45 protein-coding genes and 1 pseudogene (1 of these 46 running past the window's edge) are annotated in these 57,671 nt (G+C 44.7%); 23 read left to right on the top strand and 23 right to left on the bottom strand.

Annotated elements, in window-relative coordinates:
• The 3 genes from QUA80_RS19415 to QUA80_RS19405 form a co-directional block, all read left to right on the top strand.
• Positions 1-4,370, top strand: the 3' portion of a protein-coding gene (locus QUA80_RS19415) for an AAA family ATPase (protein WP_333426738.1). 994 nt of this gene lie to the left of the window's left edge; the window shows 4,370 of its 5,364 coding nt (coding positions 995-5,364); its start codon lies beyond the left edge, outside the window; its stop codon occupies positions 4,368-4,370.
• A 73-nt stretch (positions 4,371-4,443) separates the two neighbouring features.
• Positions 4,444-9,894 carry an AAA family ATPase gene (locus tag QUA80_RS19410; protein ID WP_333426737.1) on the top strand — a complete coding sequence of 1,817 codons (5,451 nt, stop codon included), beginning with the start codon at positions 4,444-4,446 and terminating at the stop codon, positions 9,892-9,894.
• 58 nt (positions 9,895-9,952) lie between these two features.
• The gene (locus tag QUA80_RS19405; RefSeq protein WP_445302267.1) at positions 9,953-10,108 is read left to right on the top strand and encodes an ATP-binding protein; all 156 of its coding nucleotides are present in this window, start codon (positions 9,953-9,955) and stop codon (positions 10,106-10,108) included.
• A gap of 113 nt (positions 10,109-10,221) precedes the next feature.
• Here QUA80_RS19405 and QUA80_RS19400 read toward each other — a convergent pair whose 3' ends face one another.
• On the bottom strand, positions 10,222-11,400 hold the full coding sequence (locus QUA80_RS19400; RefSeq protein ID WP_333426736.1) for an MbnH family di-heme enzyme: 1,179 nt from the start codon (positions 11,398-11,400) through the stop codon (positions 10,222-10,224).
• 113 nt (positions 11,401-11,513) lie between these two features.
• The gene (locus tag QUA80_RS19395) at positions 11,514-12,449 is read right to left on the bottom strand and encodes an MbnP family copper-binding protein (protein WP_333426735.1); all 936 of its coding nucleotides are present in this window, start codon (positions 12,447-12,449) and stop codon (positions 11,514-11,516) included.
• Between the two features lie 240 nt (positions 12,450-12,689).
• On the opposite strand from QUA80_RS19395, the gene QUA80_RS19390 reads away from it, so the two are divergent.
• The 3 genes and pseudogenes from QUA80_RS19390 to QUA80_RS19380 all read left to right on the top strand — a co-directional run bounded on the left by QUA80_RS19390 (position 12,690) and on the right by QUA80_RS19380 (position 14,839).
• The gene (locus QUA80_RS19390; RefSeq protein ID WP_333426734.1) at positions 12,690-13,112 is read left to right on the top strand and encodes a BlaI/MecI/CopY family transcriptional regulator; all 423 of its coding nucleotides are present in this window, start codon (positions 12,690-12,692) and stop codon (positions 13,110-13,112) included.
• On the top strand, positions 13,112-13,966 hold the full coding sequence (locus QUA80_RS19385) for a M56 family metallopeptidase (protein WP_333426733.1): 855 nt from the start codon (positions 13,112-13,114) through the stop codon (positions 13,964-13,966). Before QUA80_RS19390 ends, QUA80_RS19385 begins: the two co-directional genes overlap by 1 nt.
• A 93-nt stretch (positions 13,967-14,059) precedes the next feature.
• Positions 14,060-14,839: pseudogene (locus tag QUA80_RS19380) on the top strand (DUF4058 family protein).
• 241 nt (positions 14,840-15,080) lie between these two features.
• Here the strand turns inward: QUA80_RS19380 and QUA80_RS19375 are convergent.
• Complete coding sequence (locus QUA80_RS19375; RefSeq protein ID WP_333426732.1) at positions 15,081-17,300, bottom strand: PAS domain S-box protein; 2,220 nt, start codon at positions 17,298-17,300, stop codon at positions 15,081-15,083.
• Between the two features lie 516 nt (positions 17,301-17,816).
• Positions 17,817-19,295, bottom strand: coding sequence for a leucyl aminopeptidase (locus tag QUA80_RS19370; protein WP_333426731.1), 1,479 nt, complete (start codon positions 19,293-19,295; stop codon positions 17,817-17,819).
• Positions 19,296-19,661: 366 nt separating this feature from the next.
• On the opposite strand from QUA80_RS19370, the gene QUA80_RS19365 reads away from it, so the two are divergent.
• The gene (locus tag QUA80_RS19365) at positions 19,662-21,863 is read left to right on the top strand and encodes a transglycosylase SLT domain-containing protein (RefSeq protein ID WP_333426730.1); all 2,202 of its coding nucleotides are present in this window, start codon (positions 19,662-19,664) and stop codon (positions 21,861-21,863) included.
• A gap of 273 nt (positions 21,864-22,136) precedes the next feature.
• On the opposite strand, the gene QUA80_RS19360 is transcribed toward QUA80_RS19365, so the two are convergent.
• From QUA80_RS19360 to QUA80_RS33860, 9 genes are all read right to left on the bottom strand, one after another.
• A complete protein-coding gene (locus QUA80_RS19360; protein WP_333426729.1) occupies positions 22,137-22,388 on the bottom strand; it encodes a hypothetical protein in 252 nt (83 codons plus the stop codon).
• On the bottom strand, positions 22,379-22,633 hold the full coding sequence (locus QUA80_RS19355; protein ID WP_333426728.1) for a hypothetical protein: 255 nt from the start codon (positions 22,631-22,633) through the stop codon (positions 22,379-22,381). Before QUA80_RS19355 ends, QUA80_RS19360 begins: the two co-directional genes overlap by 10 nt.
• A gap of 138 nt (positions 22,634-22,771) precedes the next feature.
• Positions 22,772-23,047, bottom strand: a complete 276-nt coding sequence (locus tag QUA80_RS33865) for an IS4/Tn5 family transposase DNA-binding protein (protein WP_445302266.1) — start codon at positions 23,045-23,047, stop codon at positions 22,772-22,774.
• A 159-nt stretch (positions 23,048-23,206) separates the two neighbouring features.
• Positions 23,207-23,881, bottom strand: coding sequence for an SDR family oxidoreductase (locus QUA80_RS19350; RefSeq protein WP_333426727.1), 675 nt, complete (start codon positions 23,879-23,881; stop codon positions 23,207-23,209).
• A gap of 160 nt (positions 23,882-24,041) precedes the next feature.
• Positions 24,042-24,653, bottom strand: coding sequence for a methyltransferase domain-containing protein (locus QUA80_RS19345; RefSeq protein ID WP_333426726.1), 612 nt, complete (start codon positions 24,651-24,653; stop codon positions 24,042-24,044).
• 228 nt (positions 24,654-24,881) lie between these two features.
• Positions 24,882-25,925 (bottom strand): biotin synthase BioB, encoded by a 1,044-nt coding sequence (gene bioB, locus QUA80_RS19340; RefSeq protein WP_333426725.1) that lies wholly within the window; start codon positions 25,923-25,925, stop codon positions 24,882-24,884.
• A gap of 17 nt (positions 25,926-25,942) precedes the next feature.
• Positions 25,943-27,247 (bottom strand): adenosylmethionine--8-amino-7-oxononanoate transaminase, encoded by a 1,305-nt coding sequence (bioA, locus tag QUA80_RS19335; RefSeq protein WP_333426724.1) that lies wholly within the window; start codon positions 27,245-27,247, stop codon positions 25,943-25,945.
• A 220-nt stretch (positions 27,248-27,467) separates the two neighbouring features.
• Positions 27,468-28,880 carry an adenylate/guanylate cyclase domain-containing protein gene (locus QUA80_RS19330; protein ID WP_333426723.1) on the bottom strand — a complete coding sequence of 471 codons (1,413 nt, stop codon included), beginning with the start codon at positions 28,878-28,880 and terminating at the stop codon, positions 27,468-27,470.
• A 424-nt stretch (positions 28,881-29,304) separates the two neighbouring features.
• The gene (locus tag QUA80_RS33860) at positions 29,305-30,774 is read right to left on the bottom strand and encodes an adenylate/guanylate cyclase domain-containing protein (RefSeq protein ID WP_445302265.1); all 1,470 of its coding nucleotides are present in this window, start codon (positions 30,772-30,774) and stop codon (positions 29,305-29,307) included.
• A 278-nt stretch (positions 30,775-31,052) separates the two neighbouring features.
• Here QUA80_RS33860 and QUA80_RS19315 point away from each other — a divergent pair, with 278 nt between their 5' ends.
• Together QUA80_RS19315 and QUA80_RS19310 are read left to right on the top strand one after the other, a co-directional pair.
• Positions 31,053-31,814, top strand: coding sequence for a class I SAM-dependent methyltransferase (locus QUA80_RS19315; RefSeq protein ID WP_333426722.1), 762 nt, complete (start codon positions 31,053-31,055; stop codon positions 31,812-31,814).
• 235 nt (positions 31,815-32,049) lie between these two features.
• Complete coding sequence (locus tag QUA80_RS19310) at positions 32,050-33,408, top strand: FAD-binding oxidoreductase (RefSeq protein ID WP_333426721.1); 1,359 nt, start codon at positions 32,050-32,052, stop codon at positions 33,406-33,408.
• A 151-nt stretch (positions 33,409-33,559) separates the two neighbouring features.
• Here QUA80_RS19310 and QUA80_RS19305 read toward each other — a convergent pair whose 3' ends face one another.
• Complete coding sequence (locus QUA80_RS19305; RefSeq protein ID WP_333426720.1) at positions 33,560-33,943, bottom strand: hypothetical protein; 384 nt, start codon at positions 33,941-33,943, stop codon at positions 33,560-33,562.
• Positions 33,944-34,191: 248 nt separating this feature from the next.
• Between QUA80_RS19305 and QUA80_RS19300 the strand changes: the two genes are divergently transcribed.
• Entirely contained in the window at positions 34,192-34,869 is a 678-nt protein-coding gene (locus QUA80_RS19300) for a hypothetical protein (protein WP_333426719.1), read from the top strand.
• A gap of 736 nt (positions 34,870-35,605) precedes the next feature.
• Complete coding sequence (locus QUA80_RS19295; protein WP_333426718.1) at positions 35,606-35,794, top strand: CsbD family protein; 189 nt, start codon at positions 35,606-35,608, stop codon at positions 35,792-35,794.
• 277 nt (positions 35,795-36,071) lie between these two features.
• On the opposite strand, the gene QUA80_RS19290 is transcribed toward QUA80_RS19295, so the two are convergent.
• From QUA80_RS19290 to QUA80_RS19280, 3 genes are all read right to left on the bottom strand, one after another.
• Positions 36,072-38,039 (bottom strand): calcium-binding protein, encoded by a 1,968-nt coding sequence (locus QUA80_RS19290; RefSeq protein WP_333426717.1) that lies wholly within the window; start codon positions 38,037-38,039, stop codon positions 36,072-36,074.
• 6 nt (positions 38,040-38,045) lie between these two features.
• Positions 38,046-38,234: a hypothetical protein gene (locus QUA80_RS19285; protein WP_333238797.1), complete on the bottom strand. Its 189-nt coding sequence runs from the start codon at positions 38,232-38,234 to the stop codon at positions 38,046-38,048.
• Between the two features lie 268 nt (positions 38,235-38,502).
• Positions 38,503-39,636 (bottom strand): cob(I)yrinic acid a,c-diamide adenosyltransferase, encoded by a 1,134-nt coding sequence (locus tag QUA80_RS19280; RefSeq protein WP_333426716.1) that lies wholly within the window; start codon positions 39,634-39,636, stop codon positions 38,503-38,505.
• A gap of 226 nt (positions 39,637-39,862) precedes the next feature.
• On the opposite strand from QUA80_RS19280, the gene fraC reads away from it, so the two are divergent.
• From fraC to larE, 5 genes are all read left to right on the top strand, one after another.
• On the top strand, positions 39,863-40,384 hold the full coding sequence (gene fraC, locus QUA80_RS19275) for a filament integrity protein FraC (protein ID WP_333426715.1): 522 nt from the start codon (positions 39,863-39,865) through the stop codon (positions 40,382-40,384).
• Positions 40,385-40,393: 9 nt separating this feature from the next.
• Positions 40,394-41,392, top strand: a complete 999-nt coding sequence (locus QUA80_RS19270; RefSeq protein WP_333426714.1) for a DUF5357 family protein — start codon at positions 40,394-40,396, stop codon at positions 41,390-41,392.
• 266 nt (positions 41,393-41,658) lie between these two features.
• Positions 41,659-42,432 carry an ABC transporter permease gene (locus QUA80_RS19265; RefSeq protein WP_333426713.1) on the top strand — a complete coding sequence of 258 codons (774 nt, stop codon included), beginning with the start codon at positions 41,659-41,661 and terminating at the stop codon, positions 42,430-42,432.
• A gap of 124 nt (positions 42,433-42,556) precedes the next feature.
• The gene (locus tag QUA80_RS19260) at positions 42,557-43,336 is read left to right on the top strand and encodes a Uma2 family endonuclease (RefSeq protein ID WP_333426712.1); all 780 of its coding nucleotides are present in this window, start codon (positions 42,557-42,559) and stop codon (positions 43,334-43,336) included.
• Positions 43,337-43,456: 120 nt separating this feature from the next.
• Positions 43,457-44,284 carry an ATP-dependent sacrificial sulfur transferase LarE gene (larE, locus tag QUA80_RS19255; protein WP_333426711.1) on the top strand — a complete coding sequence of 276 codons (828 nt, stop codon included), beginning with the start codon at positions 43,457-43,459 and terminating at the stop codon, positions 44,282-44,284.
• On the opposite strand, the gene QUA80_RS19250 is transcribed toward larE, so the two are convergent.
• Positions 44,285-44,560: a hypothetical protein gene (locus QUA80_RS19250; RefSeq protein ID WP_333426710.1), complete on the bottom strand. Its 276-nt coding sequence runs from the start codon at positions 44,558-44,560 to the stop codon at positions 44,285-44,287.
• Positions 44,561-44,821: 261 nt separating this feature from the next.
• On the opposite strand from QUA80_RS19250, the gene QUA80_RS19245 reads away from it, so the two are divergent.
• A complete protein-coding gene (locus QUA80_RS19245; protein ID WP_333426709.1) occupies positions 44,822-45,556 on the top strand; it encodes an SGNH/GDSL hydrolase family protein in 735 nt (244 codons plus the stop codon).
• A 134-nt stretch (positions 45,557-45,690) separates the two neighbouring features.
• Here QUA80_RS19245 and QUA80_RS19240 read toward each other — a convergent pair whose 3' ends face one another.
• A complete protein-coding gene (locus QUA80_RS19240; protein ID WP_333426708.1) occupies positions 45,691-47,562 on the bottom strand; it encodes a polysaccharide biosynthesis/export family protein in 1,872 nt (623 codons plus the stop codon).
• 244 nt (positions 47,563-47,806) lie between these two features.
• On the opposite strand from QUA80_RS19240, the gene QUA80_RS19235 reads away from it, so the two are divergent.
• Entirely contained in the window at positions 47,807-48,508 is a 702-nt protein-coding gene (locus QUA80_RS19235; RefSeq protein ID WP_333426707.1) for a class I SAM-dependent methyltransferase, read from the top strand.
• Between the two features lie 10 nt (positions 48,509-48,518).
• Here the strand turns inward: QUA80_RS19235 and QUA80_RS19230 are convergent, their stop codons facing one another.
• Entirely contained in the window at positions 48,519-48,872 is a 354-nt protein-coding gene (locus tag QUA80_RS19230) for a DUF4864 domain-containing protein (protein WP_333426706.1), read from the bottom strand.
• A gap of 255 nt (positions 48,873-49,127) precedes the next feature.
• Between QUA80_RS19230 and QUA80_RS19225 the strand changes: the two genes are divergently transcribed.
• From QUA80_RS19225 to QUA80_RS19215, 3 genes are all read left to right on the top strand, one after another.
• Complete coding sequence (locus tag QUA80_RS19225) at positions 49,128-49,502, top strand: endonuclease NucS domain-containing protein (protein WP_333426705.1); 375 nt, start codon at positions 49,128-49,130, stop codon at positions 49,500-49,502.
• 162 nt (positions 49,503-49,664) lie between these two features.
• Positions 49,665-50,129, top strand: a complete 465-nt coding sequence (locus QUA80_RS19220) for a hypothetical protein (RefSeq protein WP_333426704.1) — start codon at positions 49,665-49,667, stop codon at positions 50,127-50,129.
• A 555-nt stretch (positions 50,130-50,684) separates the two neighbouring features.
• The gene (locus QUA80_RS19215; protein ID WP_333426703.1) at positions 50,685-52,229 is read left to right on the top strand and encodes a right-handed parallel beta-helix repeat-containing protein; all 1,545 of its coding nucleotides are present in this window, start codon (positions 50,685-50,687) and stop codon (positions 52,227-52,229) included.
• A gap of 420 nt (positions 52,230-52,649) precedes the next feature.
• Here the strand turns inward: QUA80_RS19215 and QUA80_RS19210 are convergent, their stop codons facing one another.
• A complete protein-coding gene (locus QUA80_RS19210) occupies positions 52,650-52,922 on the bottom strand; it encodes a BrnT family toxin (protein WP_333426702.1) in 273 nt (90 codons plus the stop codon).
• Positions 52,923-52,985: 63 nt separating this feature from the next.
• On the opposite strand from QUA80_RS19210, the gene QUA80_RS19205 reads away from it, so the two are divergent.
• Together QUA80_RS19205 and QUA80_RS19200 are read left to right on the top strand one after the other, a co-directional pair.
• Positions 52,986-53,624 (top strand): histidine phosphatase family protein, encoded by a 639-nt coding sequence (locus QUA80_RS19205; protein WP_333426701.1) that lies wholly within the window; start codon positions 52,986-52,988, stop codon positions 53,622-53,624.
• A 145-nt stretch (positions 53,625-53,769) separates the two neighbouring features.
• Complete coding sequence (locus QUA80_RS19200) at positions 53,770-54,537, top strand: YebC/PmpR family DNA-binding transcriptional regulator (protein ID WP_333426700.1); 768 nt, start codon at positions 53,770-53,772, stop codon at positions 54,535-54,537.
• 9 nt (positions 54,538-54,546) lie between these two features.
• On the opposite strand, the gene QUA80_RS19195 is transcribed toward QUA80_RS19200, so the two are convergent.
• Positions 54,547-55,149 (bottom strand): Uma2 family endonuclease, encoded by a 603-nt coding sequence (locus QUA80_RS19195; protein ID WP_333426699.1) that lies wholly within the window; start codon positions 55,147-55,149, stop codon positions 54,547-54,549.
• Positions 55,150-55,533: 384 nt separating this feature from the next.
• The gene (locus tag QUA80_RS19190; protein WP_333426698.1) at positions 55,534-57,456 is read right to left on the bottom strand and encodes an adenylate/guanylate cyclase domain-containing protein; all 1,923 of its coding nucleotides are present in this window, start codon (positions 57,454-57,456) and stop codon (positions 55,534-55,536) included.
• Positions 57,457-57,671: the final 215 nt, after the last annotated feature.

The raw sequence follows: 57,671 nt of genomic DNA, 5'->3' as shown, positions 1-57,671 counted from the left end.
CAGAAATGATGCTAGTAGCAGGTTTTTCGGGAATTGGGAAAACCGCCGTTGTCAATGAAGTTCATAAACCCATTGTCCGCCAGCGCGGTTATTTTATCAAAGGCAAATACGATCAATTTCAACGCAACATTCCCTTCAGTGCCTTTGTGCAAGCCTTCCGCGACTTAATGGGTCAACTGCTATCAGAATCGGATACTCAACTGCAAACATGGAAAACCCAGATTTTAGCAGCAGTGGGAGACAGCGGACAAGTCTTGATTGACGTGATTCCTGAGTTAGAACGTATAATTGGCCCTCAACTTCCTGCAACAGAATTGTCAGGAAGTGCCGCCCAAAATCGCTTTAATCTGCTAATGCAGAAGTTTGTGCAAGTTTTCACGAGGAAAGAACATCCTTTAGTGATGTTTTTGGATGACTTGCAATGGGCGGATTCAGCCTCCCTGAATTTGCTACAGTTATTGATGATGGAGACAGGATATTTATTAGTATTGGGGGCCTATCGAGATAATGAAGTTTCGCCAGTGCATCCATTTATCTTAACAGTGGATGAGATAGTTAAAACAGGGGCAACAGTAAATACGATTACTTTGCAAGCGTTAAGCGAACCAGATATGAATTTGTTGGTCGCGGATACGCTGAATTGCGAATCGTTTCTTGCCCAACCTTTGACCAAATTAGTCTATCAAAAAACTCAGGGAAATCCTTTTTTTGCTACTCAGTTTCTCAAGGCATTACATGACGATAAGCTAATTAGTTTTAATTGGAATATTCGGCATTGGCAGTGTGATATTGCACAAGTCAAAATCTTAGCTATCACTGATGATGTCGTTGAATTCATGGCATTGCAATTGCAGAAGTTGCCCAGCGAAACTCAGGAGGTTCTCACATTAGCTGCTTGTATTGGCTCGCAGTTTGATTTGAAGACCTTAGTAATTGTCAGTGAGAAATCTGCTGGAATGACGGCTACGGCTTTATGGAAAGCATTGCAGGAAGGTTTGGTGATTCCCACGACCAAAATCTATAAGTTTTTTACGGAATCGGATAGTGATGAAGTTTTCAAGGCTTCAGCTAATCCAACTTATCGATTTTTACACGATCGCGTTCAACAAGCTGCTTATTTCCTCATTCCTGATGATAAAAAGCAAGCAACTCATCTCCAAATCGGACAATTGTTACTACAAAATTCCTCAGACATAGAGCAAGATGAAAAACTATTTGAGATTGTCAGACACTTAAATCAGGGTAAAGATTTAATCACTCAACCAAGCGAGCGCCAAAAATTAGCCGAATTAAACCTAGTGACAGGGCGGAAAGCCAAAACTGCTAACGCTTATGCTGCCGCAACTGTCTATTTACAAATGGCGATCGAGTTACTGACGACAGACAGTTGGCAAAATCAGTATAAATTGACTCTCAATATTTACATCGCTACTGCAGAAGCTGAATATTTAAACCTGAACTTTGAGGAATCATTAAAATTAGCTGAGTTGGCGCTGGCTGCCGCAAATAATCTACTCGAACAGGTGAAAGTTTATGAATTAAAAATGCAAATTTATATTGCTCAGCAAATAGAAATGATCGCTGCCGTAGATATTGGGTTAGAAGTGTTAGAAAAATTATCAATTTCTTTACTGAGAATAGACTTAGACAATGAGTTGATAATTGATTTACCAAATCTTGACGATTTAGATAATTTGCCACTGATGACAGATCCATATAAGCTGGCAGCCATGCAAATTTTAAGAACCCTCTGTACTCCTGTGTTTGTAGCAAGACCAGAGATTTTTCCACAATTAATCATCACCATGATTAATTTATGTCTTAAATATGGAGATTCAGCACTATCATCTTTTGCCTACGGTTTTTACGGGTTATTATTGGTAGGATTAGGTCATTTAGATAGAGGTTATCATGCAGGTTTAATTGCGTTAAAATTATTAGATAAGTTTAACGCTAAAGAGCTCAAAGCAAAAGTTTACAACTTGTTTAATGCCAATATTCGTACTTGGAAAGAACCCGCAAGAAATAGTGTCGATCCTTTGCGAGAAGGACTACAAGCAGGGCTAGAAGTAGGTGACTTTGAATGGGGTGGATATTGTGCTGCAAATTTGTGTAGTTACTTATTTTTTACGGAGGACAACTTAGGATCTGCCGTCCAGCAACAAGAATTTTATGGTAATTTTTGTATTAACTTTAAACAAGAAAGTTCTACGCATTTCTCGCAAGTATGGCGACAATTAGGTTTGAATTTACAGGGTCAAGCTGCAGATCCCCTATTATTGATCGGTAAAAGCTTTGATGAAGAGAAAACTTTGCCCCGCATTATTGCCGCTAAATCGGGAATAGTTTTATTTATGTTTTATCTGGCTAAAACAATTCTATGTTACTTGTTGGGCGATAGTAGTCAAGCCTTAAAAAATGTGGGACTAGCACAGGAGCAAGCCGGCTCAGCTTTTGGTTTTATGCAAGTCATAGTTCTCAATTTTTACCATTCGCTAACATTGTTAAATCGCTATACTGAAGTCACGGAGAATGAACAACAAGAATATTTAGCTCAAGTCAATATTAATCAGGAAAAAATGAAATTCTGGGTGGAGAATGCGTCAGAAGGAAATCAGCATAAATATGAATTAATTGAAGCGGAAAAAGCGCGAGTATTAGCGATTAATTGGCAAGCAGCAGAGTTATACGATCGCGCCATCATTGCAGCAAAACAACAAGGCTACATCCAAGAAGAAGCACTTGCCAATGAACTGGCAGCAAAGTTTTTTCTGGAATGGGGGAAAGAACGCCTCGCGCGTAACTATACGATCGAGGCTTACTATATCTACAGTCGTTGGGGAGCTAAGGCTAAAGTAGACGATCTGGAAAAACGTTATTCCCAACTCCTCGCACCCATCCTTCAGTCAGATCGATCCTTTACTTCCCTCAAAGGAAGTATCACATTAGGAACGATTACTTCTACTCACTCTTCTAGCAGCAACTCTGAATTTCTAGATTTGCCTACTCTGATCCAAGCCTCTCAAGCTATTTCTGGGGAGATTGAACTAGATAAACTCCTGACTGCTCTCTTAAAAATAGTGATGACAAATGCTGGGGCTACCCGGTGTGTGTTATTGCTTAAACAAGATATTGATTTACAGGTAGTAGCCCTTGTCGTAGAGGGGCAGGAACCGCAACTATTACCATCAATACCGCTAGAATCAAGTCAGGATGTAGCGATTAGTTTGGTCAATACTGTCAAGCGGAGTTTGAAACCGCTGGTACTTGCCGATGCGAGGGTAAATCCTCAGTTTGCTGGAGATAGTTACATTGAACAGCACCAGCCTAAAAGTGTGCTTTGCAGTCCAATTGTTAATCAAGGTAAGTTGATTGGAATTCTGTATCTGGAAAATAACCTGACGGTTGGGGCGTTTACGAGCGCTCGGGTTGAGGTGCTGAATTTGCTTTGCTCTCAAGCCGCTATCTCCCTGCAAAATGCCTCCCTCTATCAACAGGCACAACAAGCTTTTGATAATCTAAAACAAGCTCAATTGCAAATTGTCCAAAGTGAAAAGATGTCGGCGCTGGGAAATCTAGTCGCTGGTGTGGCTCACGAAATCAACAATCCGGTTGGTTTCTTAAATGGCAATATTCAACCGGCATTGGATTATGTTCAGGATTTGTTTGGCTTGCTCGATTTGTATCAACAAAAGTATCCTCAACCCGATGCAGATATTCAAGAGGAAATTAAAACAATCGATCTCGACTATATTCGGGAAGATTTACCGAAGTTGGTTAGCTCGATGCGTGAAGGTGTGAAGCGGATTAAAGATATTAGCACTAGCCTCAGAACTTTTTCCCGTGCCGATAGCGATCGCCCTGTTGCTTGTAATATCCATGATGGCATCAACAGTACCTTGACGATCCTCAAACACCGTCTCAAAGCTTCAGACACTCGCCCGGAGATTCAAGTTATTAAGAAATACGGGGATTTGCCTTTAGTTGAGTGTTATGCCGGCCAGCTCAATCAAGTTTTTATGAATCTGTTGGCGAATGCGATCGATGCCCTGGATGAATCAAATACTGGACGGAGCTTTGCAGAGATTAAAGCGATTCCTAATAAAATTACGATCGAGACAGAATTATTGGGCGATCGGCAGCAAGTTTTGATTCGCATCAAAGACAATGGGGTTGGTATTAATGAGGCGGTGCGAGAGAAGATTTTTGATGATTTATTTACGACGAAGGAAGTCGGTAAAGGGACTGGATTGGGATTGGCGATCGCGCGTCAAATTATCGTCGAAAAACATAGCGGTTCCCTCAACGTCAACTCAACACTAGGTCAAGGAACAGAATTTATTATCACCTTACCCATCAAGGCAAAATAAAAAAGTTAATTTTCCCTATCATTCAGACTCATTTAATTAATTACTCGCGCTAATTTATCAAACAACAATTGCCATGAATAATGCCAACAATAAAAGTAAATATCACCCAAAATTTAACAATCAAAACTATCAAATTATCGAAACAGTTTATTCAGGAAGTCGCACCTTAGTATATCGAGCCATCCGTACCAATGACAAACTACCTGTTGTCATCAAACTGCTAAAAATTGACTATCCTAGCTTCAGCGAACTGGTGCAGTTTCGCAATCAATACACCATTGCTAAAAACCTTCATCACCCTGGAATCATCCAAACATACAGTCTCGAACCGTATCGAAATGGTTATGCGTTAGTCATGGAAGAATTTGGGGGAATTTCTCTTCAGGAATGGACACTAAAACGGGAAAACTTACTGTCTTTAAGGGAATTTTTACAAATAGCGATCGCGCTGTGCAATACCTTAGATATATTGTATCGCGAGCGCATTATTCATAAAGACATTAAACCCAGCAATATCTTAATTAATCCCGAAACCAAAGAAGTCAAATTAATCGACTTTAGTATTGCCTCTCTCCTCCCACGGGAAACACAAACTTTGATGAATCCCAATGTCTTAGAAGGGACGCTTGCGTACATTTCTCCAGAACAAACAGGCAGAATGAATCGGGGAATTGACTATCGGACTGACTTTTATTCTTTAGGAGTCACTTTCTATGAATTACTGACAGGAAAAGTACCATTTCAATCCAACGATCCAATAGAAATAGTCCATTCTCATATTGCTAAAGCATCACCCTTAGTCCATGAAATTAATTTGGAAATTCCTCCTGTAATCTCAGAAATCCTCAATAAATTGATGGCAAAAAATGCTGAAGACCGCTATCAAAGTGCAGTCGGTATTAAATTTGATTTAGAAAAATGTTTAACTCAACTTCAAGAAAACGATCGGATTGAATCCTTTAAAATTGGGTGTAGGGATGTGAGCGATCGCTTCCTCATCCCAGACAAACTCTATGGACGAGAAACCGAAGTAGAAACGCTAATAAAAGCCTTTGAAAGAGTCAGCGAAGGTGCAACAGAAATGATGCTGGTTGCGGGTTTTTCAGGAATTGGAAAAACCGCAGTGGTTAACGAAGTTCATAAACCCATTGTGCGGCAACGGGGTTATTTTATTAAAGGGAAATATGACCAATTTCAGCGCAACATTCCCTTCTCAGCTTTTGTGCAAGCATTCCGCGATTTAATGTGGCAATTGCTATCCGAATCAGATTGGCAATTAGAAACATGGAAAAGCCAGATATTAACCGCAGTAGGAGACAACGGACAAGTCTTAATTGACGTAATTCCTGAGTTAGAAAATATTATCGGTAAACAGCCAGCCGCCCTTGAATTATCAGTAACAGCAGCCCAAAATCGCTTTAATCTCCTGTTTCAAAAATTTGTGCAAGTCTTTACCAGTAAAGAACATCCGTTAGTCATATTTTTAGATGACTTGCAATGGGCAGATTCCGCATCACTGAACTTGCTTAAATTATTGATGCAAGATACGGGGTATCTATTAATATTAGGTGCGTATCGAGATAATGAAGTCTCCCCCGTACATCCATTGATTTTAACAGTGGATGAAATTGTCAAAACTGGGGCAACGGTGAATACAATTACTTTACCACCATTAAGGGAAGCTGATATGAATCAGTTAGTGGCAGATACACTGAATTGTGAATCATCCCTAGCCCACCCTTTAACAAAATTGGTCTATCAAAAAACTCAAGGTAATCCTTTTTTTGCGACCCAGTTTCTCAAAGCATTACATGATGACAAGTTAATTAGCTTTGATTGCCGGATTCAACATTGGCAATGCGATATTGCCCAAGTGAAGGGCTTAGCAATTACTGATGATGTCGTTGAATTCATGGCATTGCAATTACAAAAATTGCCCCGAGAAACTCAGGATAGTCTCAAACTAGGGGCTTGTATTGGGTCGCAGTTTGATTTGAATACCTTAGCAATTGTCAGTGAGAAATCACCAGACAGTACCGCAACATCTTTATGGAAAGCTTTGCAGGAAGGTTTGGTAATTCCTACTACCGAAATCTATAAGTTCTTTACCCAATCTGATAGTGAGGAAGTTTTCAATGCTTCCGCTAATCCGACTTATCGATTTTTACACGATCGCGTCCAACAAGCGGCTTATTCATTGATTCCTGACGAGCAAAAACAGCAGACCCATTACCATATTGGGCAACTACTCCAACAAAACTTATCAGAGATAGAAAAAGAGGAAAAGTTGTTTGATATTGTCGGGCATTTGAATTTAGGAATTGAGTTGATCACTCAAGTAGAGGAACGGGAAGCATTAGCCAGATTGAACTTAGCAGCCGGACAGAAAGCCAGAAATTCTACAGCCTATGCAGGCGCCAGAATTTTTGTGAAAACAGGGCTGGAGTTACTCACTGAAAACTGTTGGGAAACTCAGTATGAATTAACCCTGAATCTTTATGCGGCTGCGGCTGAAACGGCATACTTAAATGCCGATTTTAATGGCATGGAAGAAATGGCAGCCCAGGTTTTGCGATCGGCTAAAACAATACTAGATAAAGTCAAGATATTTGAGATTCAAATCAACGCACTGACAACTCAGAGTCAGATGTTAGAAGCGATCGCTATCGGCACTAATGCGCTAGCACAATTGGGGATTGAACTCCCCTCTGAAACTGACGAAGCCTTGACACGCATTGCATTACAAAACCTTGCCAACCAACTGGAGGGCAAACAGATTGAGGAACTGGTTAACCTTCCCGTGATGAGCGATCCTCGGACAATCGCGGCGATGCAATTGTTAGGCATCTTGTTTCCGGCTATTTTTATGGGAAATCCTGCCTTGCAGCCTCTGCTTTGTGCCACAATGGTCAGTCTGTCACTTCAATTTGGCAATGCACCAGCATCAACAATCGGGTATGTGGGTTATGGCATTGTGCTGTCTGGTTTTTTCTCAGAAGTAGAAAAAGGTTATCGCTTTGGGCGAGTAGCACTCAGCTTACTCAATCAGTTGAATTGGCCAGAATTTAAATGTATCACTTTACTTTGGTTTGGCTGTTTTATTCAGCATCGTCAAGAAGCACTGAGGGCAGCAATCCCAACTGCGAAAGAAGGCTATTTAGTCGGAATGGAAACAGGTGATTTTCTCAATGCTGGCTACTGCGTCAGTAGTTATTTATATAATAATTTTTTTTCGGGAGTAGAGCTTGATGATTGGCACGCAGAAATAGAAAATTACTGTGTTGTCTTAGCGACGGTGAAGCAATATTCTCCTCTGGTTTACGTGAATATGGCACAACAGGCGGTGCATAACTTGAGGGAAATTGTCAATCAACCGGATTTGTTAATCGGTCAGGCTTATGATGAAACCGTGATGTTTCCTCAGCACAATCAGAATAGCGAGCTTACTGCACTCGCTCTTGCCTATAACTACAAACTAATGCTTGCCTATCTCTTTGGCAACTACACCAACGCCCTAGACTACATTGCCCAAGCAAGCCTCTATTTGAGGGTAGCGGCAGCAATGATTCATACTCCGGTTTTCCATTTCTATGCCGGGTTAACCTACTTGGCACTTTGCTCTACGCAGTCAGAAACTGAGCAAGCGAACACTCTCGCTTTGGCAGAAACCCATCAAACCACTCTGGCTGAATGGGCACACCAGGCCCCGATGAATCACCAACATAAAGTTGACTTAGTAGAAGCAGAAAAATGCCGGGTTTTAGGCAAGAATTATGAAGCTGGAGATTGGTACGATCGCGCCATTTCAGAAGCCAAAGAAAATGGTTATATCCAAGAAGAAGGTTTAGCCAATGAACTAGCTGCCAAATTCTACTTAGATTGGGGGAAAGAAAAAGTTGCACAATCTTACATGATTGAGGCGTATTACTGTTATTCCCGTTGGGGTGCAAAGGCTAAAGTAGCTTATTTAGAACAACACTATCCACAACTACTGAAAGCTATTCTCCAACCTGCTAATTTTGTCGTCACATCTGGGACAACCGTCAACCAGACCTGGATGGGAAGCCTAACTAGCGTCAGTAGTACCGAGAATTTATGGTTAGATTTTCCAGCAGTAATGATGGCTGCACAAGCCATTTCACAAGAAATTGAATTAGAGAAACTGTTAGCCACTTTGATGCAGATTATGGTTGCGAATGGCGGAGCACAAATCGGTTGTTTAGTGCTTCGCCAAGACCGACAATGGTTAGTCGTAGCTCAAGCCGCATACAAGCAGACAAAAATATTAGAAATTCCTCTGGAACAATATCAGGAAATTCCTCAGAGTTTGATTTATGCGGTGGCACGAACTCAAGCGACGGCTGTTTTTGACAACTTAAGTACAGCCGACCAATTTGCAGGCGATCGCTATATTATCGCTCATCAACCTAAATCAGTTTTATGTACTCCAATTATTCGGCAAGGAAAACTCGTCGGTATTGTGTACTTAGAAAATAACTTAACAGTGGGAGCATTTACTAATGAGCGAGTAGAAATTCTCCAGATACTCGCAGTTCAAGCGGCGATCTCTATTGATAATGCTCGTTTATATAAACAAATAGAGAACTATTCCCAAAGCTTAGAAGCAGAAGTAGCGCAAAAAACAGAAGATTTAAGCCAAAAAGCTTTTGATTTAGAGCAAGCATTTAAAAACTTACAACAAACCCAAGCACAATTAATTCAGAGCGAAAAAATGTCATCTCTCGGTCAACTGGTAGCTGGGATTGCTCACGAAATCAACAATCCAGTAACATTTATTCGCAGTAATCTTGCACATACAGAGCATTATGTCAAAGATTTGCTTATTTTACTTGATATTTATCAACAAGAGTATCCCGAACCCAGTGGAGTAATTCAAGCGAAAATAGAAGAAATGGATTTAGAATTTATCTGGGAAGATTTAATGAAAATTATGGAATCTATGAAAGCAGGGAGCGATCGCATTAGCCAAATTATCCTGAGTTTGCGTAACTTTTCCCGTTTAGATGAAGCCGACATGAAAGCAGTAGATTTACATACCGGAATTGAAAGCACTTTGCTAATTTTGCAAACTCGCTTAAGACAGAGCGATGGTAAATCAGAAATACAAGTTATTAAAGAGTATGGAAATCTGCCCAAGGTCATTTGTTATGCTAGCGAGATAAATCAAGTATTTCTGAGTATTATCAGTAACGCTATTGATGCTCTTGAATCAATTAATAAAACCGAGAAAAATCCTGCCATCACGATTCAGACTGAAGTCATAAAAAAAGACAGGGTTAAAATAAAAATCACTGATAATGGTGTCGGTATCCCGGCGAGTATTCAATCCAGAATATTCGATCCATTTTTTACAACTAAACCAGTGGGTAGCGGTACAGGTTTGGGTTTATCTGTTAGCTATGGTATTGTCAAAAAACATGGCGGTAAATTAACCTGTAATTCTAGAGTTGGAGAGGGTACAGAATTAGCGATCGAGATTCCCATCAGCTATATTAGAGCCTGAAGAAGCATCTTACTGCTACGCCCGTTGGGAGGTCAAACAAAAGATATGCGATCGTTTATTGACGACGAAAGCAGTGGGTAAAGTGATGGGATTGGGTTTGGCGATCGCACGGCAGATTGTAGTTGAGAAACATGGGGGTGCGATCGATGTGAATTCCGCACTAGGTCAAGGGACTGAATTTGCGATCGTTCTGCCAGTCTGTTCCTTCAACTAGGCACGCTAACCTTATACATCAGATACCTGTGAAAAAGACCCTCACATCCAATTGAACAAAAACGTTCTGGCTTAAAGCCTGAGTCGCAATGAAATTATCTGGGTTATACAGTATTATTCCAGATTCGGATCTCTAAATTCGGGATTATTGATAAATTCTTCATCGGTCAAACTTCGCAGGAAAGCCAACAAATCTCGCTGTTCCTTTACAGTCAACTTAAAGCCTGAAACAAAATTACTTTTGAGCGGGTTTTCACTTCCTACTCCAGCAAATTCTCCTTTCTTAATAGTTCTGCCGCCTGCTTTGTAGTGGCCGATAACTTCTTCTAACGTTTTGATACTTCCGTCGTGCATATAAGGTGCTGTCAAGGCAATATTACGCAGAGTTGGTGCTTTAAATCTGCCCATGTCTGAGGGTTGGTTAGTAATCTCGTAAACCCCTGTATTGTTGGGCGGATAAGCACCTTTGCCGTCGATATTGTACAGGCCTATATTGTGAAAAGCGATTTCTTTAAAGGCTAGCCGATCGTGCATAATAGAGTCGGATAAATTGAGACCGCCGTGACAGTGAAAGCATTCCAACCGTTCGCTGTTAAATAATTCTTCTCCCCGTTTGGCTGAGGCTGAAATTGCGCTGGATTCGCCTTGATAGCGGTAGCGATCGTAGGCAGAATTGAGGGAAATTAAAGTGCGTTCAAAAGAGGCGATAGCTTTGGTTAAGTTGTGAATACTAATATAATTGTCTCCGGTGCCAAAGGCCGCTGCAAACATTTTGGGGTATTGTAAATCTGACCGCAGCATTCCTAAAATTTCCTGTTCTTTACCTACCATTCCCATTTCGATCGGGTGTTCGCCAAACAGGGGAACTAATAGCTGAGATTCCAGCTTATTCTGTAGGGGATTTGCCCAAGTCAGCACTGAATTGTAGCCGATATTGGCTAAACTCATGGCATTGCGCGGGTGTTTTTCTCCGGTAGCGCCGACTCCTAATGTTTTGCCGTCGGTGAATGCTTTGGCTTGAACGTGACAGGTAGCGCAGGAAAATTTTCCTGTAACTGACAGGCGTTTTTCGTAGAAAAGATGTCGCCCCAGTTCGACTTTTTCCTTGGTAATTGGGTTATCTGCCGGTACAATTGGTTTTGGCACTGCTGCGGGGATATTCCAATTGTAAGTTGGCGGTGGAGAAGTTGCGATCGCGCTTGTTTCGGGCGACCAAACTTCGCTAATGCTCGTTGCTAAGCAAAATGAGATAATGCAGATAATAGTAAAAGTTAACAGTCGATTTAATTTCATTCTTTTTATCGTAGGGCGGGCACTGCCCACCATTGCTGTTATAGTCCTGGACGCAGAAACCGAGTTTTTTGGAAAAACCCGGTTTGTGAAGGGATATATGCGTAATTCCTCTGTTATTTAACCTTAAAGAAATTCTGTTCGGCAGCGGGTGTGCCTCCAAAGGGCAAACCTAGATTTGTCATAATTCCAGCGCAGTCGCCGTCATTCGGTTCTGACATGCAGCCGGGAGGAGTATTGGCTTGATTGACTTCCAAATTAGTTTGAGAAACTAGCGATTTGATGTCGGCAACAACTGTGTTTTTTGCGGGATCGAAGTTACTAAAAACTATTTTTGCGGTATTGGGATTAGCACAGCTACTCGGCTTCAGAGTGTTGCCTTCAGCTTTGCATCCGGTACTTCCTAAATGAATGGCAAAACCCTGCACTCCGCCGTGACTGCCTTCTTTGCGAGCAATTTGGCTGCTTTGCCGGCCCGATTTTCCGGCTGGCATTCTGCTAGCCATTTGATTTTTTAGGTCAATTCGCACAAATTTGTAGCCTCCCCGCCAGTTCCACCACAGGGATGTTAAATTGAGGGGAGAAGGTGCTAGACTTGCGTCTCCGTGATTGAGATTGAATGGCAAGCCGAGGGTGAATTGCAGCCCTTTGTAGCTGCCTTTTGGTATTGTGCCAAGAACTCGATCGCGAATTTCTACAGTACCGTTTGCACAAGCGCCGGATTTATTTTCAAAGTCCAGCAAAGCAATGTTTTGATGCTGCCATTTGCCGTCTTGTTTGAGAGTTAGCGGTACGGCTTTGCCGCTGTTGTCAATTAAGGCAACATCGGATATATAAAAGCGGAAATCAGTAGGAGTAACTGTAGCAGCCGGCGTGCCTAAGTTACTGTAGCTTTCCCCGCAGTTAAACGGCTTTTCCCCCACAGCCGCGCTAAATTTAATCTCCAATTCTTGAGTTTCTGCCGCTGTGGCTTGATGCCGACCGACAGTTGAATAGGTAGACAAAATAGCGAGGGCTGCCGCAGTTGAAGCCTGTATTAGTTGTTTTTTCATTTGAGGTTAAGCTCGGGCTGAATCGATGCCCAATATACTGAGTTTGGTAATTTTTGCCTGATTTTTACACTTCTTCGCTTGAATTGTCAAATGACAGCTTGTCAAACTTGTAAATAACAGGATTTATGATTAATTTTTTCTAAAGAAACACTCATAATCACCGCCAAGGATGTAAGCTATACAAACAATTACCTGTACGGTAAATAAATCTAAAATCTAAAATCTAAAATCTAAAATAGCATGAATCCTCTGCCCAATTACCGCCCCAAACAACTTTCCCTCGGTCCTTTAGAGGCAGAGATTTTGAACATAGTTTGGGAACTAGAGATTGCTACAGTGAAAGACGTGCACGATCGCATTTTGTCCGATCCCGATCGAGAATTGGCTTACGCTTCAGTAACAACAGTGCTGCGGCGGCTGACAGACAAAGGTTGGCTGGTTTGCGACAAAACAGAACGGACTTTCACTTGGCAACCTTTAGTTTCTTGCGAAGAAGCTCGATCGCTCTTGGCTTACGATCGATTGCAGAAATTTCTAGCAGTAGGCAATCCCGATATTGTAGCAGCATTTGCTGACAGCCTCGACCAAGCAACTGTCGAACAATTAGAAGAAATTGCCCTTCGCATTCAAGCTGTCCGCCAAGCTAGGGAGGATCGAAAATAATGCACTTAATCCTAATTTTAACTGCACTGATTGCTGCTTGCTGCCTGAGATTGAGATGGTCTTTTCCTCACGGAAATTGGACTTGCCGCTGGCAGCGATCGCTCTTGTTATTCCTGTTTCCCCCCCTGTTATTGCTCGCCACAGCTCTAGCAATTTTATTCATGGGAATTCAAGGACAAATGGTAGGAATTCATATCGTAGGAATTGAAGAAGGGTGGTTGAGCTACTTGATCGCTGTAAGTTTTTTAATAATAGCAGCATTTTGGTGCATTAAGCTAGCAGCCAAGGGCATTTTATTTTTAAATCAAATTCGCAATTGCCCGCAGAAAGAAATAGCCGGAAAAACAGTCAGAGTTATGAACACGTCCGCTCTATTTTCGGCTTTAGTTGGTTTTTGGCAACCTGAATTTGCAGTCACTTCGGGTTTGTTGAAAACCCTGACCCCAGCTCACTTGCAAGCAGTAATTGCCCACGAACAAGCGCACTACTATTACCGCGATACTTTCTGGTTTTTCTGGCTGGGATGGCTGCGGCAACTTACGGCTTGGCTGCCAAATACGCAAGCTTTGTGGGAAGAGTTATTAACGCTGCGGGAATTGCGGGCTGACGCTAAGGCTGCGGCGGGAGTAGATTCTTTGTTATTAGCAGAAGCTTTGCTGTTGGTAGCCAGCTATCCGCACCGATATTTTGATATAGCTTGCGTGGTTGGTGCTGCGGGATCGCCCAATAGATTGGGAGAGAGAATAGATGCGCTTTTGACAGGGGCAGAAACGCCGCTAAAATCGAATAAGTGGTTTTGGAGTTGGCTGATTTTAACGCTTTTGCCTTTACTAACTGTTCCGTTTCACAGTTAATACAAGTGGCGATCGCACAAACATTGTCTTAATCCCTGCCGAAGTTCTAAAATAAGTATTGCAGCAAGCAAAGTTAACCAGCGAGGAGATCGAATGGCCTCCCCATTTCCGGGAATGAATCCCTATTTAGAACAACCGGAATTTTGGTCAGAAGTTCGCAGCCGCGCGATCGTAGCTGCCGCGATCGCGATCGAACCTGAATTCAATCCGAACTATCCAGTTGCGGTAGAAAAGCGGATCTATCTGGGCGCATCCTCTGAATTAGTAGGAATTCCCCACATTTCCCTCGTCTCCAAACAGTTAAACCCAACTCCACCGGTTTCTGCTACTGCTACCCTCACCCGCACCGAACCCATCCCCGTTCAACTCCCGCTGCCAGAAACCATAGAAGAAAGCTATTTATAAATTAGAGAAATGACTAGCGATCGAGTTATCACCGTTATTGAAGTTATTTCCCCCAAGAATAAAACCGCAGGAGAAGGACGAAATGCTTGTGAAACTAAACGGCAGCAAGTGTTGAGAAGTCGCACCAACTTAGTCGAAATTGACCTGCTCAGAAGCGGCAAACCCATGCCGATTTTAGGAGTTACGCAGCGCACAGATTATCGGATTTTAGTCAGTCGCGGTTCTCAACTTCCTCAAGCTGAATTGTATGCCTTTAGCGTGCGAGACCAGATTCCTTGCTTGCGAGTACCTTTGCAACCGTCCGATGCAGAACCGGAACTCGATTTACAGGCTGTATTAATGAGTGTTTACAATCAAGCTAGATTTAATTTAGCGATTGATTACTGTCAAGAACCCCGCCCGCCTTTGAAAGCAGCAGATAGGGAGCGGGCAGATAATTTGTTGCGGCAACGGGGAGTGCGATCGTAATTAATGAGGAAGGGAAAGGGGAAGGAAAAAGCAGGAATAATATCAAGTCCGATCGATCTGTTACGATCGAATTCCATATCTTGTAGGGGCGGGTTCACCAGTATTCTCAAATTCAAAGCCAACAAATTCATAAACCCGCCCCGCCCATATCAACAGTAATCGACCGGACATGATATAATATTATGTCCGCAAAAATTGGTTTGCAGCATCGGAATGCAAGTCCTCACTACAAACACATTTTTCATAAAGGAATCTCGATCGCAAATTCCGTACCTTCTCCTATGGCGGAACGGCAGCTCAAGGCTCCGGCGTGTTTTTCCACCACAATTCGGTAACTGATGGCTAACCCCAAACCGGTGCCTTTCCCGATCGGTTTTGTCGTGAAAAATGGGTCAAACAATCGGCTCCGCACGTCTTCTGTCATGCCTGTCGCATTATCGGCAATGCGGATGCAAATACTATTTTCGTTCAGGGCTTCTGTGCGAATGCTAATAGTTGGTTCCCAATCGTTGCCGACCGCCGCTCGCCTTTTTTGGTTGCAAGCATCTTCCAAGGCGTCAATACTGTTGCTAAGCAGATTCATAAATACCTGATTTAGCTGACCTGCATAACATTCTATTAAGGGGAGTTTACCGTAATTTTTGATTACTTTTATTTCGGGATAGTCGCCTCTGGCTCGCAGTTTGTTGTGCAAAATTAGTAGCGTATTGTCGATGCCTTCGTGAAGGTTAATCGGCTTCTTTACTGAGTCGTCTAAACGCGAGAAGTTTCGCAAGCTCAGAACTATTTCGCGAATGCGATCGGCTCCCATTTTCATCGAAGATAATATTTTTAGCAAATCTTCTGTCAAAAATTCTAAATCGATATTATCAATACATTGTTGAATTTCTACCGCTGGCTGAGGATAGTGTTTTTTGTAAAGTTCCACAAGCTGCAACAAGTCTCTGATATATTGGCTGGCATAGGAAATATTGCCGTAGATAAAACTGACAGGGTTATTAATTTCGTGAGCTACTCCAGCTACCATTTGACCGAGACTTGACATTTTTTCGGTATGAATTAGGTGAGCTTGAGTTTCTCGGAGTTCTTTGAGGGCGATTTCTAGCTGCTGGGCTCTGTTGTTGGCGATCGCCTCGGAGAGGCGCAAAGCATCCTCCGCTGCTTTGCGCTCTGTCATGTCAAAAATCGCACCGTTGAGGGATAAAACTTGACCTGCTGCGTTGAAAATGGCTTGACCTTTCTCTGCAACCCACCGCACATTTCCGTCGCAGTGAATCAGGCGATATTCGAGCGTGTAAGGTTGTTTTGTTTTAATAGCCCGATCGATAATTTTATCGATATACTCAGCGTCCTGGGGATGAACTATACTCGGAAAAGCCTGCACCGGTTTTTGCATAAAGTTAGCTGCGGGATAGCCAGAAATAGCTTCGATGCCACTGCTGATAAAAGTTAAGCTCGCTCGCCCCGCAGCACTGCAACGGTAAACTGCACCGGGAATGCTAGAAACTAATGACCTAAATTCTTCTTCTCTTTCCCGCAAAGCCGCCTCAATCCGCTTGCGCTCGCTAATGTCGCGAGCAAACGCGCACTGATATTCTTTGCCGTTAAATTCCAAATGGTCGATCGTAATTTCTACCGGAAATATTCGACCGTACTTAGTGAGATGGTGAACTTCAATATTAACCGAACCGCACCTTTTTAAGACTTTCCAGTGCAAACTCCAAGCAGTTTGGGGAAAATCTGGATTGATGTCGTGCACTGTCATCGATAGCAATTCATCGGTAGAATATCCCAATGAAGAGCAAGCGGCGTCGTTGACGTACAAAAATTTACCGTCTGGCCCGATCCAGAATATCGCATCTGCCGATCGGTCGATCGCAAATTGAGTTAGTTGCAACATTTCCTCAACCCGCTCGCGATCGGCAATTTCTTTTTCTAACTGTTCGTTAAGCGAATTGATATCTAAAGCGCGATCGACAATAGTGTCTGGATCGGAAAACTCTATTGATTCTTTTGCCAATTCTCCTTGTTGGATATGATGCTGGTGCTGATTTTTTTCTACTTGTTTTAACGGCTGTTTTGGAAGATTTGTTCTTGGATTTAAACCTGACTCGGCAAGTGCTTTCGGCATGACTGCGAGGGCGAATGCGGCTACAAGCAAACAAATCAAAGCACTGGCAGCTTTGATAGTTACCGACAGCCAATATATGGAATGCCAAAGCGTCCAAACTTCCGTCAATTTAGCAGCGCCGCAGGCAAAAAAAGCAACAGCAAACAGCCGGAAAATTTTGCGGTGAGAACCTTGGCGGGTAAAATAAACTAAAGATAGGGCGATCGAACAATAAGCCAGTGCCGTCAGCGAGTCAAAAACAGCGTACAGTCGCAATTCCGGTACCCCGTTGCAGCCGAGTGCGGAAGATACAGCAAGTGTTGAAAAAAAAACTGTTAATTGTTCTTGCATAAAGTTCAAGAAAAAAATTATCTGTACCAATGCAAATCCGATGAAATCTAATTATTTGATTTCTGCTAGTGAAATATTTACATAAAATTATATACTTTTTTCATTGTTTATGAAACAGCTATTTTTTCAGGGAATGTCAAAACTGTCGAGGTTGGGCCCCGGGAACAAAGCTTTTCCCAAGAATGAGGAATGGCGATCGTCACTGGGAGCAACCTAAGCGTTGCTCCCAGTGAGGGAATACATAGGTTTGCCTACTTATGACTTTTGAAACATTTAAATTGTTAATCAGCGCTATAGCAATCCTAAATCATTTGTGAATTTCTTACGGACTCCCAGCGGGTTCGGGGTGGGTCGGGGTGGGGTAAAAAATTTAGGACTCCTGCAAGGATTGCTATATTAAATTTTCTTTTAGATTATTTAAGCAGTGAGCCTGGGGCCTTAAACCCTAGACTCACTGATGGACTAGCGGACTTTTAAGGGAGAGAAAATCTCAATGTTTGTGCTGGAAATCCACAATTAAGCGCCGCCGATCGCCCACTGCACCAAAGTCCGAACTCCAAAACCGGTAGCCCCAGGGCCATTGTAGCCATTTTCTTTGTCAGTCCAAACCGGGCCGGCAATATCTAAATGCGCCCAAGCAGTATCCTTCACAAACTGCTTCAAAAATAGCGCTGCCGTAATCGAACCGCCGGGACGCGGCCCTGTGTTTTTCATGTCAGCGTGCAATGCTTTCAAGCCCTCAAAATACTTCTCTTCCATCGGCATCCGCCAAAATTTTTCGCCGGCCAATTCTGAGGCGCCGACTATTTCGGCGGCTAGGCTATCTTGAGGACTCCACAAACCGGCGATCTCGTCGCCTAAAGCAATTACGCAGGCCCCGGTTAGAGTTGCTAAATCGACAATTGCGTCAACTCCCAATTTATCAGCAAATACCAAAGCATCAGCCAGGGTTAAACGGCCTTCTGCATCGGTATTGTTAACTTCAATTGTTTTGCCGTTGGAAGCTGTAAGGATGTCTCCAGGGTGCATGGCGCGGCCGCTGATCATGTTTTCAGTGACGGCGCTGATAAAGTGAACTTCGACATCTGGTTTGATGTGACCGATCGCCTTTGCCGCTCCCAAAGTAGCCGCAGCGCCGCCCATATCTATTTTCATCATTTCAATGCCGCTGCCAGCACCTTTGATGTTCAAACCGCCGGAGTCAAAGGTCAATCCTTTGCCCACAATTGCTATTTTGCGGCGCGGCGTGCCTTCTGGTTTGTAAGTTAAGTGGATGAATTTTGGCGGTAAATCAGATGCTAGGGCGACGCCGAGAAAGGCTCCCATGCCTAGTTTTTCACAGTCTTCCCGCTCCAGGATTTCTAATTCTAAACCGCATTCGGCAGCCAGACTTTGAGCGGTTTCGGCCATGGTAATCGGGGTGACAAAATTTGCCGGCGCTGCGACTAATTCCCGTGCTAAAATGACTCCGGCAGTGATTTGGCGGGCGCGGGCGATCGCGCTTTCGGTACCGGCAAAACCGAGCAAATGAATTTGTTCGAGTTGCGGGCTTTTGTCTTCCTGTTCAGATTTGAAACGGTTGTCTTGATTCAAGGAGAGTTCTACACCTTCGGCGATCGCGCTTGCTGTAGAATCCGGCGCACTTTTCCACACAGGAAAGCTAATTCCGAGGGTTTTGCATTTCTCCTTTTTGGCTAACTTGGCGCAAATACCAGCAGCTTGTCGCACGGTGTCTAATTTTAAGTCCTCTGTTTTTCCCAAACCGACGATCGCAATTTTGCGGATGGGATTATTGCCCCCGACGCGGGTGATGGCGCTCGTACCCGCTTTGCCCTTAAAATCTACTTCCAGTAGCAGCTCTTTCAATGTACCTGCAAGCTTTTCATCTAATTGTGCCAGGTCGCCGGTGAGTTCCAGCGCGTCCTCAAACAGACCAATTGCCAGGGCGTCTCCCGTCCAAACAGAGCGGGGTGTATCGGTGACTAGAAATTCCATGTTTTGATTTACACTTTAGATTTGAGATTTTTGATTGTACTTTGTAGTTGGTGGTTTGTGCTTTTTTTGCAGGCGCGGGTAAATAGATCGATCGCACAAATTCTCCGCTCCGCATCGAAATAAATTCTGCTACTATATCAGCCAAGTCCGCCTGCGATCGGATCTTCCACCAATCTCAATAATCTGTTTTAGGGCCGGCTGTTCATACCCGCCCCACTCTTAACATTTATTTCTCGTGGAACAGGCATCCTGCCTGTGATGGCGTGGAACACCCATCCTGCCTGTGATGGCGTGGAACACCCATCCTGCCTGTGATAGCTCTTGACAAACGATCGGTTCTTTATTCTTATTCTCTTAAATTTTCCCATGGTAAAACGACGCCAGGCCAAAGTTTCTGTTTTAATCAGCGTTTCAGTTTGCGTTATTGCGATCGGTTCTTTGGTTGCTGGGACGAAATGGACGGGTTTGGACTCGTTCCAGAAGGCCCAGCAGCCCCTGGAGGCAGCGAATTCCGAATCGGAAGTCAAGATGCTGGTGTCGCTGCCACCGATCGAGCGATCGGCAAAATTAGTTGAACTCGCAGCTACTCAGTCTGCAAGTACGAACCCGCAGCAGGAAATCTCCCCTCAAAGCCGCGCCCGCTACTTGCTTGCCAGCGATTTAATCCAGCAAGGAAATGCCGTCAAAGCATTAAAATTATTGGACAAATTAGAGCAAGAATATCCGGTTTTAGCTGCTCACATTGCCCTAAAAAGGGCGGAAGCTTACCAATTGAGCGGCGACAAAGGCAAAGCCCAAAAAGCTTGGCAGGAACTGCTCAAAAACTATCCGAGCGACCCGGTAGCAGCGGAAGCTTTATATGTTTTAGGCAAGTCAAAACCGGAATATTGGCAACAGGCAATTACTGAATTTCCCGCTCATCCCCGCAGCGTCGAAATTGCCCTCGCTAAGTTACAAGAAAATCCCAATCAGCCGGAGTTGATGCTGCTCGTAGCAAAATACGGTCATTATGTCAAAGATTACGGTACAATTTTGGAACAACTTGTGCAGCGAAACAGCGCTGCTTTGAAACCGGAAGATTGGGAAGAAATTGCCTTCGGCTATTGGGAAAAACAGGATTACGGTAAAGGAGCTATTGCTTACGGGAAAGCTCCCCGCACCGCCAAAAATATTTACCGAAAAGCTCGCGGTTTGTGGCTCGACGGAAAAATCCCGGAATCGAGAATTGCCTATCAAGAATTAGTGCGGGATTTCCCCGAAGCCGAAGATACTGGTTTGGGTTTAATTCGGCTGTCGCGGTTGAACGAACCGAAAGAAGCGATCGTTTTGCTCGATCGAGTTATTAGCAAATTCCCCAATTATGCCGCCGAAGCTTTGTTAGATAAATCCAAACTTCTCGACAAATTAGGCAGCGGTCAATCCGCCTCAGATACCCGCAAGTTGCTCTTGACAAAATACAACAATTCTGATAAAGCAAGCGAACTGCGGTGGACGATCGCCCAGCAGTATGCCAAAGGCGGAGATTTAAAATCAGCTTGGCAGTGGGCGAGAGAATTAACCACCCACAATCCCGACAGCGAACAAGCTCCAGAAGCAGCATTTTGGGTCGGAAAATGGGCACAGCAACTCGGTCGCCAACAAGACGCCAAGACTGCATTTGAGTACACTATATTGCGCTATCCAGAATCATATTTTGCGTGGCGATCGGCTGTACTTATCGGCTGGCCCGTAGGCGACTTTACCACAGTCCGAGATTTGTCTCCGAATGTAGTGCGGCCCCCTCAGCGCCCCGAACCAACCGCCGGTTCTCCTGCGTTGAAAGAACTCTATCAATTAGGTCAAGATAGAGATGCTTGGAAGCTGTGGCAAATAGAATTTATCAATCGCGTAGAACCAAGTATTGCGGAACAGTTTACCGACGGTTTAATGCGAGTAGCAGTCGGAGACAATTTAGACGGTTTGTGGATGGTTGGGAGTTTGCGGCAGCGCGAAAAACCCGATGATAGAACCGAATACCTCGCTCTGAGACAGCAACCGATTTACTGGCAAGCGCTTTATCCTTTTCCTTACTTAGAAACCATTGTCAAGTGGTCTAAAGAACGCACAATAAATCCAGTATTAGTAACCGCATTAATCCGGCAAGAATCGCGGTTTATGCCCGCTATCAAATCCTCAGTTGGTGCCACCGGGTTAATGCAAGTAATGCCGGAAACAGCAGCTTGGGTTGCTGATAAAATCAGCCTCAAAAAGTATTCATTGGAGAATGTGGACGACAACGTTAAACTCGGTACGTGGTATTTGGATCACACTCACGACGAGTACAAGAATAACTCGATGTTAGCTGTGGCGAGTTACAATGCCGGGCCGAATGCAGTATCAGATTGGTTGAAGAGGTTTGATTTTAGTGACCCGGATGCTTTTGCGGAAAAGATTCCGTTTCCTGAAACGAAAGGATACGTGAAATCGGTGTTTGAGAATTACTGGAATTATCTGCGGATTTACAATCCAGAAGTTAATCAGTTAATGAGCGAGCATTATGCGGCTGCTCAGAAAAAAGCAAAGCCTTAGTAAATTTGGTTTAAGCTAAGCTTTCAGGAAGGGGCTCTCCAGCCGGTTCCACAAACAAATTTATTTTGTGTATTGATTTTGTGGGCGGGCTTATCGCCCTTGTCATTACCCACATTTTTCAACCCGCATTTTCAAAAGTGTTGGGCTGCTAATTTGAGCGCCCAACACATATCTTGCAATCTTGCCCAACCACGCCATAACGTCTGCTAGCCTGGATTCCCGTCCGATTTTGTGCCAATAAAACCACCCAAGCGAGCTACAGATTTCCCAAATTCAGACGCTCGTCAACTGCTCCTCAAACAAGCCTCGGCGGGCAGAAAGGACTTTTAACAGATAATTAGGGACGAATTGACAAGCGTCTGCAGCTCCATCCATACGACTAGCAGTACGTAACTGCAATAACCTGACAGCTACAACTGCCAAAAATCCTAGCAATCTCAGCAGTCCGTCTCCAGTCTCCAATTGCCGTTGTTCAATCCCACAACCGCTTTTGAGACACTTGTGATACTCTTCGATTAATACCAATCCAATTGTTCTTTTGCTACTGCCGCATCTGTCACAGCAACAGCGGTAAATAGAATCCATTCCAATCCCTCTGAACTATCCTCCCGGACTTCCCAACAACGAATGCACCATCCACTAATCGGTAGTTCTTGACGTTCAGGGCCGCTGGTTGGTGGTTTGACGGTGATTGCTTCCCTAAAGCTGAAGCATTTTTTGACTGTTTGAGGGCAAGTTTTTGAGCTTTTGTCATGGACGGTCGCATCCACGGCAATTGTCGGGCGATACCTAGGCTCTCTGGATTGAGGGGTCTCGGTACGACAGCTAGGCAAGTCTGGAGCATGAGCCCTTAACCTCTACCATCTCCGATGTGGCCTAAACCCGCTCGTGCGCTTTTTGGCACTGCACTATAGTCTAGTTCCGTTGTGTCTTGGAGAGAGAGTACGATTGGTGCGCCAGTTTGTTGAGCTTGACAAAGAGTGCTTGAACAATGGGGTTGACGATGGGGCCTTGTGAGTGACATCCTTTTCCCTTAGCAGTCGGCAGGCGGCTTTTAATTGATTCCAACTTTCCATTTGTGTTGGTAAGCTGGCTGATGGATTCTGAGCTAACGCTGCTCCAACCTCGAGAACTCTGTTGGTCTGGCGGCTATCTCCAAGGTCTACATCTCCCCATTGCTCCAATGCCTATTTTTGGGGGTCTGTGAAGTTCTCCCGGTTCATAAATTTAATCTGCAGCACTACTTGTTCACTATCATAAATGTGGGTAATGACAAGGCTTCTAGCCTGCCAAAAAAAAACAATTTAGATGCGATACAGCTTATGTTTGCGCTAAACCCGCCCCTAAAGATTTAATACCTCAAATTCTGGATTGCCGTAAAGCATTTGCCTGTCTACCGCCGACAAAACTTTATTGTTAGCAGCATCAGAAACTAAACACTGGCAAACTAGCTGCGCTACATCTGCCCGGTGAATCATTCCAGCAACTAGACAATCTTCTGTTAAAATACCGTTGCCTGTTGCAGGTTCCGATTTGAGTCCGCCCGGACGAATCACTGTATAAATCATCCCGCTTGCTATCAAATGATTTTCGGCTTTTTCCTTTTCAATTAAAACCGGGCCCAAAGTTTCCAAAACTTGCGGTTGCAAAGCAGCGGCACTGTTACCGCTGCCGATGGATGAAACTAAAATAAATTTTTGCACGCCTGCTTTGACGGCCGCATCAATCAAGTTTTTGTTGCCCAAATAATCGGATCTTTTTCCATCTTTGGGCAAGCCGCCAATTGTGCTGATTGCGGCATGAATTGGATCGCCGCCAGCCATCGCAGCTTCCATAGCTGCTGCATCCAAAGCATCGCCAGTCACGACTTTGATGCCCATTGCTTCTAATTCGGTGCTGGTGGCGGGCGATCGCAAAAGTGCAGTTACTTGCATTTTTTGTGCTGCCAGGCATTTCGCGATTTCTAAGCCGACTCCTCGACTAGCACCAGCTAAAAAAACGTGGAATTTATCTGTCATATTAATTTGGATTTAATTGGTGCAGAAAGTGGTTTATTTGACTGTGGATGATTATACAGCAATCTTCTGTCTATTGGTGAATGAGTTTTTTTATTTAACCGCAGAGGGCGCAGAGGGCGCAGAGGAAGAGAGGGGAACGATTCGCAATTTCCAATTTACGTTAGATTTTTTTGCCCACTATTACTACCCAAGATTGAGCTTCGGGGGGTAAGCCGGGGGGGCGATAGTAGCGATCGACAATGGCAAATCCCGCTTGTTCTAAACAAGGCGCTAAAGTATGATATTCCCATCCGGCAGTATAGCGTTTTCCGGTTGGCCGCTCGTCGTATCCCTCCCAATTTCCCCGGCACATTGACATGACAATTGCACCGCTAACAACTAAGGCTTTGTGCAAATCTTGCAGCACTTTCACCATCTCGTCGCTGGGAACGTGAATCAGGGAAGCATTGGCAAAAATACCGTCAAATTCTTCCTTTGGCAAGTCTAGATTCAGAAAAGATTGCTGCCAAACTTCGCATCCCGATAACTTCTTTGCTATTTCTACAAAAGCTGGAGTTGCATCTAAGCCTACAACTGTGTGTCCTTGGCTTTTGAACGCTACTAAATCTCGTCCCGGGCCGCATCCTATATCGAGAATTTTACCGGGATTGCGGGGCATGGCAGCCGTCAGTGCGTCGCGATTTTGGGATACGTCGTGATGCCAAGTTCCTTCTCGGAAAGATTCGGCAGTTAGCTGGTATTCTGCGATCGTAATTTCTTCGCGTTTGTCCACAATTTACCCCTCTTGTATGATTTTAGATTTTAGATTTTAGATTTTAGAATGTCAACGGTAGAATAAGGGTTTCTGGCTACAATCTAAGAACTTGCGGATGACGCATTTGCTACCTCAGAAACCCGGTTTCTATCCGCCCATGCGTAAGCGTGAAGTATAGATATTGAGTAGGGACACGGCCGTGCCGTGTCCTACTCTATTTCATCCGATTGAAAACTACTACAATAGTTAAACAACCAGGGTTTTTTGTTCGGATTTGGTAACTGCTGAATCAGCTTCTAAGACAGAACCTTCGGGGGATTCGATCGCAAATCCCGCATCTCGAATCATGTCCCAATCTTGATGGGCAGCTTGTCCGGGAGTTGTCAGATAATCGCCAACAAAGATAGAATTAGCGGGGTAGAGTCCGAGAGGTTGCAGCGATCGCAAATGCACCTCCCGTCCCCCAGCAATCCGAATTTCTTGACTGGGAAGCAAAAATCGGAACAAACAGAGAATTCGCAAACATTGGCGGGGAGTTAACCTGTTCACATCTGCAAATGGCGTTCCGGGAATCGGAATGAAAAAGTTAACCGGTACGCTAGTAACGCCCAATTTGCGAAGCGAAAGCGCTAAATCGATCGCATCATCATCCGATTCGCCCATCCCCAAAATTCCGCCGGAACAAGTTGTGATTCCCGCTGCTTTTACGTGTTCGACGGTTTCAACCCGATCGCCAAAAGTGTGAGTGGTGCAAATGTCCGTATGATATGATTCGGAAGTATTGAGATTGTGATTTACGCGATCGACTCCAGCTTTAGCCAAACGGTGAGTTTGTTCCTCGCTCAACAATCCCAAACAAGCACAAATTTTCAGGTTATAATTTTCCTTCACAGTCTCGACAGCATCCAAAACGCGATCGAAAGTAGATGCGCTGGGCTGGCGGCCCGAAATCACCAAACAAAACGTACCAGCTTTTAAGTCTGCTGCGCGTTGGGCGGCATCCAGAATTTTCTCCTTAGCTAAAAGCGGATATTTCTCAATTTCCGCAGTCGAAATTTTTGACTGAGAACAATAATGGCAATCTTCAGGACAAAGCCCGCTTTGAGCATTTAACAAATAGTGCAGCCTGACTCGGTTTCCCCAGTAGTGGCGGCGCACCCGGTAAGCTGCGTTTAGTTGTTCCAGCAAAACCTCATCCGGTGCGCGCAATACGGCTAAAGATTGCTCGCGAGAGAGACATTTGCCCGCCAGCGCGTCGTCAGCCAAATCGTTCCAATTGGGTAAATTCATTACTAAAATTAAAGGGTTTACAGAGTATCCAAAACCTGACGAATCACCCGATAAATCGATTCTAGTTCATCAGGAGAAATGCAGTAGGGGGGCATCAAGTAAAGCGTATTTCCCAAGGGGCGGAGCAAAAACCCCGCTTCGAGAAATCTGGCTTTCAATAGAGGAGCGATGTCATTAAAATAACCGGAAACGCCGTCCGTTTTCACATCCATTGCTGCGATGGTGCCGCAAATCCGAATCCGTTCGAGTTTAGGATGATTTCTCAGCCATTGATTCAGATACTTGCGGTGCAGTTTTTCCATCCCTTGATACACATTTGGGTTTTGCTCCAAAAGCTCCATAGATGCTACACTCACCGCACAAGCTAAAGGATTTCCGGTGTAAGAATGACCGTGAAAAAAAGCTTTGTCCGATTCATCTCGCCAGAACGCTTGATAAATCTCCTCCGACGCCATTGTGACAGCAATTGGCAAGCAGCCGCCAGACAATCCTTTAGACAAACACAGGATATCTGGTGAAGTTCCCGATTTAACTGAGGCAAACAGTTCGCCCGTGCGACCAAAACCCGTCATTACTTCATCGTAAATCAACAATACATTAAACTGGCGGGCAAGTTGTGCGATCGCCTGCAAAAACTCAGGGCGGCACATTCGCATTCCCCCAGCACCTTGCACCAAAGGTTCGATAAAAATTCCCGCATAGCCGCCCTGCTTTAACAAAAACTCCAATTTCTCTAAACTGGCCGCCTCCTTGCTTTCCACCTCCTCGTCGCCGTCAAAAGTCGCGGGAAAAGGAACAACATCCCCAGCAAACATTAAAGGTGCAAAAGATTCCCACCACAGCGAACTTCTGCCAGCAGACATCGCGCCCACAGTATCGCCGTGATAACCTCCCTCAAAACTAATAAAGCTAGTGCGGTGAGTTTCTCCGAGATTGTGCCAATATTTAAATGCCATTTTCAGAGCAACTTCAACAGCAGTCGAGCCGTTATCAGAAAAGAAAATCCGCGTTAAAGAAACAGGCGTATGAGTTAGCAATTTACTCGCAAGTTTCTGGGCAGGTTCGTGAGTAAACCCCGCAAAGATGACGTGTTCTAAATTTTGAGCTTGTTCGTAAAGAGCCTCCGCCAGAACCGGATGGCTGTGCCCGTGAACAGTCACCCACCAACTAGAAATGCAGTCAAGAATTTGTCGCCCGTCTGCCAATTCCAGCACCGATCCTTTGCCGCGAATTACCTTCAGCGGCGGGGCAGCCGTTTTCATTTGCGTGAAGGGCTGCCAAATCGGTGAAGTAGAAGAATTCTGTTCCTGATTCGCCGTCATTTTTACCCATGTAACTAATACCAACTCGCATTTTAATATAGCAATGTTAACTCACTTGGCAACTCTTTATATTCTCTTCTCTTTTCTTCTCTTCTCTTCCTTCGCCTCCTTAGCGTCTTCGCGGTTCGTTCAAAAAAAATATAGTTTGGTGTTGAGGGCGGCTGCCCTGCAACATCTGCCGCTACACCACATATTCGCGGGTGATGGTTAAAATTATCAGTTAAATTTTTCTGCCTTTCAGCAAATAAGTGGTCATTGCTCCTTTGCCTTTAACATTAATCTTACCGCGCTTTTCCAACAAATACTTATCGCACAGCAACTCATAAGTTGAGCTGCTAACTTGAATTTTACCCGGCAGCCCCTGAGATTCCATGCGGCTTGCTGTATTCACAGCATCTCCCCACAAATCGTAAATAAACTTTTTAGTGCCGATGACACCTGCTACAACAGGCCCAGTATTAATGCCAATGCGGATATTGAGAGATTGACCGCATTCGTCGCGGAATTTCATAATTTCTTGCTGCATTTCCAGGGCCATTTCGGCAATAGATTCGGCGTGATTTGTACAGGGAAGCGGCAAACCGCCTGCTACCATATAGTTGTCGCCTATTGTCTTAATTTTTTCTAACCCGTATTCCTCGCTTAAGCGATCGAAACATGAAAATATTTTGTTAAGCAATTTGACTAATTCTTCCGGAGATGTGCGGGAGGATATTTCGGTAAAGCCCACAATATCAGCAAACAAAACCGTAACCTCCGCAAATCCGTCCGCAATATTTATCTGGCCTTGTTTTAGGCGATCGGCAATCATTGCCGGTAAAATATTTAGTAATAAACGTTCCGACTTTTCTTGTTCGGCGCGCAATATTTCCTCAGCTTGTTTCCGCTGTGCTATTTCCTTGTATACTCGGTGAAACATTTGATTGAATGCGACCATGAGTTCTCCCAACTCGTCATCGCGCTTGACAGACAGAGAGTAGAAATCAGGTTTTGCTCGATCTTTGCTCAAAGCGTCTCCGGCAGCGATCAAGTCATCGCGCAATCTCAAGATAGGTGCAATTACTGTCACCCCCAAAAAAAACATAGTCACCGAAGTGACAAAGGCTGATATAATGATGACTAGAACCGCAATCCGCCCGATAAATGCGTAGAGTTCCGGCTGAACGGTGGAAGCATCCTGGCGAACAATTAAGATGTAATCGCCTCCCAAATGTCGCTCCGTCCAAGCAATATCGTACCTCTTGCCATCGAAATTGTGATGGTGAACTATACGAGCCCTTTTTAGTTCCTGTACACTGATTTCTGGGGGTTCGCCAAGTGTATATATTAGCTCACCGTTAGCTTGGTAAATAGATAGTCCTAAGACTACTTGAGAATCCTTAGTAATATTTTTTACTTCTTCTTGCAAGAAAGTGCGATCGGAAATATCTTGTTGCAGCAAAAACTTTAGGGAATCAACAGTCGCCCGAGATACCTGTTCTAATTGACTTAAAAGTTCATTTTCGCGCCGAAAATAAGAGGGAACTAAAATAATTCCCTCTATGACAAGAATGCTAGCAAATATCCACAAAGCTATTTGCCTAGACAAGCGAGATTGAAAAAATTTAAAAAATGAGAAAATTCGCACTTGCATAAAAATTACTATTTGGCAATGGGCTAATTTAGGACATACAAAAAAAACCGGATTTCTGGTAATTAATAAATTTGGGGTTGATCGACAAAGCAACTGCACAGCAACCGAGTTTTTCACATCCCCTTTGTAATTTCTCTAATTTTCAGCAGTCAACAGCCAGCAACCATTAACTGTTACTTCTTGGCTGCTGGCTGTTGACTAATGACTGATGACTCCGGACTAACTAGCAGACCCCTTAATAATATAATAGACCTTTTGCAAAATAATTTTGTGCTGCTATGAAAAGTTTAGCCAATTTTATAATCTAGCAGGCCCGGCAAGTTTAAGGAGATGCCAATCAACCCAAGAATTCAAAGTTTGACCTAAAATCGAGCAAACTTTTAAGGATAACACATATTTTTTTGCAAGAGGTCTAATAAACAAATTAAACCGCAACTGCGCTGACTAACCTGCCTTTAAGCAGATAAGTATTCATATCGCCCTTGCCTTTGATCTTGATAATTCCTCTGTCTTCAAACAGATACTTATTTCGCAAGATATCGTAAGTTGATTGTGTGACTTGAATCGCGCCGGCAACCCCGTGGGATTCCATGCGGGCTGCTGTATTAACGGCATCGCCCCAGAGGTCGTAAATGAATTTTTTAGTGCCAATAACCCCTGCAATTGCAGGTCCGGTATTGATGCCGATGCGAATGTTAATTCCTGCATGATATTTGGCATTAAATTTTGCTAATTCCTCCTGCATATCTAAAGCCATTTCCGCAATGCTTTCGGCGTGGTTGGTGCTGGGGTTTGGCAAACCTCCGACTACCATGTAAGCATCTCCAATTGTTTTGATTTTTTCCAAGCCGTACTTTTCGGTCAAACCATCGAAGGCTGAAAAAATTTCGTTGAGAAATTCGAGCAATTCTTCGGGAGATATTTGTGATGAAAGCACGGTAAAGCCTACGATATCCGCAAACAAAATTGTGACTTCTGCGAAGCCGTCAGCAATACTGCTTTGACCGTTTTTTAGCTTGGCAGCAATGGATTCTGGTAAAATATTGAGCAGCAGGCGATCGCACTTTTCCTGTTCTTTTATCAATTCGACATTAGTTTCTTGCAATTGTGCCGTCCGTTCCCTGACGCGCTGTTCTAATTGTTTAGCATTTTGGCGCAACCTGCTGATAGCTAAACTTAATCCTGAGATACCTAAAACTGAAAGTCCGGCTAACAAGAAAAACAAGTTTTTTAGTCCGTCGCGAGTTTTTTGAGTGATGGTGTCGAGAGGTTGAGTAATTTCTAATATCCCCCGCACATCTCCGACTTTCCAGTCTTTTTTAGGGCTGTAGGGATGAGTGTTGTGGCAATTAACGCAGCTAGCCGTTAAAGGGTCTGCTTCTGCATAGCGAAAGGCTGGTTTACCGCGAAATTCCTCACTCCTAAAAAATTTTTGTGTCGGATTTTGCATCAAATATTTAATGGCTTCTCGTTCAAAATCGTCTTGAGCCCCACCTTCTTTTTCTCGCCAAGGAAACGGGTAGTTGCTGTACAGACGAACTGACAATTCAGAATTTTTTTGGCTGATCTGTTTGCCGAGTTCTACCAAAAAGGTTGCTGGTACGGGAACTGTTACTTTTATCGGCTTGTAATCGTGGGTAAAGTTAATTGTTTTAGCAGTGTTAAGAGGATTGACAACATCGGAACTGTAAAGGGTGCGGGCTTCTTTAATAGCTTGGGCATAGAGGGTGGCATTTTGGAGGGCTTGCGATTCAATTAGGGTGGAGGAAAGACGAGACATATTTGCCATCGCTACTCCTACACCTACACAAAATAAAATTGTCACCGCAAGAATAATTCGCTTGTAAATTAATTGGCTGATGGCAGCCCGACTGCGAGAAATTAACTGGCGCATGGTATCCTCAAATGTGAGGTTGAATCTTTAAGTGATTTTACGCACTACTAACATAACACTGCTTTTTCAGGTCGCTTTGTCGGCGTCGGGCTAAACCCAGACGGCGTAGTGCAAGGGATGGTTTATTGTTATTTACAGCGAGTGCAGGGGTTCTCCGTAAAAGTACGCATAACTTTATAACGGTTTTCAGTTGAGATATCAGCGAAGGACACGGCACTGCCGTGTCCTTACTTCACGAACTTTTTGCTCTATCTCGGTTAGGATAACAATTGTAGTCTATGGTTGCCGATGTGAATTCTGACTCTACTGTCTTACCTACGAACAACGAAATTTTTCCGGGAGAAGTTTTCGTCAATACTGCCGATTTTGATACCGGCATTCGGCGACTTTTACCTAAATATGACGAAATGCTGGATGTATTAACAGCCTGCATTGCTAGTGCAAACCACCGCATTTTAGAACTCGGCTGCGGTACGGGGGAACTCACTTTAAAAGTTCTCCAACGCTACCCGTCTGCGGAAATAGTTGCTGTCGATTACTCCCCGCGAATGCTGGATTTTGCCCGCGCCAAAATAGAGTTGGCAGGATACGCAGCCAGGTGGACGGGCATAGAAATGGATTTTGGAGAATGGGCGAACAATCCAAATTTGTCAGGGTTTGGCGATAAATTCAATGCTTGCATTTCATCTCTGGCAATTCACCATCTTGAGGACGAGATGAAGTTGAAATTGTTTCAACGCATTCGCGAAAGTTTAAATGCTGGTGGCTGTTTTTGGAATGCCGATCCTCTTTTAGCAGAATCAGCAGCAATGAAAGATATTTATCAAGCGGCGCGAGAAGATTGGGCCCTAAATCAGGGGGAAACCTTAGCACAAATTCGCGCAAATGTGGGGAAGAGTGTCTCTTACGGGTATTCTAATCCCGATCGCCTAGCTACACTTGCGGCACAGTTGGAAATGCTGGCCTCATCTGGATTTGATACTGTTGCAGTTCCTTGGAAATACTACGGTATGGCGGTATTTGGGGGATTTGTTAATTGAAAAAAGCAGTCCGGCTATGTAGGATGAAACCTCAGCACCTTACTGCTAAAAAAGATTGCAGTTAGTATTTTAGGTTACTAAGTTCTGTTTGAGAAAATATATAATATGAATTCCGTTTGTATTGGAACGATTAAACCGCAGAGTACGCAGAGAACGCAGAGGAAGAGAACAGAGAGATGAATAATTCTGATGAAGCGCGGATTTGATATAATACTGTCAGGATTTAGGAAACAAAATGACTGCAACTGCGATTCAAAGTATTGACTGGGATGCTTTTTCTTCGGAACTATCGGGAATTGAAATAATTAGCGATCGCGCGCAAGTTGTCAAGCTATCTCAAGACTATTATCACTTCAGTCCTGTTTTGCAACCTCTCTTAAGTGATAAAACAGGAGATTTAGTAGTTCGTCCCGCCAGCGAAGCCGAAGTTTTGCGGATTGCAGCAGCCTGCGTCAAATCCAAAATTCCGCTAACTGTCAGAGGTGCAGGAACGGGCAATTACGGGCAGTGCATTCCCCTCAACGGCGGCGTCATTTTAGATACCAGCAAAATGAACAGTATCCGCTGGATAAAACCGGGTTTAGCTTGCGTAGAACCGGGGGTGAAAATGTCTGTTTTCGACAAACAAGCCAGAGAAATCGGTTGGGAATTGCGGATGGTTCCCTCAACCTACCGTACCGCAACGATTGGGGGATTTATCGGCGGCGGTAGCGGGGGAATTGGTTCGATAACTTACGGGCAATTGCGCGATCGCGGAAATCTTCATGCCGTTCGAGTCGTTACAATGGAAGACGAGCCCCGCGTCATCGAATTGCGCGGCGATGAAGTGCAGAAAGTCAATCACGCTTACGGCACAAATGGGATTATTACTGAGTTAGAAATTCCCCTCGCCCCTGCTTATGCTTGGGCGGAAATCATTGTCGCTTTTGACGATTTTATGACATCGGCAAACTTCGGTCAAGCTTTGGGCGATGCTGATGGAATTATCAAAAAACTAATTTGTGTTTGTGCTTGGCCGATTCCTGCTTATTTTGCGGCTTTCCGCGATGCAATTCCTGAAGGTCAGCACTGCGCTTTGTTAATGGTAGCTGAATCTTGTCTGGAACCGCTGCAAGATTTGGTGCGCGAATATGGCGGCACAATTTGCTATCAAAAAAACGCGGCAGCAGCGAGCAAAGGTGCAGCAATTGCTGAATTTACTTGGAATCATACAACTCTGCACGCTCGCAGCGCTGACCCGTCTCTGACTTATTTGCAGACGCTTTTCCCCCCAGATAAAGGTTTGAAATTGATTGAGAAACTGTACAATTATTATGGGGATGAGGTGATGATGCACTTGGAGTTTTTGCGGATGAACGGCAGGGCGATCGCCGCAGCTTTGCAAATAGTTCGCTACACTACGGAATCACGGCTTAATGAAATTATTCGGTATCACGAAGAGCAAGGCGCACTCATTGCTAATCCTCACACTTATATATTGGAAGATGGAGGGATGAAAAGTATTAATATGGAACAGTTGCAGTTTAAAGAGTTGGTCGATCCTTACGGTTTGCTTAATCCGGGTAAAATGCGGGCGTGGTTGGAACGGGATTAAGGGCGATGGTTGTTAGATTGTTCGGCGGTTGAAACCGCTTCTTCTCAAACGAAGTCCGCGCAACGCGAGACTAAGAAATAAAGATTAAAACTCGGCTGTTGAAACCGCTGCTAGACAAACGAAGTCCGCCTAGGCGGACTGAGAAAGCAATTTAAGGGACAGGGGCGGTAATTTCTGCAGGTGCGATCGTCCCTTCAGAAGGTACAGCTTGCTTTTCCAGTAGTAGGCGCTGTTTGTTCCGGTATTCTGCGGCCGCATCGTTCAAATTTTGGCGCTGTTCGGTATTAAATTCTTCCATGCTGCGGCCGCCTCCCAATCTGGATCTGTGAATTAAATCAAATATTCCCCGGCCGCTGCTGCGGCCGGAAAATGGGTCGGTATTGTCTTGAGTTTGAAAGTCTTGCAGCGGTTGGGCATTATTTAAACCGCTGGCTTGAGCGAAGCTTGCTTGAGGGGAGAACAGAGCACAGGAGGCGATCGCGCTTGCAGCAATCCCACTCATCAGTTTGCCCAATTTAGAAGTTTTGGTGTTCATAATTTATTAGTTGAACCTTCAAAAAAACAATTCTATCTAAACAATATTCTGACTTGCGACTAAATATTGTATTACTTGGCTGGGGCTAAGGACACGGCACCGTCCATAGGTGTCAACTTAAGGACGATCGTGGGATGACGGTTGCTATTTTAAGACAGAGCTCACCCTCGCTCGATCTTACCTCTGCCACGCCAGATCGAGCGCGCATCACGCCCCCCGAGCGGAGTTAAAATCAGAAAAAGTATGAGATGATCCCCAATCGGCACTGCATTTTACAAGCCAAAAACGTCCAGCGGGCGTCAGGTAATCCATACCTGCGTCGAGTCTGGGAAGTACCAGGCCCACCCATAAAAGAAATACAAGCCAAGTTGTTGTGTTGGCTGACTCCTGAAAGCTTGAAGCCGTTACGCTTAAACCGCCGATCGCAAAAACTGGGCGATGGCCTCGATCCCGGCAAGCTAGGACTGTTGACATTACCAGTGACGATCGCAGTAGTCTTGAGCTTGGTATACCGTAGGATTTCACGGTTAAGTGATATGATACGGGTATTAGAGTCAGAAAAGTTGCTGTGGATAGAGCCATTTAAAGTCAGTAAACAAGCCTTATCCAAACTACTTCCCTGTTTACCCGCAGACTTATTTGCACAAGTATTTGAGCCAGTCATAGCAAAAGTCCAGTCCCGAGCCGATCAATTGCCTATTCCTATTAGTTGGGAATCGGTGTACCAAAATTTTAGTGCGATCGGGATTGCGGAGGGTTCAACTCTCGAAGCTGTGAGAATAAAACTCAAAGCCAATGGAGATTCAACAACGGGATTTGGGGGTCGAATCATGATTTTAGAGGGATTTCACCACCCGCTCGTCGCCACTCGGCACCCAAAAAATAGGACGGTTCACGCTTCTATGCCACTTGGATATTTTATGTAGTTCTCAATGATTTATATTCCTCAGTAGCTGTGGAATTAGCTCAACCCCGTCCGCGGATTTCAATAGAGATGGTATTTTGTGGACTGTACGATTTTTCGCGAGCTGTATGGCGGGATAAAAGTACAAATGAAGTTAGCTATGTTGTTGAGACTCCTAAAATGTTGGGTTTGATTCAGCAACAACGTAAGCAATACCCTTGAGAAGGCTGGTTGCTATCAGGAACTTTGGGGCTTAACTGCTTAAGTTGATACCAATCGGCATTGCCATGTCCGTACCGGATATATGTACTTCACTCAACTGAAAGTCGCTAGAAAGTTAAGAAAAAATCTATCTAAAGAGGTATTCAAACTCAACTTTAAAATCATACCTTAGATATGGTATTTTGTGGACTGTACGATTTTTCGCGAGCTGTGTGGCGGGATAAAAGTACAAATGAAGTTAGCTATATTGTTGAGACTCCTAGAATGTTGGGATCGATCGAACAACGTAAGCAATACCCTTGACAAGGCTGGTTGCTATCAGGAACTTTGGGGCTTAACTGCTTAAGTTGATACCAATCAGCATTGCCATGTCCGTACCGGATATATGTACTTCACTCAACTGAAAGTCGCTAGAAAGTTAAGAACAAATCATTCTAAAGAGGGATTCAAACTCAACTTTAAAATCATTCTAAAGAGGGATTCAAACTCAACTTTAAAATCATACCTTAGTAGTTGTAGAGTAAAAATAAACAATAATGAGCATTGAAAATAGAGTCGAAGCAATTGCTAAGAATGTTGAAGGCAAAATCCAAGAGGCTGTTAGCGAAGTTACAGGCAATCAGAAAGATAAATTAGAAGGTCAAGCCAAGCAGGAGGAAGCATCCGCAATTCACCTGAAAGAAGACCTCAAAGATAAAGCCAAAGACGTTGTAGACAAAGCTTAGTAACAGTATTCGCTAGAAGTTTCCTGCCTACTCAATCCAGCAAACATATCGTTTGCTGGATTTTTTTGCTCGCCCCAACTTGTAGGGTGCGTCAGGAGGAACGTCGCGACGCAAAGAAACTCAGGCTCCCTGATGCAGACTGCTCGACTAAAGATCGCTGCAATAAAAAAGCTAGGGATCGATCTCCCTAGCTCGAAACATAGCACAATTAGTTTTTAGAGTTGGTGCGGGCGACGATCGGCTTTTTCCAAACCGACCGTACACGCTCCCACCTAAATTAAATCAGCACAATATCTGATGCAGTCAAACGCGGTCTTTCGTTGAACACAGCCAGTGCAATGCCTTGTCTGTTTCCAGAACCGTCGGGGTCGTACAGCAAGCGACCGCTGGCTCCTTCGTAAACGAGGAATGGTTGCGATGGATTGCCCCCTATCGGAGTCAGATTGTTGTTGTAAGTCCCGCTGTCGAGCACTACTAACACGTTAGAACCGGGTCGATTTGGCAGCGTATTGTCTAATGGTGGCAACAGGAACGAATCGAACTCGAGTATCAACTTGTCTTGGCCGGGTGTAAAGTCACCGATTTGGTCTGGGTTACTACCCAGGCTGCCGTTGGAGTTGATCGTGACGCCCTCGCCGAAGTTGTTGTAGTAGAAGCTGTCATTGCCACTGCCGCCAATCAGCGTGTCTCCACCGGGCCCGCCGCCGAGAGAGTCGTTGCCGTCACCCCCGAGCAAATAGTCGTTCCCAAAGCCGCCCAATATCGTGTCGTTTCCTCCGCCGGAATCTAAGGTATCGTCCCCGTCAACTCCTGGGGTAACAAGACTGGTGGGGCCGCCGAACAGTATGTCATCGCCAGCACCAGTAGTGATAACATCAGTGCCGTTGCTGCCAGTGATGAAGTTGCTGCCCAAGTTATCAGTAATGATGTTTGGCGTTGATTGGGCACCGCTAAAGTTGACACCAGTAGCGTAGGAGATGGTATCGTTACCGCCAAGGGTGCCAATTAATCGATCGCGCGTGGTGCCAAATATGATTCTGTCATCCCCTTCACCGCCGTTCATGAAGTTGGTGACGCCAGCGGTGCTGTTGGCAATTAACAGATCGCTGCCCAAGCCGCCGTCGAGAGTAATCAGCGCAGCATTAGTACCGGCAAAAGAGGCATTGAGCGTATCGTTGCCGTCTCCACCGGAGGCTTGAGTAAAGATGCCGCTCAAGCTGTCATTGCCGTCGCCGCCGATCATTGTATCAGTCGAAAAAGCTGCCAGGATCGTGTCGTTGCCCGTGCCGCCGTCGAGCAAGTTCCGACCGGCGAAGCCTGGAAATGAACTCAATGCGCCTACACTCGAAAGTGCACTCACCGTCGCCGACACGATGAAGTCGTCGCCTCCACCTCCCTGCGCGGTATCCTGCGCGGCAAAAACCCGGATCGTGTCGTTGCCGTCGCCGCCGTCAAAAAAGTTTCTGCCTTCGCCAAAATTGCCGATCGCGCCGTAGAGGGAATCGTTGCCCCCACCGCCGAGCAAGGTGGTTCTCTCAATGCCGATCGTGATGGCCCTCGAATCAAACGGGCTGGCTTGCGTAGTGTTGGTAATGACTAAGATGTCGTCGTCAAGATCGCCGGACAGGTAGCTGCTGTTGGCCACACCTCGTAGTGTGTCCTTGTCTTTACCACCGAAGAGACTGTCTCTCTGATTGATACCTACAATCAAGTCGTCGCCCAAGTCGCCCCGCAAGTAGTTGCTGCCTTCATTGCCAGCGAAGCCAATAGCCAAGCCACCAGGTAAAGAGAGGTTGTTGCCGCCGCCTGCAATGAAGAAGCCGATGGCGTCATTGCCCTTGCCGCCGTAGAGGGAGTCTCTTCTCTGCGACCCTCCCAGCATGGTATCTGCGTCCTCATTACCAAACATGAGGTTAGCTTCGACAGTACCTTGGAGGAAGTCCTCGCCCGAGCCGCCGTACAACGAAGCCTGGGCTTCAGCGACTATTGTGTCCGAGCCTCCGTCGCCAAACAGCAAAGCCGGAGTGCGCTGGGATCTGATTGAGTCTTCGTCCTCGCCGCCTACCAGGGTATCGTTCGGGCCAACTGAAATCAGAGTATCGTTATCGGCTTCGCCAAATATTAAGCTGCCGCCCAGGGTGGAAGTTCTAATCGAATCAGCCCCGGCTCCGGCGAAGATTGTATCCGGGCCCAGTCCCGGAAGGTTTAAATCAACTTGATTAGGATTGTCATTTAGTGTTGTCATACAGCTTCACTCCTCTACTTCTTGTTGGTCATCGCTTGTGCGACTACAGACACTGCCTAGAACACCGAATGTTTGGATGCCGCTGTAGTTTAACCTGTTTGCCAGCCGCAAGTCTAGCCTACTGGCGTTAACCCTGTCTAGACTTTCTCCATCGCGGACTTTTTGCTTGTAAGCTTTTATTTTCAATGTCTTCACCCTTTAATATTCCTTTTACACAGTCTCAGGTGCTCACGCTCAAGAAGACGCGGCTCATATTCTTAATGTTCCACTCGGGATTGGCGGTCGGGGATCGCGTCCGGGGGCGGAAATTAAAGATTAAAAAAGGCAGATCGGGGAGATCGGGAAGACAAGGAAAATTGGGAGATTGGTTACTTGGTTACAAGGCTGTGTGGCAATTTCCGGTTTCCCAGGCAGGCCGTCTTTAAATAACTGGTACGATCGAACTCGCCAACTGCTGGGGCAGCTAAAAGTCTACGCCCCGCTTTAGTTCTACGCCCCGATCGCCGTAGTGTTTGTGACAGTATACCTCGGAGTGTACGCTTGCCAAGTCAAAGTAAGCGTGGGGTTTGTGGCAGCGCCCGGTGATAATGATTTCTGTATCGCGGGGCTTGCGCAGGAGCGCTTCGACGATCGGCTCTACCGGAAGCAGTTCTAAGTCTACTGTGGGATTGAGTTCGTCGAGAATAATCGTTTTGTACCAGCCGCTGGCGATCGCGCATTTGGCGATTTCCCAGCCGCGTTCTGCTTCGATGCAGTCTAACTCTTGCTGTTGCCCCCGCCAAACTATAGCATCCCGGCCGCACCGCTGGTGGTCTACTAGCTGCGGGTAGCTTTGCCGCAATGCTGCTATCGCCGCATCTTCTGTATAACCGCTGCCGCCTTTGAGCCACTGCACGATTAACACGCGGTGAGATTGGTCTTGACTGATACCCCTACCTATTGCCTGCAAAGCTTTGCCCAAAGCGCTCGTAGACTTGCCTTTGCCCGCTCCAGTGTATATTTCGATACCCGCAATATGATGATCGGCCGCTGCGGGGTGATAGTGGGGCTTCATTTCTGAGTGCAAGTCGGCAATATCCAGCAAAGCGGACGGGGCCGCTCGGCCTGTGGCGATTACTTCTAAAGATTCTGGTTTGTTTTTGAGGGTTTGGACTACTTCCTCAACTGGCAGCAAACCCAAGTCCAATACGGGGTTTAGTTCGTCTAGTACCACGACGGAATAGAGATCGCTGGCGATCGCTCCTTTGGCGATATCCCAGCCTCGCTGAGCTTCTGCGCGATCGAAGCGGGTGATTGCTTCGGCCCCAAAATATTCGGCTCTGCCAGTCCGCACTTGGTCGATCAAGTGGGGAAATGCCTGTTGCAAGGCTTCTATTGCCCCGTCTTCGTCGTAGGAGCGGCCGGGGCCTTTGAGAAAGCGCAGCAACAAGACTCGCGTGGGCGAGGCCGAATTGATACCCAGCCCGATCGAGCGCAACACTACTCCCAAAGCTGCCTGAGACTTGCCTTTCCCAGCGCCGTCGTAGACGTGAATCTGACCCGCGGCGCGTTCCGAGCGGGATGAGGCGGTCCGAATACCAATGCCATTCCTTACCATAATCAGCAGTTATTGAGTCTGTCTCGGGGTGGGTATTCGATCGCGCGAATTGAATGTTTAATTTTTCCATTCTGTTGCCCGATCTCAAAAAATTATAGGATACAGTCTCTACCCCCTATTTTACTAGCGACGAGCGAACGCAATCAAGGGCTAAAACCTGCGGTTAAGATTATTGCGCTTGTGATGTACAATTAAAATCTAACACAGGCTGATATACCTGAATCCTATGATTGCCAATGTTTTCCCATTTCGGACTGTTTTGGTGCAAATTTTAATTATGTTTTTGGCGATCGCGATCGAAGCGTGGTTTCTGCAAAAACTACTTAAACTCGAACCCAAAACCAGCGTTGAATATACAGCTATCCTCAATCTCTCTTGTACTTGCGTAGGCTGGTTAGTTTTCTTTGGCATTGAAAGCGTTATTTCAAAAGATTTGCGGGAACGGCTGATCGGTTACATCTTATTAGGGGGATCGCAGGATATTTACCCGGCAATAACTCTGATAGCCGTTTCAGTATTAGCAGTAACTTTTTTAGCTAAATGGCAGGGATTAGAAATTATAGAAAACATAGTTTCCGGCAATAAAAAAGCTTCCAAGCCTCAGTTTATAGGGCCGCCCACCCTCAGCCGCCGTCTTCCCAAAAAAACTTTTCAAGTAACTACCCAGTTTGGAGGAATTTTAATCGCCCACACTGTTAGCAATTTCGTTATTTTAACCGTGTTGTTTTTGCAAAGCGTCAATAATTAATTGAAATTTATGATGAAGCAATTGTTGGATGTCACTCAGCAACTCACTAAGCTTACGAACAACCTTTGGGAAGCCAATAAAAAAATCCAAAAGGCGATGATTCCGCCTAAAGTTGTCCACTGGAAGACGCCTTTACTGCTCAGCATCTTTTTAGCTTTGCTGTCGGTGGCGGCAGTCACTGACTGGCGGACGAGAACTCTGATGTTTGATATGAGCTGGTTATTTTTTACACTTTCAATGGGTTTGCTGACCAGCCAGCAACCTTTTGTTATTAAAGGAGTAAGTCTGAGTCCGTGGGTGACAAGCATCTTAATTGGCTTGTGGTTGCTGCTAAGATTGCCGTCAGACAGGAAGGAAATAGCATGGATATCCGGCCCGCTTATAGCAGTAGTAATTCTTGCGATAATAGAGATTTGGAAGAGCGAGTCAAAACGGGAAGGTATCAGGTCTTTGGTGCGCCCTCAGTTTTTGATGATTACTCTAGTTCACCTGCTGTTTTCCTGTTGGTTTGCATTTCACTTTTTAATTCAAGGTTGGATACAGCAGTATCCGAGCGTTTTATCGCAGGATTTGAGGCAAAGCGATTATGTGGTGACATTTCAACAGCCAACTATTAATCGCTCCCGAGGTGTTGTCATCCTGAATGCAATGGAGCGATACCTGCAAAATGAAGCCCGCACAAAACCGTGGGCGCAGGTAGAACAAATGTTAATAGATATTGACAACGAGCGATTTTTTCTGCGGAATCAAGCCTTAAAAACAATTGGGCTAGTCCCAGAAGATGCGAGCTGGGATGTCAAAACTTCGATCGTCCAAGGAGATTCCCGCTATCAGTTAGATATGCAGGCAACTTGGCTGGGGCTGGTTTTTAGACCCCAAATATATTCGTTTACCAAATCTTGCGAGGTGTTCGATATAGGTAATAGGGCTACTGTAAACTGCGATGCGATCAAACGCTCTCAACCCGGACTGAAAAAAGATGGAACTGCGGGGGACAGTCAAGTTTGAGCCTGTCTCAGGCAGTTACGAGAGTGTCCCAGAAGAAAGGGGAAGAGGGGGAGATGGGAAGAGTGTCCGAGCCCGAGAGTGGGAGATGGGGAGATGGGGAGATGGGGAGATGGGGAGATGGGGGAGAATCTTTCCTCGAATCTTGGATTTCTTTAGTCAACATCCCCTCAGTTAAATCCGTTAAATCCATGACACTGCTTCGTTGCCGAACTTCTTTTTTCCTTATATTAAAGTATGGTGAAAGTTTCCAGCGGGTTAATAACTAGATGAATTTAAGAAGAATCTTGACAGTTGCGACCAATGTATTTTGGGAAGTAATTCGCGATCGCATCCTTTACTTAATTATTATTTTTGCTCTGTTGATGGGAGCATCGGTACGGTTGATCCCGGAATTGGCGGCGACAACCGAGAAGAAAATTATCTTAGATGTCGGTTTGGCTGCTATGACCATTCTCGGTCTAATTGCCACAGTCTTTGTGGCTACCGGATTGGTCAACAAAGAAATTGAAAAGCGGACTGTTTACCTGTTAGTTGCCAAGCCGATAAGTCGGGCTGAGTTAATTGCGGGCAAGCACTTAGGGCTGTCGGCGGTGCTGGCGGTGCTTGTAGCGGCAATGACTGTTATCTATCTGGGTATTCTGAGTTTGAGTCGCATTCCTTTCCCTTTGGAAAGCATTTTAATCGCTTCGTTGTTTGTCTGGTTTGAGCTGTGTCTCATGGCTGGTGTCGGGATTTTATTTGGCGTGTTCAGCAGTTCGCTGCTGGCAACTTTACTGACATTTGGCGTTTATTTGATGGGACATTCGACGCGGGATTTAGTGGCTTTGGGCAAGTTAACTAAAAATCCTGGAATTGAACAATTGATGATGGGACTTTATCTGGTTTTGCCGGATTTAGCCAGATTCAATTTGAGAAACGATGCTGTTTACGGACAAGTTCCTTACTTGGCAGGTTTGATTACAGATGCTGGCTACGGTTTGCTGTATGTGGTGCTGCTGCTGTCAATTGCGATCGCCATATTTTCCCGTAGGGAATTTTAAAGCGCGCCTTCGCTACTTTCAAAAGTTTGAGTATATCAAACGATCGCGTTAAAATATCAAGGAGGCGATCTCTGAGAAATCTTGACTAAAATTCAAATTTTTATTGGTAATAATGAGGTGACTTATGACTGCTGCAATTCACAAACCTATATCGCAGCTAAAAATTACCTGGCCGCTGCTTCCCGATGATTTTATCCTACCAGATGACCCTGTGGAAAATATAGAAAATCCCTTAATCGCTAACGGTTTGCGCCAGTCGGTAGTGGATTCCCCGGAACTAATGCAAGACGCACTGATAGTTTCTAATTTTGCTTTGTGCGCTGCTGTGGACGATCGCACTATTTGCACAGCCCCAGACTGGATGTACGTGCAGCCGGTTCAACCTTGGCCTCACAACTATCCCCGCCGCTGTTACACGCCTCATACCGAAGGAACAGTCCCTTTTGTAGTGATGGAATTTCTATCAGCTACTTATGGCGATGAATACTCTGTCGAACACACAGAAGAAATCGGCAAGTGGTTTTTTTACGAACAAGTAATCAAAGTCCCTCGCTATATTATTTTTCGACCGCATACAGGCAGAATAGAAGTTTATGCGCTAGAATCAGACCGTTACGACAATCAAAATCCTGATGAAAATGACCGTTATTTAATACCTGGATTAAATCTATTTTTGGGAGTGTGGCAGGGAACTCGCGAAGGTAGAACGGGATATTGGCTGCGCTGGTGGAATGCAGCCGGTGAGTTGTTGTTGTGGCCGGAAGAACGGGCTGAAAATGAACGACAGCGCGCCGATCGCCAACAGCAAGATAAAGAGTCCGCCGAGACGCTGCTGGAACAGGAAAGACAGCGCAATCAAGAGCTTTTAGCTAGATTGGCAGCCCTCGGTATCGATCCCGAATAAGCTGTTTTACATTTAAATAGTACCTTTGGGCGGGTTTTTATGCCTGCCCCACAAGATGTTGAAGAGAAATCACCCTGTAAATTAGATTGTGATAGCTTCGCAGTAATAAAAGTGGAAATTATGTCAGTGGAAAAACTCGCACAATTAAAAGATATTTTCGCACAGATGGAACGGGCGTTGATTGCCTATTCCGGCGGAATTGACAGCACTTTGGTGGCAAAAATCGCTTTTGACGTGTTGGGCGATCGCGCTTTGGCAGTGACGGCAGTTTCCCCGTCTCTACTGCCCGAAGATTTAGAAGATGCGCGGATTCAAGCAGCAGAAATTGGGATTGCCCACGAGGAAGTAGAAACTCAGGAAATGGCAAATCCCAATTACACTTCTAACCCGGTTAACCGCTGCTATTTCTGCAAAAGCGAACTGCACGATACTTTGAAACCCCTAGCACTAGCAAAGGGTTATCCTTATGTGGTGGATGGGGTGAATGCTGACGATTTAAAGGATTACCGTCCGGGGATTCAGGCGGCAAAGGAACGCGGCGCGCGATCGCCCTTAGCAGAAGTAGGCATGAGTAAATTGGAAGTGCGGCAATTGGCAAAAGAATTGGGTTTACCTTGGTGGGACAAACCGGCTCAACCTTGTCTGAGTTCGCGCTTTCCTTACGGCGAAGAAATCACCGTTGGAAAGTTGCAAAGAGTGGGGCGCGCCGAACGGTATTTGCGGCAGTTGGGACTGAAAAATTTGCGAGTGCGATCGGATGGAGATACTGCGCGAATTGAGTTACCTGCAGAAGAGATTCAGGAGTTTGTGGTAAATACGGATTTGCCTGCATTGGTGGCGGTGTTTCAGGAGTTTGGTTTTGTGTACGCGACTTTGGATTTGGAGGGGTTTCGCAGCGGCAAATTAAATCAGGTTTTGAAACCGGAATTGTTGGGGGTGAAAGGTTGATTAATTTTCCTGAAAAAACGTCACTACAACAGTGTATCCGTCCCGATCGCATTTAACTTGAAAACCTCGCTGAGGATATACTAATTTTAGGCGACTTTCCCACATCTGAGCTAGTGCTTGTCCCAAATACAATAAATTGTCAGTGCTAGCGTTTTGGGCACCGGGGAGAATGTCATCAATGTGCTGGTGGTTCATCACCTGCTCAATTGCAGCGACATCATTCCCCAGTTTGATTTTCCACTGTTCGTATATTTGACTGTTAAAGGCTTCGGACAAAAAGACACCGCCTTCATGTTCGACAAAATCTGACCAAAATAGTTTTGTGAAAGCTAGATCGATTTCAATGTTAGCAGCTCCAAAAAGATAATCCCAAAGTGAAAAATCATCGCCGTTGGCTTTTTTTCACGGCTGGAAATCGATTAGTTTATCTGCATTCAAAGATATTTGTTTGATAAACATAATTTCTAGGGTATTTCATCCAATCTAGCTGGCCTAACTGTTTTCTCAGCTTATACAAAATGTCTCCTTTTGAGTTTTATGAACGCTAAATTTAGGTTGATTTCCTTCGTGTTGGCTTTGTTATTATGCGTGTACATCCCGTTTCGGGTGTTAGCTAACTCGCAACCTGCGGGAGATACAGTTAGTTCTGCGCTGTGGTGGCAAGTTTCTGTATACAATCAGGTACAACAAATTAAAGACAAGCAATATCAAGGGTGCGTTTGGGGCGATTCTATTTCTTCGGCCCTCGGCGATTCTTTAGGTGAAGAAAATTTTAATTTTGCGATCGGCGGAATGAGTTCAGTTTCGCTGCTAGAACAGCTTAAACTGTTAGTACCGCAGCGGTTTACCTGCGAAAAAGCGATTTTGGCGATCGGCACAAATGATGCTATGTACGGCATTAGCGACGAGGCGTTTGTCAGCAATTTGAAACAGGCGATCGCCGTGATGCGATCGTTCGGAACAAAACAGATTATTCTGATCCCTGCTTTTTACTCCACTCTTGCCGCCAGCTACAATCCTAAATTAGCAGGAACAATTGCTAGAGTTGACGAAATCAATGTTCTGATCGATCGAGTAGCAGCCGCCGAAAATGTGACTGTTGAATCTCGCGGCATACAAGCATTGTTTAAGGAACAAGCTCTCAATGCAGATTTAACAATTGACGGCGTTCACCTCAATGCCAAAGGTTTAGATATATACAGGAAATTTTTGTTAAATATTTTGAATTATTCTTTAACAACGTACATTATTTCCGAAATAATCTGTGTTTAAGTTATTACTTTAAATTCGGTAGACTGGGACTTGATGCGTGTAGTTTGAGCTTAACTAGCGCAATCAAATTGTTTTGTAGGGAGGACTGAAGTCCTCACTACAAAATTATAAAGGTGATTTTACATGACTAGATATTAAGGAGTAGTTGGCTGCATTTGCTGTAGCTGCATTTGCTGCTGCTGCTGATTTTGGAGCTGAAGTTGCTGCTCCTGGATCTCGAGTTGCCGATTCTCAAGATCAATTTGCCGCTGTCTGTCTTCAAGTTGCAGTCTTCTGTCTTCAAGTTGCAGTCTTCTGTCTTCTGCTTGCTGCAATCTATCTTGACGTTGCAGCTCTCTTTCTAGCAGTCTGTCTTCACGTTGCTCTTGTCTGTCTTGACGTTGTTCGCGAAGCTGTCTGAGCTGAATTCGCCGGTCGAAATCTCCTCCCAAAAATAAGTTTTGAAAAGTTCTGATCGTTGTATCAAACCCAGTAAGAACGCCGCTAACAGCGCCGATCCCAGTTGCAATTCCTGCGATCGGCTGCAAGAAACTGTTGATATTGTCTGCTACCCTGGTATAGCCCGATCGCGCTACCAGAATCACATCGTTGTTGCGGAGAGTTGGGTTATTGTCAGGATTCAACCCTTGAGCAAAATCCACCTCGATAGTGCGGCGAGAAACAGTACCGTTGGGGTTCAAACGCAATAGTTCTACCTTGTCTTTTTTGGCCCGCAATTGATTGAAACTGCCTGCGGTCAGCAAAGCTTGGTGCAGGGATGTACTAGGCCGCACCTGCACAGCCCCGGGCCTAATTACTTCTCCTACAATATTGATGCTAATCGCGTTCGGAGAAAAACTGCTGTTGGCGACTTGAGAAACTTCAGCTAAGTCTACAGTAGCTGCTGTCGGGATAATCACGCTATCTCCTTCTTGCAGCAAAACATCTTGAGTTGCGTCGCCTTTTTGCAGCAAATCCCACAGATTTACCATGATAGTTTGTTCGTTGCCACCTCTGATTCGGCGGCGGATTTGCACGCGGCGAATGTCAGCTTCTGTAGTGATACCGCCAGCAATTTTGAGCGCTCTAGTTATCGTTGGTAAACCGACAACTGCTCCTTGCTGTTGCTCGATGCTGACAAAACTCAGTTCTGTTTGTTGGTTGGTCGATCGCAAATCAGCAGCAGATATAGTATAAGGCCCGGGCCTGTTGACCTCGCCGACAATTACCACGCCAATTGGTTTAGTAATATCAGCGGAAAAATTAGCACTGGCTCTTTGACGAACTTCTTGAGTATTCAGGGCACTTGCTGTCGGTACAAAAATTGTATCTCCATCTCGAATCGTGACATCTTGACGCAAATTTCCCGTCTCTAAAAAATTCTGCAAATCTACCGTAGTAACTTGCTCCGGCCCGCCTCTGCGGGCCGGACGGCGAATTTGGACATTTCGCATATCTCCTGCTGATGTCACCCCTTGGGCAAGTTGCAGCATTTCCATCAAAGTCGGGAATTTTACTCCTCCTCCTTCTCTAGTGGGATTAATCTTGTAGGAACCCGGGCGAGTAACTTCACCGGCAAGGCCTATATTAACGGGGCGAGCGACGATCACAGTCACGGTAACAACGGGAACATTGATGAAGGGTTCGTATCGCTGGGTAATCACGTTAGCGGCTTGTTGCAGCGTCAACCCTTGAATTGAGACGCTGCCAATGATTGGCAAATTGAGCGTCCCGTCAACTAACACTTGATATTCCTTGCTGAATTCAGGAACGCCGAAGATATCTAAAGCAATGCGATCGCCAGATCCTAAAGTATAAGCTGCTTCTGGTGTCAGCGGCGCAGAATTGCCGGTCGGCGGCAAACTCGAACCCCGAGGTGGCGGCGGCGGTACTCTCGGTTGGTTTGGGTTCCTAGCGGGCGCAGGATTTCTGATGGCAGGCAACTGAGCTATACTGGGCAGCGAACTCCATAGCACCAGGAGTGCTGACAAACTCAGACTTGTAGCGGTTTGAACGGTATGTTTCATCTTTCTCCCTTGGTTGCAGCCTGCCAATGAACGAGAACAATTTAGCTAGTTAATTTTAGTTTATTTTCCCTGCTGTCCAGTCTAGCCTCGCTTCGCTGCAAAATCCACAGGTGGAAGCATAAAAATAGTGCGATAGTGCGATCGACCGATTTTAGATTTTAGATTTTAGATTTTAGATTGGGAAATTGAAGGATTCAATGGATATAATCATAATTATCGGCTCTTATTTGCGAGTAAAAAATACGTGGGACTCAAGCTTGATAAAGTAATTCCCTGGGGACGCTGCTTGGATGAATACATAGGAATGTTTAGCTTGACATCAAGTGACCTCAAGCTAGAAATTCTTGATTGTGCGGGGGGCCCGGCGAGTTTCAATGCCGAAATGACTCGCCAAGGTAAAAAGGTAATTTCTTGCGATCCAGTTTATCAGTTTAGCGCGGTGGAAATTGGCGATCGCATCCAAGAAACATATCAAACTGTGCTTGACGGTGTTAAAGCCAATTTAGACGGCTACCTGTGGAATAATTTTGAATCGCCCTACCAGCTATGCGAAGTGAGAATGAAGGCGATGCAGGACTTTTTAGAAGATTTTCCATCAGGCTTGCAGCAAGGCCGCTACCTGAATGCTGAGCTGCCAGTTTTGCCTTTCGATAACGGTCAATTCGATTTAGCTTTGTGCAGCCATTTCTTATTTGCTTATTCTCACCTGCTTTCCGAAGATTTTCATCTGGAAGCTATTACAGAAATGTGTCGGGTTGCGAAGGAAGTCCGGGTATTCCCCCTATTGCAGAGTTTTAGCGGGGAGGAATCCGATCGCTTAAATCCGACCGTCACAGAATTGAAAAAGAGAAGTTTTAGTGTTGAAATTCAAGAGGCTCCTTATGAGTTTCAAAAAGGCGGGAATAAGATGCTGCGAGTTAGCAAAAAAAGCTCAGGCTCAAAGTAAGCATAACTTATTAGGCTGTTAGGGAAACCAAATAACAGCCATTAATTCGCCAACTATTATCCAACTGTTTTTCCATGAGATAAATGGCTCTAATTGGGATACCTTCCGAGTCCAGCAACAGCACCTGCTGAGCGGGAATTCCTTCTACAGTGGCGAGGTTTTCAAATAATACCGATCGCGGACGGTAGACAGCTTCATAGGCAATTTTTACCATGTGCATAAAGTTTTCGGCTGTGCGAAAGTGCTGCTGAATTCCGGGACTGGCGAAGGAAAAAGCGAGCGCAGCATCGTCTTTTTGAAATGCTTGCAGTTGCTGTTCTACGACTGAGCGAATGGTAGCGCGATCGCTTTCACTGATGAGCATATTTTTAAGTATTTGTCAAGAGATGGGAGTGTCGAATAGTTACTATTATAGCGCTCCCACTTAAAGGCGATTTTGTAGCGGGATGGCTGGGAAACTGTCAGGGCGAGCGAGGTTTATTTAAACCCCCGGCGGGCTGCTGACATTATTGGTAAAATTGGTTAAAGACTTTAAGAATTGTCAAAATGCTAAGCAGCGCCGCATTGAGGAAAACAGGGTCGGGGTGGGAATTTGCAAGTGAAGAAGCGTTAGAGGATTTTGTCGAAGTTCACTTGCTTGCGTTTGCTCGGTTTGACGGTCATCAAGCGCCAATTCACTGTCAACGAGCCAAGATGCGATATTATAGCGGTGGACGAGAATAAACGCTTAGTTGTGCTGGAGTTGAAAAACGGCGAAGATAGATATGTCGTTCAGCAGTTAACCCGTTATTACGATGCTTTATTGGAACACAAACCTTTTGGCGATCGCGTGGATTACGCTAAGCCCGTTCGCTTAATAGCAATTGCGCCCAAATTTCACAGAGATAATTTTACAGATAGGAAGTATCACGGGCGATTTTTTCAGTTTTTGCAATTTGCGATCTTTGTTGCTGAGGACAATTTAAATTTACAACTGAAAGATATAGATAATTAACTGCTTTCACACTTAGAAATTACATATCACCCAGAGAAATTACGGACAATATACCGAGTCCACCTAAAGCACTTATAAAACTATTAAGCCAGTGCGATATTAGTGAACAAACAGAAAGACATATTGAAAATCAGGTCTAAAATTCTCATCTTCGAGCGACGAATGGAAGAAATCACGGCTAGTGGCAGTATTAAGTACGGAAATGGCAACATTAAGACCAGTAAATTCTGTGCAGAGTTATGTTCTGACAGTAAAGGAAATGTCATTTTATTTTTATGGCTACCTTTAAAAGGTCTGACAAGTAAAACTATTTCAAGAGCAAGAGTCTGGACAGATTGGAATGACAAGGCATTGATTGATGGTTATGTTACACTTGGAGTTGGTCGAAAAATTGCATCGACTAAAAAATCTATATTATATCGCAATCAAAAAATGCTAGATATTTTAAATCCCGATTTATACAAATGGTACGATCAATATAAAAGACGTAATATTTATCAAAAACTAAGCGAAAGTTGTATTCATAATGTTTGGCAAGTCTATAAGAAAACAACTAACTCCCAGCTAGTAATATATGAAGAATTGAGATATATAGAAGAATATATAGCTGAAACAGAAAGAAAGTAGTTCCTGGAGTAAACGATTTTTATTATTCCCTTAAATAACTTACTTGGCCATATCATCCTTTAGATTCATTAATAAATTTATCCTGAGATAAGTGGCTGTCAAAAGTTTAATGTAAGCCAAAGCGATCGATCGCACTCTTCACGCTTTGCCATATCTACTATCCATCTGCGTCTATCTGCGCGCATCTGCGGTTTAAAAAATCAAATCAATAGCTTGGCAACAAATCAAATTCCCAAATCTCGATCTCAGAAATGTTGTGGTGCATAAGTCCTGTATAAAGTTTGCTGCCGATTTTAGATTGGATAATTGAAGAAAGCGACCCCACGGATCGATCCGGGGGCTTATTTCGCGAGCTTAAGTAGGTAAGCGGGATTAAACCGAGCTATGTAACAATATATAAACAGGGCTAACTTAGCCACGCTTAGGGCTAAGGATATTTTATAATCCTTAACATAAGTGTGTTTTACAGCGGCTACCTACTGACTAGATTTACAAAATTACGAAAGTGCTTTAATCTTTAAACAGTAAGGATTAAATGCTACCTAAAAAAAGTTCATGATTAGAAAAACCTTTCATAAATTCATCACGTTAGTATTAGCAGGATTTCTATTGGCGATTAGTAGCGAGTGGTGCACATTGGGAACTTTAACACAAATCCATCCTCATGTTTTTTATGTTGCCCCAAATGGCAGAGATACAAATAACGGTTCACATAAGCATCCTTGGTCAACAATTAATCACGCAGCGTCGGTATTAAAAGCGGGTGAAACAGTTTATATTCGGGCTGGAACTTATCGCCTAACCGCACAAATTCAAGCTAAAAATTCAGGGACAGAAAAGGCTTGGATTACTTATCGAGCCTATCCAAAAGAACGGGTTATTATTGATGCGGATGCAGTTAAAGTAGAGCCTCCCTCTGATAAAAAATCGCATTATCCTCACGATCAAGGTGCATTTTTGTTACAAAATGTTAGTTATATTCAAGTCGAAAATTTAGAAGTTATTAATTCTCATAATTCTGGACTTACAGTTAGAAATAGCCATTTCATTAACCTTTATAATAATAAAACAGAAAATACGTTTTCTCCAGGTATTGGTGTTTGGTGGGGCGATCACTACAAAGTAATGGGGAATACGGTTATTAATGCAAACGACCTGAAGATGGCTGACTTTTTAAATGATTTTTCAGAAGCTCCCCATGAAGCAATTTCAATCGGTGGGGTTGAAAATTTTGAAGTTGCTTATAACTTAGTTAAGGATGGGAAAAAAGAAGGGATTGATGTTAAAGAAAAAAGTAAATATGGAACCGTCCATCATAACTATATTCACCACATGGCACGACAAGGATTATATGTTGATAGTTGGTTTGGAGTCTTAGAAGGTATTGAGTTCTTTAATAATGTTGTTCATGATTGTAATGGGGCAGGATTTGCTTTAGCAGTAGAAGGAGGTTCAGAAGCAAAAAATATTCGATTTCACCATAACTTAATTTATGATAACTGGGGAACCGGAATTCTCTTTGCCCGATGGGGAAATGATGGGTTACGGCATAATATTAAAATTTATAATAATACGGTTCATCATAATGGTTATGGTAAACCGAACCCAGGAGAAAGCTTTTTTTGGATTACTGGAGGGTTATATTTATTTTCCGATCATCTTCAAAATGTTGAAATCAAGAATAATATTTTTAGCAAAAATAGGGGATTTCAAATCGGTTATAGCGACCGCTATTTGGCGGCTAATTCTGACATAGAAAAGATTTTTAGTCAAAAAGATATTGAGATTAGCCAGAACTTAATTTTTGGAGAAAATAACACCACCAGTCCGATTTATGCTGGATGGCTTCCTGATAACTATGCGAATATCTATGGAACGAATGGAAATGCTGCGGTGAGAGAAGAACCTCAATTTGTTAATCCTGAAGAAGGGAATTTTTACTTAAAATCTCCGGTCAGTAACCCAACCCCATTGACTGCTAATTCTAAAACATCTCAGATGAGATTTGGAGCTTTTACCAATGGAGAAAAACCGGATTTCTGGTGGCAGGGTAAGTTCCCACCTCAATTTCCTGATTTACCCCAATCAACCCTTCATTAAAATAAGTTGTGTATGTAATAATTAATTGTTAATAGTTGTATTAAGTACCTAAACAAAATTAATTACACAACTCAATAATAATGATTTAAGTTGGTAAGCGGGATTAAACCGAACTATGTAACAATATGTAAACAGGGCTAACTCACCCACGGTTAGGGCATTGGGATACTTGACAATTTTTAACATAATTGTGTTTTACAGCGCCTACCTACTTATTTCTCAGATACCACGTTTTCTTTAGTAATTCTAATCAAAAACCGCAGAGCTTCATTTACTGCTTCAGAATCGGTAAACATCTCTGCAACAGCCAGTTATCAACGAATATTTAAACCACCAAAGGTCTTTCGTCCAGATCCTACCCTTCTTACACGCAACTTCCTCAAATCATATTCGGACCGAAGCTCATCGTCCATCCCTGTTTCATCCTTCTTGATAAACTTCTCGCTCCACTCGTGTTACTTTTCGGGCGCTAATCAAACAAATAAAATCGGCTCTTTCTGTATACGACACTATCAATAAATTACCTAGCTGGGACTCTCCAACAATAATATAGCAATCTTCTTCATCAGAGCGATCCGGATCGTAGAAATAGATGTAGAGGCGATCGTCAAAAACCGTTCTGGCTTTCTCAAATGAGATGTTATGCTTCGAGAAATTTACCGCAGCCTTGTTTTCATCCCACTCGAATTTCATAAATATCCCAAATCAGCATCTTTGATATAATATTACATCAAGAAGCCAAACTAAAACCAACTCATGCCGCAAACAGTCTGGATCGCACGACACGGAAACCGCATCGACTTCGTTAACCCCGACTGGTTTCTCACCGCAGAACACCGCTACGATCCCCACCTTTCCGAAGACGGTTACATTCAAGCCAAACAACTCGCCAATCGCCTCAAAGGTGCAGGAATTTCTCATATTTTCGCATCCCCTTTTCTGCGAACTGTCCAAACAGCAAATCACGCGGCAGAAGCTCTGGATTTGTCAATTAAACTTGAGTGGGGACTGTGCGAATGGCTGAATCCGGAATGGATGACAGAAATGCCGGAAACAGAGTCAGTCGAAGCTTTGTGCCGGCGTTTTCCCAGGATTGATGCTTCATACAAAGGCGGTATTGCTAATTATCCCGAAACCGTGGAAGCTTGTCTCAAAAGGGCGGGGGAAACTGCTAAACGCCTCGCGGCAGAGTTTCCCGAAGATATGTTATTAGTAGGTCACCGTGCGTCGGTTTTAGGAACTGCGATCGGGCTAGCGGGCGGTGCAGAAACGGAAATTAACGCTTCTTTGTGCTGTTTGGTGAAAGTGGTGCGGGGTGAGGGAGAATGGTCGATCGCACTTAATGGCGATACTTCTCACCTGACTGACTCTCAAACCGCGATCCGGTTTAATTAAAGTTGAGATTCGTGCGAAAAATCGCATTCTATGCTATGTGTGTAAGGTGCGCCGAGGTGTACCCTATGTTAATCTGATTTGTCAGAATCTGGGTGTTATTGTTTAATGTCGATCGCACATTTTAAATCGAAAATCTTAAATCGGTATGGCAGGACACAGTAAGTGGGCGAATATTAAACGCCAAAAAGCTAGAGTTGATGCCGTTAAAGGCAAGGTTTTTGCGAGAATATCTCGCGAAATTATTGTCGCGGCCCGCAGCGGAGTTCCCGATCCCGCTGGCAATTTTCAACTGCGGACGGCTATAGAAAAAGCCAAGGCGGCGAGTATTCCTAATGAAAACATAGAAAGGGCGATCGCCAAAGGTGCCGGCTTGGCGGGAGGAAGTTCGGATTTAGAAGCTATTCGCTACGAAGGTTACGGCGTTGGCGGGGTTGCTATTCTGATTGAAGCGCTGACAGACAACCGCAACCGCACGGCGGCTGACTTGCGAGAAGCTTTTAGTAAAAATGGCGGCAACCTGGGCGAAACAGGTTGTGTGGGCTGGATGTTTGACCACAAAGGAGTTTGTACGGTACGCGGCCCGATTGATGAGGAACAATTGTTTGAAGCCTCGCTAGAGGCGGCTGCTGAATCTTATGATTTGATATTAATTGATGAGGATACTGAAGGTGCAGAGGTATTTACAAGCGTTGCTAATTTGGAACAACTGGCTGATGTTTTGAAACAAAAAAATTTTGCTGTTTTGCAGTCGGAAACTCGCTGGATTCCCAGCAATACAGTGGAAATAGATACTCCTGAAAAAGCTCGATCGCTCCTTAAGTTAATGGATGCACTGGAAGATTTGGACGACGTGCAAAGTGTGACGGCTAATTTTGAAATGACCGATGAATTGATGTCTTTGAGTATGGTGTAACGATCTAAATCACCAGATTTTTGCCATCCGCAAGACAAATCCCGGTAACTCTGGATCGGCGCTGACTGTTTCAGGATTATCTAAGATTTCAGTTTCGCGATCGGGACGGTAGATGTAGACTTTTCTGTTTTTGCGATCGAGCAAAAAGCCGAGCGATACACCGTTCTCAATATATTCTTGCATCTTGTTTTGCAATCCCTTAAGAGTGTCACTAGCAGACCGCAATTCAATCACAAAGTCCGGAGAAATCGGTGCGAATGAGGCTTTTTGTTCTTCAGTTAAGGCATTCCAGCGCTCTAGTTTAATCCATGAGGCATCGGGGGATCTGGTTGCTCCATTCGGCAAGGTAAAGCCTGCACTGGAGTCAAACGTTTCACCTGTGCCATCTTCTTCTGCCCAGTTCGCAAGTTGCTGAAAAATCTTACCGTTTCGGTTCCCTGTATCTGAAAAAGCTGGTGACATGATAATGACTTCCCCACTGGCTGTACGCTCAATTCTCAAATCGCGATTAACTAGACAGAATTCATAAAACTGTTCAACAGTCATCGATTGGATCGCAGGGAAATTGACCGTCATTGGGACGCTTTGGGTTTGAATTAGCAGCGTCGTCATGGTTTTTCCTCACTTGGTGCAGGGGTGATAGAATACCTTGAGCTTATCATATCTTAGCTTGGCGATCGAAAGTCTTAGTCGATCGGGGATTCGGAGGCTTGTATCCTTTTTTGGGCTGAGTCAATCGATTAGAGATTAGAGATTTGAGATTTGAGATTAAAGAATTGAAGCATTGACCCAGCCCAAAAACGGATACGCTGCCACGTACTCCTGTCGTGGAAAGATAAAAATTTTAGACCCTAGTTCAAGCTCCCAGATTTATCTGTGGAGTAAATCTAAAATCTAAAATCTAAAATCTAAAATCTAAAATCTAAAATCTAAAATCTAAAATCGACTGACCCCACGGATAAATTTGGGGGACAAGTTTCATCGGATACAGGTTTTTTATTTCTGGACGGATGAATCCGGGGGCTTGTATACTGGATGCTTTTGGTCAATAATCTTTTTGCCAGTCAGCAAATAAGTAACCATGTATCCCTTGCCCTTAACTTGAATTGCGCCGCGCTTCTGAAAAGTATATTTATCTTTTAATATTTCGTAAGTTTCGGCGGTGACTTGAATGCAGCCGGTAATCCCGTGGGATTCCATTCGCGAAGCAATATTTACTGTGTCGCCCCAGAGGTCGTAAATAAACTTTTTTAAGCCGATGACGCCGGCAACGACAGGGCCGCTGCTAATCCCGATCCGAATGCTGAAAGGTTCCGAATGTTCTAAACTCAGGAGCCGAATTTCGTGTAGCATATCGATCGCCATATTCGCGACTGCCTCGGCGTGATCTTCTCGGGGCGTAGGCAAACCGCCGACAACCATGTAAGCATCACCAATAGTCTTAATTTTCTCCAAACCGTGGCGATCGGCCAAGTGGTCAAAAGCCGAAAAAATATCGTTGAGCAGTTCCACCACCGCAGTCGCTGAAATTCTCGACGAAAGTTCTGTAAACCCCACAATGTCGGCAAACATCACAGTTACTTCCGCAAAACTTTCGGCGATATTGTGTTCATTGTCCTTCAAACGCAGGGCGATCGCTGCCGGCAAAACGTTTAGCAGCAGTTGCTCGGATTTAGCTTGTTCGAGTTCCAACTGCAGGTAAGCAGCCTGCAACTGTTCGGCTTGGCGAATTCTTTCTCGGGCTAGCTTTTCGATTTGGGTGGTGCGGCTCAAAGCTGTCAGCATATATGTCACCGGAATCAGAGTCCACAGCATCCCCATCGTCAGAGTTCCCCAAGAGCGCCAGTGCTTGCGAATCCGTCGAATTTCCGGCGTTGCCGACACGTACATAGACCACTGGCGGCCGCTAATTTTCAGCCGCCTTCTGCAAGCTGTATAGTTCGGGCCTGGATTGTCAAGAATCGGGCAGTTTTGCATCATGGCTAGGTCAGCAGTGGCTGATGCTGGAAACACTTGTTGGCTGGCGGATTGGAACTGCACCGAAAATTGCTGAATTTGGCGGTCAGCAGGGAGATTTTTGAGAACCGGGTTCCCCGTTTGGGGTAACAGCGACCGTGCTTCTTGCTTGTCTGGAGCCTCGCTAACGAGATAAATAGTGAGGTAGTCGGTATTGCGTCCTTTTAAAGAGGTTTGGAAAATATCTTTGCCTCGAAATACGCCCAGAACAAATCCTTGTAGCAATTGGCGACGGGATTCCAGGGTAGTCGGTTTACTGCTGTTTTCATAAATCGGAACTATACCCAAAAGACCTAGTTCCGGGGAATTGCCGTGAGTTAAGCCGATGTAGTTGGTGACAATCATTTCTCCTGTATCGCGCCCTCGATCGAGCGCGGCGCGGATTTCTGGGTGGGAGGCGAGGTCAAAGCCTAATACTGTCTCGTTTCCGGCTGGTGGTTCGACGTAGAAAGCCGGGAAGTATTCCGAACGCTGGAGGGCCTTGCGGAGTTCTCCTCGCGGGCCGCGCTCTGTAATCTCGAAGCTGGGATCTGTTTCGGTTCTAGCTTTGGTTTCGTAGTTGCGCCGCTCGGAATTGGGGACGCGCGGGGCCCAAGCCAGGAGTTGCAGGCTGGGGTGGACGGATAGGGGACGGGCGACAAACCTAGCAAAAGAGGAACGCTCGACGGCGCTGAAGGCTTTCATGTAGTCGCTGAGGGCGAGAACTGCGTCTAAGTCGGAGTTTAGCTGGCGTTCGATGCCGATCGAAATATCGTCAATGCGGCGGTGCATTTCGTAGTCGCGGCGCTTGTCTTCCCAGTCCCAAACCAAGGCAAATGCCAGGGCCGACAGTCCGATACCCAAAGCGAGCGTCAACCCGGCTGGAATGTAGCGAGACCAGGATAAAGGTAGTTTTTTGAGCATAATTGCCTAGGGAATAAGGGCAGCAGATTAGCACACCGCTGAATGCGATTTATTTCGGCTTCTGAGTGCGGTTAATTCAAAACCCTGATAACTCAAGCACCGACGGCAATGAAGAATTAAAAGTTAGATATTGAAACTGTTATACCATTTTTCTAAAGATGTGCTAGAGATAAAGAATGTAAGATCCAAGACCATCCTGTGAGAAAACCAATGAC

The organism is Microcoleus sp. F4-D5 (genome assembly GCF_036704885.1).
GTDB lineage: Bacteria > Cyanobacteriota > Cyanobacteriia > Cyanobacteriales > Microcoleaceae > Microcoleus.
The sequence above is the reverse complement of the archived record's forward strand: the minus strand, read 5'-3'. Positions and strand labels throughout refer to the sequence as shown.

Excerpts from the sequence above, each read along its gene's own strand:
- QUA80_RS19270 (WP_333426714.1), top strand. The coding sequence starts at position 40,394 with ATGATGAAGCAATTGTTGGATGTCACTCAGCAACTCACTAAGCTTACG.
- QUA80_RS19230 (WP_333426706.1), bottom strand. The coding sequence starts at position 48,872 with ATGCTCATCAGTGAAAGCGATCGCGCTACCATTCGCTCAGTCGTAGAA.
- QUA80_RS19200 (WP_333426700.1), top strand. The coding sequence starts at position 53,770 with ATGGCAGGACACAGTAAGTGGGCGAATATTAAACGCCAAAAAGCTAGA.
- QUA80_RS19220 (WP_333426704.1), top strand. The coding sequence starts at position 49,665 with ATGGAAGAAATCACGGCTAGTGGCAGTATTAAGTACGGAAATGGCAAC.
- larE (WP_333426711.1), top strand. The coding sequence starts at position 43,457 with ATGTCAGTGGAAAAACTCGCACAATTAAAAGATATTTTCGCACAGATG.
- QUA80_RS19410 (WP_333426737.1), top strand. The coding sequence starts at position 4,444 with ATGAATAATGCCAACAATAAAAGTAAATATCACCCAAAATTTAACAAT.
- bioA (WP_333426724.1), bottom strand. The coding sequence starts at position 27,247 with ATGACGGCGAATCAGGAACAGAATTCTTCTACTTCACCGATTTGGCAG.
- QUA80_RS19375 (WP_333426732.1), bottom strand. The coding sequence starts at position 17,300 with ATGCAAGAACAATTAACAGTTTTTTTTTCAACACTTGCTGTATCTTCC.
- QUA80_RS19370 (WP_333426731.1), bottom strand. The coding sequence starts at position 19,295 with ATGGAATTTCTAGTCACCGATACACCCCGCTCTGTTTGGACGGGAGAC.
- QUA80_RS19365 (WP_333426730.1), top strand. The coding sequence starts at position 19,662 with ATGGTAAAACGACGCCAGGCCAAAGTTTCTGTTTTAATCAGCGTTTCA.
- QUA80_RS19300 (WP_333426719.1), top strand. The coding sequence starts at position 34,192 with ATGATCCCCAATCGGCACTGCATTTTACAAGCCAAAAACGTCCAGCGG.
- QUA80_RS19240 (WP_333426708.1), bottom strand. The coding sequence starts at position 47,562 with ATGAAACATACCGTTCAAACCGCTACAAGTCTGAGTTTGTCAGCACTC.
- QUA80_RS19295 (WP_333426718.1), top strand. The coding sequence starts at position 35,606 with ATGAGCATTGAAAATAGAGTCGAAGCAATTGCTAAGAATGTTGAAGGC.
- QUA80_RS19205 (WP_333426701.1), top strand. The coding sequence starts at position 52,986 with ATGCCGCAAACAGTCTGGATCGCACGACACGGAAACCGCATCGACTTC.
- QUA80_RS19190 (WP_333426698.1), bottom strand. The coding sequence starts at position 57,456 with ATGCTCAAAAAACTACCTTTATCCTGGTCTCGCTACATTCCAGCCGGG.
- QUA80_RS19210 (WP_333426702.1), bottom strand. The coding sequence starts at position 52,922 with ATGAAATTCGAGTGGGATGAAAACAAGGCTGCGGTAAATTTCTCGAAG.
- QUA80_RS19390 (WP_333426734.1), top strand. The coding sequence starts at position 12,690 with ATGAATCCTCTGCCCAATTACCGCCCCAAACAACTTTCCCTCGGTCCT.
- QUA80_RS19310 (WP_333426721.1), top strand. The coding sequence starts at position 32,050 with ATGACTGCAACTGCGATTCAAAGTATTGACTGGGATGCTTTTTCTTCG.
- QUA80_RS19260 (WP_333426712.1), top strand. The coding sequence starts at position 42,557 with ATGACTGCTGCAATTCACAAACCTATATCGCAGCTAAAAATTACCTGG.
- QUA80_RS19245 (WP_333426709.1), top strand. The coding sequence starts at position 44,822 with ATGAACGCTAAATTTAGGTTGATTTCCTTCGTGTTGGCTTTGTTATTA.
- QUA80_RS33860 (WP_445302265.1), bottom strand. The coding sequence starts at position 30,774 with ATGCGCCAGTTAATTTCTCGCAGTCGGGCTGCCATCAGCCAATTAATT.
- QUA80_RS19400 (WP_333426736.1), bottom strand. The coding sequence starts at position 11,400 with ATGAAATTAAATCGACTGTTAACTTTTACTATTATCTGCATTATCTCA.
- QUA80_RS19385 (WP_333426733.1), top strand. The coding sequence starts at position 13,112 with ATGCACTTAATCCTAATTTTAACTGCACTGATTGCTGCTTGCTGCCTG.
- QUA80_RS19280 (WP_333426716.1), bottom strand. The coding sequence starts at position 39,636 with ATGGTAAGGAATGGCATTGGTATTCGGACCGCCTCATCCCGCTCGGAA.
- QUA80_RS19330 (WP_333426723.1), bottom strand. The coding sequence starts at position 28,880 with ATGCAAGTGCGAATTTTCTCATTTTTTAAATTTTTTCAATCTCGCTTG.
- QUA80_RS19395 (WP_333426735.1), bottom strand. The coding sequence starts at position 12,449 with ATGAAAAAACAACTAATACAGGCTTCAACTGCGGCAGCCCTCGCTATT.
- QUA80_RS19290 (WP_333426717.1), bottom strand. The coding sequence starts at position 38,039 with ATGACAACACTAAATGACAATCCTAATCAAGTTGATTTAAACCTTCCG.
- bioB (WP_333426725.1), bottom strand. The coding sequence starts at position 25,925 with ATGAATTTACCCAATTGGAACGATTTGGCTGACGACGCGCTGGCGGGC.
- fraC (WP_333426715.1), top strand. The coding sequence starts at position 39,863 with ATGATTGCCAATGTTTTCCCATTTCGGACTGTTTTGGTGCAAATTTTA.
- QUA80_RS19315 (WP_333426722.1), top strand. The coding sequence starts at position 31,053 with ATGGTTGCCGATGTGAATTCTGACTCTACTGTCTTACCTACGAACAAC.
- QUA80_RS19195 (WP_333426699.1), bottom strand. The coding sequence starts at position 55,149 with ATGACGACGCTGCTAATTCAAACCCAAAGCGTCCCAATGACGGTCAAT.
- QUA80_RS19305 (WP_333426720.1), bottom strand. The coding sequence starts at position 33,943 with ATGAACACCAAAACTTCTAAATTGGGCAAACTGATGAGTGGGATTGCT.
- QUA80_RS19350 (WP_333426727.1), bottom strand. The coding sequence starts at position 23,881 with ATGACAGATAAATTCCACGTTTTTTTAGCTGGTGCTAGTCGAGGAGTC.
- QUA80_RS19265 (WP_333426713.1), top strand. The coding sequence starts at position 41,659 with ATGAATTTAAGAAGAATCTTGACAGTTGCGACCAATGTATTTTGGGAA.
- QUA80_RS19215 (WP_333426703.1), top strand. The coding sequence starts at position 50,685 with ATGATTAGAAAAACCTTTCATAAATTCATCACGTTAGTATTAGCAGGA.